This is a genomic window from Vreelandella hamiltonii (assembly GCF_014651795.1).
Classification (GTDB): Bacteria; Pseudomonadota; Gammaproteobacteria; order Pseudomonadales; family Halomonadaceae; genus Vreelandella; species Vreelandella hamiltonii.
Genome location: NZ_BMXO01000003.1, coordinates 1 through 57,671, shown reverse-complemented (window position 1 = coordinate 57,671; position 57,671 = coordinate 1). Strand labels below are relative to the sequence as shown.

Below are 57,671 nucleotides of genomic sequence, written 5' to 3'. Positions count from 1 at the left end.
GCTCCATGCGCCTGACGCTGGACCCCAACGACGGCCGTCTGGAAATTCACTCCCGAGAACCCGTCACGGGCAGTGAATGGCAGCTTAATGCCGTGGCGCGCCGCATGCGCGAAAGCCGTGGTTTCCTGCTCAACCGTCAAGCCCCGGCGCTACCCAGCCGCGATGCCGACTACGCGCTGGAACAGCACCTGGCCATGGCCGAACGTATCGGCTTGCACTATGGCCCCGCTTTCCAGGCCATTACCCGTGGCTGGATCGAGGGCGACAGCGTCATTGGCGAGATTCACCTTTCGGAAGCCGTCACCGCCCAGCTCGACACGCTGCACGTGCATCCCGGCATTCTCGATAGCGCCTTCCAGCTGTTCATTCCGCTGCTCGCTCAGCAGGCAGATCTTGCCTCGCAGCTTGCGTTCGTCCCCGTGCGCGTAGGCCGTATTCAGGTCAATGCCGAAGCAGGCACTCCCGTGCTGGCCCGTGCCGTCATGGGCAAACGGGCGCCGCACTCCTTCACCGCCGACTTCGAGCTTTACGATGCCGAAGGCCGTGCCGTCGCGGTACTCAGCCAGACCCGCTTCAAGGCCATTCGCCTGAATCGCGCACACCACCAGCACTTCAGCTACCTGGATATCGAACTCACGCCTGCGCCGCTTCGCGCCGCCGCGCTCCCTTTGCCAAGCGATGCCCTGCCGCGCCTGATGGGGCTAGGCGAGGCCTTCAGCGCCAGCACCGGCCAGCGTTACGGCCAGGAAGTCGCGCCGCTGCTGGACAGCCTCAGCGAAGCCTTCGCCCAACAGGGCACTCCCGCCGCTGCCGACAGCGACGACGCAGCGCCCCTGCCCCCGGAAACCATCTGGCAGCTGCTGGTCCAGGACTACCCGGACTACTTCGCCCCCATTCATCTGGTGGGCAGGCTTGGTCTGCACAAGGAAGCCCTGGCGCGTGGCACCGACACCCTGGAAAGCCTAGGCATCACCCACGAACACCTGGCAGGCATCAACCGTGTCCTGATTGGCGAAAGCGGCTGGCAAGTACTGGCCAGCGAGCTGGGCAGCCTGATGGAAGCAGCCCTGGCCGCCCTGCCCGAAGGCCAGCGGCTGGCTCTGCTGGAAGCAGGCCCCTGCGCCCCCGCGCTGGGCCAACGCCTGCTGGAACGCCTTGCCCATCACTCGCCCAGGGTCACCGACAGCTACCGCTACCGTGCGCTGACCACCAGCGACACCGCGCGCCATCAAGCGGAACAGCTCCAGGAACGCTACCCGCTGATCGACGTTCAGCCGCTGGAAGAGACCCTGCCCACGCTGGCAGAGGCACAAAAAGCCCAGCTGGCCTTCATCAGCGCCGACGTCACCCAGCCTGAACGCACTCGCCAGCTCATCGAGGCACTGCCTTCGCAGTTGGCACCGGGCGCACAGCTCATTGTGGTCGGCATTCATCCCAGCCGCTGGCTGGACGACCTGCTGGCCACCCCCGGCATTGGCCAGGCCGCGCTGGAACAAGCCACCCTCATCGAGTGGCTCTCCGCCCAAGGGCTCAGCGTGACCGCGCCCATCGAGCTGGAAGAGAACGGCGCCTACCTGCTGCATGCGCAAGCCCCCAGCGAACAGCCGGGCAGCGCCGCGCAAGCGCCCCAGGCACACACTCTGGTCATTGCCGACGACACCCAGCAAGCCCTGGCCAACGGGCTGGCGGCAGCGCTGGACAACGTCACCCTACTCAGCGATGGCGAGCCTGCGGCCCTGCTGGCCGAGCAGTTGCGCCAGCTCGAAACGCCCCCCGCCGCGCTGAACGTACTGGACCTGCGTGGCCTGGGCCAAGATACCACCGCCGCACAGACCCAGCGCTGCCACCTTGCTCAGCAGTGGTCGCTGGCCCTCGAACACAGCGGCCTGGAAGCCCAAGGCAGCCGTGTCACGCTGTGGCTGCTCACCCAGGGTTACCAGCACGGCGACGACGCCGCACTCTGGGGCTTTGGCCGCTCGCTGGCCAACGAAGCCGTTGGCCACAGCGTCACCCAGCTGGAACTGCCCGAGCAGCCCAGCACCAAGGCCCTGGCCTGTATCGCCGATTCCGTGACCCACCCGGATACGGAAAACGAGCTGGTCATTACCCAGGCAGGCACCCGCTACGCCACCCGCCTGCGTACCCTGCCCGCCCCGCACCCGCACAAGGCCAGCCAGGCAGCGCCGCGCCAAGCCATGACGCTGGGCTTTACACTGCCCGGCCAGTTGCGCCAGCTACAGTGGCGGCCACGCCAGCTCCCCGAGCTGGGTGCCGACGAGGTGGAAGTGCGCGTCAAGGCCACCGGCCTGAACTTCCGCGACGTCATGTACACCCTGGGGCTGCTCTCCGATGAAGCCATCGAAAACGGCTTTGCCGGCCCCACCCTGGGCCTGGAGTTCTCCGGGGAAGTCGTCGCGGTCGGCAGCAACGTCAACCATCTTAGTCCCGGCCAGGGCGTGGTGGGCTTCGGCCCTGCCAGCTTCAGCGACCGCCTGGTCGCCAGCCAGCACGCCGTGGCCCCGCTGCCCGAAGGCGTCAGCTACGCCGCAGCCGCCACCATTCCGACCACGTTCTTTACCGTGTACTACGCGCTGAAGCATCTGGCGCGCCTAGAACCCGGCGAAAAAGTGCTGATTCACGGCGCTGCGGGCGGTGTAGGTATTGCCGCGCTACAAATTGCCCAGTGGATGGGCGCCGACATCTACGCCACCGTGGGCTCGGAAGAGAAACGCGACTTCCTGCGCCTGATGGGCGAAGCGCGTCTCTATGACTCGCGCTCGCTCACCTTCGCCGAAGAAATCCTCGAAGATACCCAGGGCGAAGGCGTCGATATCGTGCTCAACTCCCTGGCAGGTGAAGCGATCAACCAGAACCTGCGCGCACTGCGCCCGTTCGGCCGCTTCCTGGAGCTGGGCAAGCGCGACTTCTACGAGAACACCCACATTGGCCTGCGCCCGTTCCGCAACAATCTGAGCTACTTCGGCATCGACTCCGACCAGCTGATGAAAGTGCAGCCGGCCCTCACTCAGCGCCTCTTCGGCGAAATGATGGCGCTGTTCAACGACGGCACCCTCAGCCCGCTGCCGTTCACCGCCTTTAGCCACAGCCAAGTCATCGATGCCTTCCGCTACATGCAGCAGGCTCGCCAGATCGGCAAGGTAGTCGTCACCTACGAACAGCCTATTGCCCCACCGCGCCAGGAGCAGCTGGGCAGCGGCAGCCTCACCCTGCCCGCCAATGCCAGCTACCTGGTCACGGGTGGCCTGGGCGGCTTTGGCCTCAAGACGGCTCAGTGGCTGGTCAGCAAAGGCGCACGGGAACTGATCCTGCTCAGCCGCAGCGGCCCTGCCAGTGAAGAAGCCCAGGCCGCTATCCGTGACTTCGACGCCCAAGGCATCAAGGTCATGGCCGCCGCCTGCGACATCACCGACCGCAACGCACTGGCCAACGTGCTGGAACGCGCCAAGGCCGAGCTCAGCCCGCTGCACGGCATCGTCCACGCCGCCACGGTGATCGACGACGGCCTGATCCGCAACCTGGACGCCGAACGCATCCACAAGGTGCTGGCCCCGAAAATCGACGGCGCACGCCACCTGGAAGCGCTGACCCAGCAAGCCCCGCTGGATTTCTTCGTGGTCTACTCGTCGGCCACCACGCTGTTCGGCAACCCTGGCCAGGGCAACTACGTGGCTGCCAACCACTGGCTCGAAGCCTTCGCGGCCCGCCGCCGTGCTCAGGGCCTTCCGGCCACCTGCGTACGCTGGGGTGCCATCGAAGACGTCGGCTTCCTGGCCCGCAACACCCGCACCCGCGACGCCCTCCAAGAGCGTTTGGGAGGCTCGGCGCTGCGTTCCGACGACGCCCTGAAGGTGCTGGAACAGATGCTGCTGACCCCCGGGCCAAGCCTGGGCGTGCTGGAGCTGGAATGGGGCGCACTGGCGCGCTTTTTGCCCACCTCCGACACCCCGCGTTTCGACGAAATTGCCCGCGCCAGCGATGACGACGGCAGCCTCGACCACGACGACGACATCAGCGCCCTGCTGGCCGACCTCTCGCCGGAAGAGCTGCACAGCACCATCACCGAACTGCTGCGCGCAGAGCTGGCCAGCATCCTGCTCATCGACGAAGAGAAAATCGACGTCAACCGCTCGGTGTACGACATGGGCTTCGACTCGCTGATGGGCGTGGAACTGATGACCGCCATCGAGAACCGGCTGGGCGTTCAAGTCCCGGTCATGGTCCTCAGCGAAGCCTCCACTCTCGACAAGCTGGCCGGCGTGCTGATCCAGAAACTCCAACAGCATGACGAGGATGTTGAAGAGTCGCCGCAAGATGCGTTAGCCTCTCTGGCCGCTCGCCACGGCGCGGACGGCATTACCAGTGAGCCCGCATCCTCCCCAGCGACAGAGACACCATGACCGCCAAGCGTTCAGAACTAAAACGCCAGCTACTGGAACAGGCGCGCAAGCGCCCTACCGCAAGAGCCAGCCAGCCCACTGCCCCTGCCACCAGCGCAGGGGCAACCCGTTCGGTGCCCGAACGCTTCACCCGCTTCGATGCCCACCCAGGCTATCAACAGCTCTCGATGATGCGTCAGGGCGCGCAACAGCTGGGCTTGCAGGTGCCGTTCTTCAAGGTGCACGACGGCCTGGCCGGGGCCACCAGCGTCATGCAAGGTCGCACCTGCATCAACTTCGCCAGCTACAACTACCTGGGCTACTCCGGCGACCCACGGGTCATCCAGGCCGCCTGCGAGGCCGCCCAGCACTACGGCACCTCGGTATCTGCCAGCCGCGTGGTCTCGGGCGAGCGCCCCATTCACGGCGAGCTGGAACAGGCCATCGCCAAGGCGTATGCCGTGGAAGATGCCGTGGCCTTCGTCAGCGGTCACGCCACCAATGTCTCCACGCTAGGGTACCTGCTGGGCCCCAAGGATTTGATCCTCCACGACGAGTACATCCACAACAGCTCGTTGGTCGGTGCCCAGCTCTCCGGGGCCAAGCGCATGTCGTTCAGCCACAACGACCCCGACGCCCTGGACGCGCTGCTCACCCAGCACCGCCACCAGTTCGAACGCGTGCTGGTGGTGATCGAAGGGCTCTACAGCATGGACGGCGACATCCCCGACCTGCCTCGCTTCATCGCCATCAAACAGCGCCACCAGGCCTGGCTGATGGTCGACGAAGCCCACTCTTTCGGTGTCATGGGCGAAACAGGCCTGGGCCTGCGGGAACACTTTGCCATCGACCCCACCCAGGTAGACATCTGGATGGGCACCATGAGCAAAACGCTCTCCGGCTGCGGCGGCTACATTGCCGGTAACAAGGCCCTGGTGGAAACCCTGCGCTACTTCGCGCCCGGCTTTTTGTACAGCGTCGGCATGCCCGCCCAGGTCGCCGCCCCCTCGCTCAAGGTACTGGAACTCATGGCCCAGGAGCCCGAGCGGGTGGCCCAGCTACAGGCCATCTCCCGTTACTTCCTCGAACAGGCGCAAGCACGCGGCATGGACACCGGCCACAGCATCGGCTCCGCCGTCGTCCCCGTGATCGTCGGCAGCTCACCGCTGGCCGCCAGGCTCTCCAACGCCCTGCTCGAAAAAGACATCAACGTCCAACCCATCCTCTACCCCGCCGTCCCCGAAAAAAGCGCCCGCCTACGCTTCTTCCTCTCCTGCGAGCACACCCAGGCGCATATCGACGAAACGCTGGATGTACTGGAGAAACTGCTGGCGGAGGGAAAGTGAGGAGTGAGGAGTGAGGAGTGAGGAGTGAATCGTAGCGCGGCGTCACGATAGAGCGAGAGAAACGAGCGAAAGAGGCACCCGCGGAGGGCGGCACCCGCCGCCCCGACTGAGCCATCGTTCAATCAAGCGCCACCCGGGGCAACAAAAGGTAATCGCATGGTCATCGAAACACCCGAAACCACGACCGCCCACTGGTACGTCATCCAATGCAAAGGCAGTGAATCCTTCCGCGCCGCCGAACACCTCGCCAACCAGGGTTACGAGGTGTTCCACCCCGTGCTGGACGTGCAACGCAAGCGACAAGGCAAGCTCACCACCGTTTCCGAGCCGCTGTTCCCTTACTACCTGTTCATTCAGTTAGACCAGGTCAACAGCAACTGGCGCCCCATCCGCTCCACCCGGGGCGTCCTGCGCCTGCTCACCTTCGGCAACACCCCCATCGCCGTCCCCGACGCCCTCGTGGAAACCCTTCGCGCCCAGCCCCACCGTCAGGAAGGCAACCACAGCATCTTCACCGCCGGCGACAAAGTCACCATCACCGAAGGCCCCTTCAAAGACCTCGAAGCCATCTTCACCCGCTGCAAAGGCGAAGAACGCGCCATCGTGTTACTGAACGTGCTACAACGCCCCCACCCCGTCGAACTCCCCGTAGAAAGCCTGGAAAAGCGCTGAAGCGAATGACGAACGGCGAATGGCGAACGGCGAATGGCGAACGGCGAACGGCGAATGGCGAACGGCGAACGGCGAACGGCGAACGGCGAACGGCGAACGGCGAACGGCGAACGGCGAACGGCGAATGATGGTAAACGGTGAATGATCAACCGTAGCGCGGCGTAACGAATCTTGCGAGGCACGAGCAAATGAGGCACCCGCGAAGGCGGCGCCAGCCGCCCTGATCACGCCACCATAAACAACCACGCCACCGCACGCCCCCGCGCCCTCACCGGCAACGCTCCCGCGTTGCTTCGCGGGTGCGCTCCGCTTACACCGCGCTACGGGGTCATCGCCAACATCGGGCATGGGGAATGGTCATGGGCATATGCACGTGCACGGGCACCCCCGTAGCGCGGCGTAACGATTGAGCGAGAGCAACGAGCGAAGGAGGCACCCGCAGCGGCGGCCCGGCGCGAAGGGCGGCGCCAGCCGCCCCGATTACGCCACCACAACCCACCGTGCCACCGCACACCCATATGGCTTCATCGGCATCCCTAACGGGATGCTTCGCGGGTGCGCTCCGCTTACGCCGCGCTACGGATACATCGCCCATACTGAGCGCGGGGCTCGGCCCCCCGTAGCGCGGCGTAACGACTGAGCGAGAGCAACGAGCGAAGGAGGCACCCGCGAAGGCGGCGCCAGCCGCCCTGATTACGCCACCATAAACAACCACGCCACCGCCGCCCATGTGCCCTCACCGGCATCCCTAACGGGATGCTTCGCGGGTGCGCTCCGCTTACACCGCGCTACGGGGTCATCGCCAACGTCTGGCACAGGTAACCACCCCCCGCACGAAAGATGCACTCCCTTCCCAATCAAGGTACGCTTACCCTAAATTCACTGCAGGGAAGCAGCCCTTGGCCACCTACCGACGCGCGCACATCCCCGGCGGCACCTACTTCTTCACCGTGGTAACCTACGGCCGCCAACCGCTCCTGGCGGATCACCTCAACATAAACGCTCTGGGCCGAGCCTTCCGTCGTGTGAAAGAAGAACGCCCCTTCACCATGGACGCCTTCGTCCTGATGCCCGACCACCTGCACTGCCTCTGGACCTTGCCCGAAGGCGACGCAGACTACTCCTCACGGTGGCGAGACGTCAAAAAATACGCCTCCCAAGATTTCATCCTCCCACCCGGCTCCCAGAACGCATGGCAACGCGGCTTCTGGGAACACGCCATCCGCGATGAGCAAGACTGGCAAAACCACATGGACTACATCCATTACAACCCCGTCAAACACGGCTGGGCCACCGCCCCCAGCGAATGGAAATGGTCCAGCTTCCACCAATGCGTCACCAAAGGCTGGTACGACCCCCAATGGGGCGCCCAAACCCCACCCGACATCGCCCAAATGAACTGGGAATGAACACCCCCGTGCCCTCATCGGCATCCCTAACGGGATGCTTCGCGGGTGCGCTCCGCTTACACCGCGCTACGGGGTCATCGCCCATATTGGGCGTGGGAAATGAGCATGGGCACCCCCGTAGCGCGGCGTAACGATTGAGCGAGAGCAACGAGCGAATGAGGCACCCGCGAAGGGCGGCGCCAGCCGCCCCGATCACGCCACCACAACCCACCGTACCACCGCCGCCCATGGGGCCTCATCGGCAACGCTCCCGCGTTGCTTCGCGGGTGCGCTCCGCTTACACCGCGCTACGGGAACATCGCCCATATTGGGCGTGGGGAATGATCACAGGCACGGGCACCCCCGTAGCGCGGCGTAACGATTGAGCGAGAGCAACGAGCGAATGAGGCACCCGCAGCGGCGGCCCGGCGCGAAGGCGGCGCCAGCCGCCCTGATTACGCCACAGCGCCCGATCAAATCTCGGCGCCCTCATCGGCATCCCTAACGGGATGCTTCGCGGGAGCGCTCCGCTTACACCGCGCTACGGGAACATCGCCCATATTAACCGTGGGGAATTGGCACGGGCACGGATACCCCGTAGCGCGGTGTAACGATTGAGCGAGAGCAACGAGCGAATGAGGCACCCGCGAAGGGCGGCGCCAGCCGCCCCGATTACGCCACCGCCCACCATCACGCCCCCCTCACCACCACCCGCACCCCAACATCACCCCCGATTCCCCCACACCACAAAAGGCGGGTTCAGGGTTTGGGAGGGGGTGGCGTAGTGCAGCGGTTGGCCGTCCAGGGTGACGATGCGACCTCCGGCCTGGTGGACGATGGCGTGGGCGGCGGCGGTGTCCCAGAGGCTGGTGGGGCCGAAGCGGGGGTAAACGTCGGCTTGGCCTTCGGCGATCAAACAGCTTTTCAGCGAACTGCCCATGGGGTGCATCTGATAAGGCCCCAACGCTGCCAGCCAATCGGTGAGCGCGGGGTCGTGATGAGAGCGGCTGCCCAGCACGCGCCACATGGCGCCCTCGGCGGGCCTGCCCGCCACCTGCAAACGGGTACGCTGGCCATCCGGCGCTACCTTGTAGGCCCCCAGCCCCTCTGCCGCCAGGTAAGCAACGCCTGTTACCGGAGCGGTCACCACGCCCAGGATCGGCACACCGTGTTCGATCAGCGCGATGTTCACGGTGAACTCCCCGTTGCGCTTGATGAACTCCTTGGTGCCATCCAGCGGGTCCACCAGCCAATAGCGGCCATCGTCACCCACTCCTGAAAAGCCTTCCACATCCTCTTCGGAAAGAATGGGATGCCCCTGCGGCAGCGCCTGCAAACCTTGCCGAATGACGTCATGCGCCGCTCGATCTGCCTCGGTCAGCGGGCTGTGGTCCTGCTTGATCGTCACATCGAAGGCGCGGCCATACACCGCCATGATGGCACTGTCCGCCGCCTTGGCAATGGCCAACACCTGCTCCAGTAATTCGCGCATGGCACCTCCCAAACATGAAAAACCGCCCACGGGGGACGGTTTTCGAACACGCAGCCTGCAACAGGCCGTTAAACGTCGTAACCCGCTTCGCGGGCCAGCGTGGTATTGGCCTGCAGCCAGCCTTCGATATGCCCGCAGTCGAACGTACGGCCATGCATACGGTACGCCTGCACCGACTTGCCTTCCTGCATCAAGCGGTCGATAGCATCGGTGAGCTGGATTTCGTTGCCCGCGCCGGGCGGCTGGTCGCGCAGCAGCTCCATGATGCGGTAAGGCAGCACGTAGCGGCCAATCACGGAAAGGCGCGAAGGCGCTTCTTCCGGCTTGGGCTTTTCCACCACGCCGCGCATGTTGGCGCTTTCGCCTGCCGCAGGCTCATCGCAATCCACGATGCCGTAGCGGTACACCTCTTCCTGGGGCACGGCTTCCACCATGATTTGCGATGCGTCGTTGGCTTCCCAGCGCGCCACCATGCTGCCCAGGTCACAGGCACTGCTGCCCAGCTGCGGCTTGACCAGCACGTCGGGCAGAATCACCGCGAACGGCTCGTCCTGGTCCAGCAGGTGGGCCGCGCAAAAGATCGCATGCCCCAGGCCCTTGGCATTGGGCTGACGAACACTGGTCACCTTCAACTGCTTGGGAGAAATGGCCGACAGCGTCTCCAGCAGCGCATCCTTACCCTTGCTGGCCAGCGAATGCTCAAGCTCGAAGTGGGCATCGAAATGGTCTTCGATGGCCGATTTACCCGCCCGCGTCACCAAAATGATCTCGTTGATGCCTGCGGCCAGCGCCTCTTCCACCACGTGCTGAATCAAGGGGCGGTCGACCACCGGCACCATCTCCTTGGGGATCGCCTTGCTGATGGGCAGCAGGCGGGTACCAAACCCCGCCACCGGAATAATCGCCTTGCGTACTTGAGTCATTCAACACTTCCTTTTTCGTTACGTTGCTTGCGCCACTCACTCACTTTACGCAGCAGCTGAGCAGTACTGGGATCTTCTACATTCTGGTGCTCGATCGGCAAACCCGCCAACGTCTGATACAGGCTGGTGGCCAGCTGCTTGCCCAGCTCCACGCCCGGTTGGTCGAAGGGGTTCAGGTTCCACAACACCGATTGAACGAACACTTTATGCTCGTAGAGCGCCAGCAGCGCGCCTATCGACCATGCATCCAGCTCACGCACCAGTATAACCGAATTGGGCTGGTTACCCCGATACCCCTGGGCCATATACCCCCGCAACGCAGGCGGAATGGCATCGTCCCCCAGCGCAAACAGCTGGGCCTGGGCCAGGCAGTTCGCCAGGGTCAGGGAGTTTTGCGCCTCCAGCGCCTCTGCCACCGGCGAAGCCACCTCGGCGCGGCGCTGGGCCACGGCCACGAAATCGGCGCTCACCGTATGGCTACCCTGATGCAACAATTGATAGAACGCATGCTGGGCATTGGGGCCCACATCGCCCCACAGAATCGGGCAAGTGGCATGATTGACCGAACGGCCATCCAGCCCCACGCTTTTACCGTTGGACTCCATCTCCAACTGCTGTAGATAGGCCGCGAGGCTCTTCAAACGGCCATCGTAAGGCAATACTGCGTGAGTCGGGATATTCAAGAACTGGCTGTTCCAGGCCCCCACCAGCGCCTGCAACACGGGCAGGTTCTGCGCCAGCGGCGTCTCCAGAAAGTGGCGGTCCATGGCGTGTGCACCTTCCAGCAAGGCATCGAACTGCGCCACCCCCAGCTGCATGGCCACGCTCACGCCAATCGGCGACCACAGCGAAAAGCGCCCGCCAATCCACTCCTTGAACGCCAACTGATGCGCCTCGGGAATGCCGAACTCGGTCATTTTTTCCGGCTTGGAAGAGACCCCCAACAGCTGGTAACGGCGCACCGTGGCCTCATCCACTTCCAGGGCGTCGCTCAACCAGGCCAGCGCCGTGCGCAGATTGAACTGCGTATCGGCCGTGGTGAACGACTTCGAGGCCAACACCAGCAGCGTAGTAGCCGGGTTCAGCGTTTCCATCAACGGCAGCAGCTGCGAGCCATCCATGGTAGACACATAGTGCACGCCCACCTGCGCCTGGCTCGGGCAATCGGCCAGCGCCTCGCTCACCAATTTGGGGCCTAAATCCGAGCCCCCCACCCCAATATGCACAATATCGGTGATCGCCTGGCCCGTGGCGCCAAACCACGCCTGCTGATGAACACGGGTGACCAGCTCGGCCATTTTCGCCCGCTGCTGCTGGCAAAACGCAGCGGCGGCCTCCATGCCCTCAGGGGCAGGCGTCGCTTGTGGCCAGCGCGCCGCCATGTGCAACGCCGCCCGGCGCTCGGAGTGATTCACCTTGGCGCCTGCAAACAGCGCTCTACGCCGCGCTTCCAGCCCACAGCTCTGCGCCCACGCCACCAGTAACGGCAGCGTTTGCTGGGTCAACCGCTGTTTGCTGAAATCCAGATGCAACGAACCAAACGAAAACGCCAACGCCGCCGCCCGCTGCCGAGCCACACCCGACCCGCTCAGCAAAGCACTCAACGGCTGCGCCTGCACCAGCTCCGCATGTTGGAGCAGTGCCTGCAACGGGGTATACGCGTGGGGAGTTACTGCAGAAAATGAAGTATTCATAAATCATCCTTGAATTATAAAAGCCAACATAGCGAAAGAACGAAGCACACGCCAAGCCAACCCACCCCCATCCAGAGGTATTACCCAAGTTTACAGCAAGATGCCCCAACCCCGTAGCGCAGCGTAACGAATCTTGTGCGAAGCCCCCGCCCCCCGTAGCGCGGCGTAACAAATCTTGCGCGAAGCCCCTGCCACCCCCGTAGCGCGGCGTAACGAATCTTGCGCAAAGCCCCCGCCACCCCGTAGCGCGGCGTAACGAAAGAGCGAGAGAAACGAGCGAAAGAGGCACCCGCGAAGGCGGCGCCAGCCGCCCCGATCACGCCACCCTCACCCACCGCACCACCGCCCACCCATATGGCCCCATCGGCAACGCTCACCGCGTTGCTTCGCGGGTGCGCTCCGCTTACACCGCGCTACGGGTACATCGCCCACATTGAGCGTGGGGAATGGTCATGGGCATATGCATGGGCATGGGCACGGGGCACGGATACCCCCGTAGCGCGGCGTAACGACTGAGCGAGTGAAACGAGCGAAAGAGGCACCCGCGAAGGCGGCACCCAGCCGCCCCGATCACGCCACCCTCACCCACCGCGCCACCGCCCACCCATGTGGCCCCATCGGCAACGCTCACCGCGTTGCTTCGCGGGTGCGCTCCGCTTACACCGCGCTACGGGTACATCGCCAACGATACGCATGGGCAGCCGCCCCGATCACGCCACCACACTCAACCGCGCCCCCACAAACCTGGCAACCAGCCAAAAAAAACCACCCATCAAGGGTGGTTTTGGTTTGCGACCATCATGCTTATAACAAAGGCTTAACCTTTCAGCACGCCCGAAAGTAACTGCTTGGCGCTGTCGATCAGTTCGTCCAGGTGTTGGGGGCCTTTGAAGCTTTCGGCGTAGATTTTGTAGAGCGATTCCGTGCCGCTGGGGCGGGCGGCGAACCAGCCGTTGTCGGTGGTGACTTTCAAGCCGCCAATGGCAGCCTGGTTACCGGGAGCCTTGACCAGTACGGCGGTAATGGGGTCGCCCGCCAAGGTGGTGTCGGTAACGCTGGCGGCGGTGAGCTGCTTGAAGGCGTCCTTCTCTTCCACGCTGCACGGCGTGTCCACACGCTTGTAGCAAGGCTCGCCAAAGCGCTGGGTCAGCGTCTGGTAATACTCGCTGGGCGTTTTGCCGGTCACGGCCAGAATCTCGGCGGCCAGCAGGCACAGCGCAATGCCGTCTTTGTCGGTAGACCACGCCTTGCCGTCGCGGGTCAGCAGGCTGGCCCCGGCGCTCTCTTCGCCACCAAAGGCCAACCAGCCATCGGAGAGGCCATCCACAAACCATTTGAAGCCCACCGGCACCTCGTGCAGCTCCCGCTCATGGGAAGCCACCACCCGGTCGATCATGGAAGACGACACCAGCGTCTTGCCAATGCGCAGCTCCTGGCTCCACTCGGGGCGGTGGCTCATCAGGTAATCCACGCACACCGCCAGAAAGTGGTTGGGATTCATCAACCCATTGGCATCCACGATACCGTGGCGGTCGGCATCCGGGTCGTTGCCGAAAGCGAGATCGAAGCGGTCCTTGATGTCGAGCAGGTTGGCCATGGCCGCCGCGCTGGAGCAGTCCATGCGAATCTTGCCGTCGTGGTCCGGCGGCATGAACGCAAACCGGCTATCGAGGGTGGTATTCACCACATCCAGATTCAGCCCGTAATGTTCGGCCACCGCCTGCCACACCGGCAGCGCCGTGCCGCCCATGGGGTCGGCCCCCAGCGTCAGGTTGGCCTTCTGGATGGCATCCATATCCACCACGCGGCCCAGCTGGGCCACGTAATGGGCCGTGAAATCGTACTCCTGCACCTGGGCCAGCGCCTCTTCCAACGACACCAGCGTAATATCGCTCAACTGGCGCAGCAGGTAGGCATTGGCGCGCAGTTCGATCCAGCGGGTCGCTTCGGTATCGGCGGGGCCACCGTGGTACAGGTTGTACTTGATGCCGCCATCTTCCGGCGGATTGTGCGAAGGCGTGATGATCAACCCATCGGCCTTGGCAGCAGGGTCACCCAGCGGGTGCTGAGTGTTGTAATGGATGATGGCCTGGCTGACCAGCGGCGTCGCCGTGTAGCCATGGCCCTTCTCAACCAGCACCGGCACGCGGTTGGCCACCAGCACCCGCAGCGCGCACTCCCAGGCGGGGCGCGAAAGCGCATGGGTATCCAACCCCAGAAACAGCGGCCCCTGATAGTTCTCTTCCTTGCGGTAGTCCACCACCGCCTGGGTAATCGCGATGATATGTGCCGCGTTGAACGTACGCTCGGTGGCGCGGCCACGGTGGCCAGACGTACCAAAAGCGATGCGTTCCTTCACGACACTGGCATTCGGCGTTTGCTCATGAAATGCCTGGATAATGGCGTCCATCTGCTTCTCCCTTGCGTGAATCGCCACTCCTGTTGTGCGTTATCCAACGCGCACCTTTCAACATGACGACATGACTCATGAATAAAAACAATTCAGGACTAACCCACACTCAACGCAGCGTAGCCCAATAATAACTCAAGGCCGCCAGGGTAAAACCGTCTTCCAGTTTGCCCTGCGCCATTTGTAGCGGCAATATTGCCAGCGGCACTTTCACGATGCGTTCGGCTTCATCGTCGCGGTCACCCGCCACCGCCTCGGGCGGCAACGCCACCACATAAAGGTCGATACACGAAGAAAGAATGGCCGTATTAGGGCGCATTCTGCCCAACCAGCTCAAGTGTGCCGCATCGGCCACCAGCCCGGTTTCTTCACGTAGTTCTCGCAGCGCACACGCCGCCGAAGTTTCATTGACTTCACCATAACCACGGGGGATTTCCCAGGTCGTTTGACCGCCCTGCGCGGTACGGCACATTTCAAGCAACCAGACCTCATCGCCCACGATGGGCAATACCGCCGCGCCATTCCCCGAGCGGGGCTCGTCCACGTAGAAAAAGTCGCCGTTGCGCACCACCCGAAACCAAGGGTTCTGATACTCGATCATCGCTTCAGTTCCACCCCCATCAGTTGTGTCAACGTGGGGTACAGGCCAAACCAGTTGCGTCTGGCGCACCAGGAAACCCCTTGCTCCCTGGCCTTCTCCTCCACGTACTCCAACGCTTTTTCCGCCAGCAGCTTGGCCAGCTCCTCACTTCCCAACGTGGAAATGAAGCTGAACAAGTCATAGCCTGTTTTCAGGGCTGCCAGCGTCTCACGACGGCTGCCGATGGCAATACCGCTTTCCAGCAACCAAGGGGGAAAGCGTGAAAGCCCGGCAATGCGGTCCATCACGAAGGCTTCGCCTGGGGCGACGAACAGGCCATTGTAACAGGCATCCACCACCTCCAGCCGAAACTGGTCGCGCTGGGTAGCCGGCACCGCCAAGGTGCCCAGTGCCGCGTACCAATCGGAGCGCGAGCCCAGCGGCAAACCGCCTTGCTCGGCCAATGCCAGGGTATGTAGATGCACATGGCGCTGGCGTTCCGCTGCCGCTAACGCGGAAGGCGACTTCAAACGTGAATGGATATGTTCTGTTAACGCGCCGGGCTGCTTCGGTAATGCCACCACGGCGGGCTGATAACTGCTCAGTGTTTCATCGGCCTTTTTCAGGGCCTTCATCATATGATTCCACTGTTCAGAAGTTAAGTCTTTTTTGGCTACGCCGCCTAACTGAGAAACCACATAGTTGTCATCCAGCGCCGTAAAGTACTCCGCCAATGAAAGCTCACTGCCCAGATTAAACCCTCTAATCACCAACTTGCTTTCATTGTGCCGATCACTCTTGAACCAACGCTGTACAGCTTCAGAAGAAAGTAACGAAATAATCGAGGGGTTATCCATCAATAAATTGGGCGACAACACCACGCCATCGGCAAACAATACCCCCGCCATGAAACGTGCCCGCACTTCCTGTTCACTCAAGCGACGCACGGAATCGCAATTTGCCAAGAAAAGTTTTTCTTTTAATATCATTGACGTTTGCTCAGGCCATAAAAAAGCCAGCCCTGCGGCTGGCTTGATATATATCAACGTTAGAGTCAAGCAAGCGAAGCCGCTATCTTTTGTGCAGCGTGGTCGGCATGTTCAGCCACGACCGCTTCTACCATTACTCGTATCAATGGCTCGGTGCCCGATTTACGTAGCAAAACTCGCCCACTGTCTCCCAGCTCGGCTTCCACGTCAGCCACCACTGCCTTGACCTGCTCACTCTGCAGAGGGTCATGCCCTGGCACCGCCGTGTAACGAACATTGATGAGCGTTTGTGGCAACTTATGCATGCCCTGCTTGGCATCGAACAATGTCGCTTGTTGCTGGAGCAAACAGGTCAGCACACGCAACGACGCAATGATCGCATCACCTGTCGAGGCATGGTCCAAGCTCAATAGATGCCCGGAGCCTTCACCACCCAAACGCCAGCCAGTCGCTTTCAACTGTTCCATGACATAGCGGTCGCCAACCTTGGCACGTTTGAACGGAACCTGCATGGCCTGCAGGGCTTGTTCAAGGCCAAGATTGCTCATTTGCGTGCCCACGACGCCGCCTTCGTAGCCTGATGCCTTCGCATCCTTGGCCAGCAAGAAGAGCAGCTCATCACCATCTACCACCACGCCCGTATGATCTACCATCATCAAACGATCGGCATCGCCATCCAGGGCAATCCCCATATCGGCCCCATGCTCAATGACGGCAGCTTGCAAGCTTTGCATGGCCGTGGCACCACAACCTGCATTGATATTCACGCCATTGGGCTGGTCATGAATACTGACCACAGTAGCGCCCAGTTCACGATAAACGGCAGGTGCCACCTTGTAAGCAGCTCCGTTGGCGCAATCCACCACGACCTTCAGCCCACTCAAACTGAGGCTGCTGGGCAAGGTAGCCTTGCAATATTCGATATAGCGCCCCGCGGCATCATCGACACGGCGTGCCTTGCCCAACATATCAGAGCTGACACACGTCATGCCGCCTTCAATGGCCACATGAAGCAACCGCTCGATTTCCTGCTCTTGAGCATCCGTGAGCTTAAACCCACCCTGGCCAAAGATCTTGATGCCATTATCATGAAACGGGTTATGCGAGGCGCTGATGACGACGCCCGCATCAGCACGAAAGGTAGAGGTCAGATATGCCACTGCAGGCGTCGGTAACGGCCCTACCAAAGCAATGTTGACACCCGCTGCGGAAAAACCCGCCTCCAGCGCCGACTCCAGCATGTAGCCACTGGCACGAGTATCTTTCCCGATAATGACTTCTTTGACACCTTCGGCACCCAATACCTGCCCTGCGGCCCAACCCAGTTTCATGGCAAAGTCAGGGGTCATCGGAAACTCACCTACCAGGCCACGCACACCATCGGTGCCAAAATACTTTCGCATGTTACCCAACCATCAAATGTCATTATGTTGATCGCCTGCAAGCGTGTCTCAGCTCAGCAGAGTTCGAATATCCGACGTTGGCACTTGTATCGCTTCGGGGGCCGCAAACGAACGCCCTTCACTCACCGGTGCCAAACATAAAGGCTGAGAATGCCGCAGCCGTTGAATGTGCCATCGGCTCCAGCTTTCCCAGTATTCCAAACGCGCAGGTGAAACCGCGTTTGCCAAATGCCCGGTGTCTTTCGCCGTCATCAAGGAATCATCACGGTGAGCACCGAAGGCCAACGGCTCGACCAAACGACGAACCGCATGCTTACCAAAAAACAGCTTCATCCGCGCCAGGAACTCACTATCTGCGCCTGTGCGCACCAGATCCCAGCTCCCCATGCGCTCGATGACTTCGCGCCGAAACAGAGGTGAAGACGGATTCAAACGAGTGAACGGAACCGCTTGTCGCACGAAGTGGACGCCCTCATCACTCAAACGTACCCACTGCGACGTCGTTGCCATGATACGGGAATGCTTGAGCATCGGCGCCAACTGGCGGCTAATCTTCTCTGGATGCGACCAATCATCCGAATCGTGACACGTCACGAATTGCCCATTGGCGCGTTGCAGACCATACGTTTTAGCGACGTAAGTACCCGCGTTTTTGGGCAACTGGTAACACTTCACCCGCGCATCGCGGGCCGCACACGTCAATAAATGCTCGAACGTATTGTCTGGGCTGGCATCATCCACCACGATGATTTCCAAATGACGATGTCGCTGAGCCAGCAGCGAATCAATGGCACGTACCGCTCGCTCACCTGAGCAATACGTCGTCATCAAGACACTTACCAAAGGCTCATGAAGCCCCTCATGTAACGCGTCATCTTCTTCTGAGTCCACTACTGCCGTTAGGTTCATGACACCCAACGGTATCTGCTCATCACGTGGACGTACCGCTGATAAACCATACTGGGCCAAAAAGCGGTTCAAGTGCTCACACTGCTCTAACGCCGAAGCCGCGTAGAGATTGCTGGCAACCAGGCAAGCCTCAGGCGTGGGCGATGCGACCTGGCTTAGATACGTTTCCAGTCGCGCCTGCGCCAAAGAACGATCTCCCAGACGCATGGCCAACGCCACCGGCAAAAAGGAAGATGGCGGCAGCTCGGTGTCACGGCACAGCGACTCTGCCAAGGATGGAGAAAACGCCGCTATCGCCTGGATAAATTCCGCCCCACGCTGTCGCAAACGGCCACTGTTCAATAGCGAGCGAGCCACTTGCTCTGCCTGCTGCGCTTCGCCTAACGCCGTCAGGCAGGCGGCTCGGGCAAATTGCGCGTTGGTTTCAGGGTATTCCGGCAATGCCGCCACAGAACGATACATACCCAACCGATAGAGCGACCACACTCCCGCCGCCGAGTGCTCGAAGCGTGGGCCTCCCTTGGCCAAGGCCAGCGCGTGTTGCCCCACCCATTGGCACAACCGAGCTTCTGCTGCCTTCAACAACTGCATCCTGTCTCCTGCATTGCCACCTGCTCGGCCAGCTCACTGGCGGTCAGGTAATGAAAAATCAAACGTTAGCCCACGCTCTCCCCCTTCAGGGCTCGACCCAGCCTCTAACGCCCCGGCCGTGTTCTCTAGCCGTTTTATCTGGCGCTTCAACTGGTCATTCTCTTCCAGCAGCTGGCTCAGCTTTTCCGCCATTTCTCCCCGCTCAACCGCATAATGTTCCACCAGCGCCTGTAACCGTGCTTCCAACTGAACGATGGTTTCCTGTGCATCTGCCATGGTATCCCCTATCAGGTCTTTTTTTTATAACGCTCCCTGCGCCACCATGCGGCCAATGACCGAAAAGCTGTTCTCCCCTGAACACCCAACGACAAAAAAGGGCCAGCAGGCCCCTTGGAATATCTTATCAGAAGTTAACTCCCACGCCCCATCGGCACCGCCAACGCATTAATTCCCAGGCGCGCTCCGCTTACCACGCGCTACAAGTGCATGCACTGAACCCCGTAGCGCGGCGTAACGAATCTTGCGAGGCACGAGCAAATGAGGCACCCGCAGCGGCGGCCCGGCGCGAAGGGCGGCGTTTAGCCGCCCCGATACAGCCACCCAAACCACCTCACTCCACCGTCACACTCTTCGCCAAATTACGCGGCTTATCAACATCGGTGCCTTTCACCAACGCTACGTGGTAAGAGAGCAACTGAAGTGCCACCACATGCAGCACCGGAGACAGCAGCCCGTAATGCTCGGGCATCATCAACACGTTCACGCCGTCGGAAGACTTCACCGCGCTGCCGCCATCGGCAAACACGTAAAGCTGACCGCCACGGGCACTCACTTCCTGCATGTTGGCTTTGAGCTTCTCCAACATTTCATCGTTGGGCGCGACCACCACCACAGGCATTTCCGAATCCACCAGTGCCAACGGCCCATGCTTCAGCTCACCCGCTGGGTAGGCTTCCGCATGAATGTAAGAGATCTCTTTGAGCTTCAGGGCACCTTCCATTGCAATGGGGTAATGCCGCCCACGGCCCAGGAACAACGCATGGTGCTTATGGGCAAAATGCTGCGCCCACTGCTCGATGCTGGGCTCCAACGCCAGTACCCTGTCTACCGCGATAGGCAGGTGGCGCAACTCATCCAGGTAGGCCTTTTCGTCTGCTTCGCTCAACCGCTGTTTCGCCTTGGCCAATAGCAGCGTCAACAGGAACAGCGCACTGAGCTGAGTGGTAAACGCCTTGGTAGAGGCCACCCCGATTTCCGGGCCTGCTCGGGTAATAAAGCGCAGCGCCGTTTCACGCACGATGGCAGATTCCGGCACGTTACAGATCGCCAGGGTGAAGGTATGCCCCTGCGCCTTGGCGTGGTGCAGCGCCGCCAGGGTATCGGCGGTTTCACCCGATTGGGAGATCACCACCACCAACTGCTTCGGGTTGGGCACGCTATGGCGATAGCGGTACTCACTGGCAATTTCCACGTTGCAGGCAATGCCGGCCACCTGCTCGATCCAGTACTTTGCCGTCATGCCTGCGTAGCTAGAGGTACCACACGCTAGAATCAGAACAGACTCCACCTGCTGGAAAATCTCAGCGGCTTCCGCACCAAAGATGCCGGGCTGCAACTGCCCTGCCCCGCTGATCATTTCCAGCGTGTTGCCCAGCGCCTGGGGCTGCTCGAAGATTTCCTTCTGCATGTAGTGGCTGTAATCGCCCAGCTCGACGGCATTGGCACTTAGATTAGAGGTCACGACGTCGCGCTCGACCCCTTGCCCCACCGCATCCACGATCACCACGGCGTCGCGGCTCAAACGGGCCACATCGCCGTTTTCCAGATACATCATGCGCCTGGTAACGGAGAGCAGTGCAGAGGCATCAGAAGCCGCATAGTAGCCATCTTCCGCCACGCCCAGCATAAGCGGGGAACCTTCACGGGCCACCACCAGGCAATCCGGTTCCTCTTCGCTGATCACCGCCAGCGCGAAGGCACCCTTCAAATGCGCCACGGCGCACTGCACGGCGGAGAAGAGGTTCTCTGCGGGTTCGCCAATCTGGCCCTTGAAGCAGGCTTGAATCAGGTGGGCAATGGTTTCGGTGTCGGTGTCCGAGGTGAACACATACCCCAAGCCCTGAAGCTGCTCGCGCAGAGACTCGTAGTTTTCGATGATGCCGTTATGCACTACCGCCAGCCCTGCGGAAATGTGCGGGTGCGCATTACGCTCGGCGGGCACGCCATGGGTGGCCCAACGAGTGTGAGCAATGCCCACCTGCCCATTGATGCCGCCTTCAACCACTTTGCTGGCCAGCTCCGCCACGCGCCCTTTGGCACGGGCGCGCTGCAACCCATTATTGAGTACCGCCAAGCCTGCCGAATCGTAGCCGCGATACTCCAGGGTGGATAACCCTGCGAGTAGAAAATCGGTGCTTTCCTTTGCGCTAATCGCGCCAACAATGCCACACATAGTATTTCCGTCTTTAAAATTCAAAAATAATTAAAAGCAAAAGAATTTTTACAACGCATATTCTTATCAATGCTTTACACATACCACTTTTCAATCCAAGCCAACAACCAAGACTACGGACTTTTCGCTTCTATGCACAATATCTATACATAGTCTTTTACATCGCTCAGGCAGGTCATCCGAGATCCACACACGCCCATCAGCATTCATTCTATTCAAAAGCTGAGGTAACATTAAAAGCATGGCACTTTCCAACTCATTTTCCTCAAAGCCTGCCTTTGTTACCACCAACAAATCTATTCCAGCAACACCATCCAAAATACCTTCATCAACAGACACAGGAGCAGTGCCTGTTAAGTTTAATGCAGCACAAGACACCCAAGGCGAGAGATAATTTTTTTCTAAATTTGCAAGGGTTTCAGAACATTGAAGGGGAGTGCTCATCAGAAGGTTTGCCGCCCCCACCTTTTGGTCTCTATGCAGCTTGGCTAGTTGACTGCAGAAGGAGTGCGAACCCAGCATGACAGAATTTTTGATTACACTATCTGAACCATAAATACCTGACACCAATGAAGAAAGTGATTTTATATCAGGGCAGACAGTTTCATCCAGAGGCGCAATGTGTTTATTCGCCATTAAGAACGAAAACTTTGTCACCACATCAAGTTCCTTCTTGCTCCTAAAAAGAACCCTGACACACTGACTAGGCTCAACTTTATTAGCCTTATACGAAATACAGCTTAAAACTTTTTCGCCCTTTTGGCCCTTTACAATGGAGATATCATCAGGAGAGGCACCCTCAAAGCACAGGGTAAGCTTGTTACCAGATTTACTGGCAACAATCACCTGCTGCCCTTCGATGGAAATACGCTTGTCCTTAGGAAAATGCCATTGAAGAGTTACATTACGTCTGCTTGCCTCTAGGCAGCGAATAGTGTCGGATATTTTGACTACTTTAGCGAGGGAGTCAAACTGCAAACGCCTTTGATGTGAAACAGACGGCAGCACATCCAAATGCATATTCACGTATGGTAATTCGCGCAATTCCGAATAGCTTTCAATACGCCACGCGCTCAACCTATGTTCAAAGTCATCAGCATAACGAGCATTGGAAACGATAGGCACATTATGTGCAAGCCGCCCTCGCATATACTTTCTAACAGGGTCTTTATTGATATAATTATAGAGCCCCGAGTCGATCAACCAATCTTCACCACCCGCGTAAATACTTACATGGCCTTCGTCTTGTTGGTGGTGATACCTGCTAGAGCAACCAATCTTCGCGATGATATGAAAAGCTTTAGAAAAATAAGCGCTACTTGGCCAACAGTCTCTAAACACAGCATAACCGGATTTCGCATAAACCTGATTGTTTTTGTTGGGCTTTAAACCTTGGCTGCCTTGGCTAATAGCGTATAAAAAATTCTGATACTCTATCGTATTACCAAACATCTCACGATAAGCATCAGAGGTAGGCAGTTGCTCGGTATCGCCAATGGGCGGCAGCTTGCCGTCCGGGCGCAGGATGTGGGTAATGAAGGATAGCGCCTTGGCTGAAAATTGGCTGAACTGCTCGGCCAGATTCCCCAGCACCTCCTCAGGGTAGTCCTTGATAATGCCCAGGAACACCTTGAAAACGAAGACATGGTAGGCCGGGCTGTTCTCGACGTGTACGCCCTCATCGGTAAAGGCAAACGTCAGCTCGCTACTGATGCGCTGAATAGCGATCTGCTGCCACTCGCGGGCCTGCTCACCCTCAAACACGGTGCCGAGCAGCAACAGTACCCGCGCCTGCTCCAGGCCGTGATTGGTGTGCTCGGAGTAGAAGCTGTCCTTGGCCAGCCACTGGCCATGCACCACCAGTGCCTGTTCCAAGGTAGCCAGGAACTCAGTGTGCTTGCTCGCCCACTCGGGGGCATGCTCGCGGCAGTAGTAGGCAAACAGCACCAGCTGTTCGGCACGCAATGCAGTGGCATGGTCGTGCCAGATAAACTCGAAGGGATAGCTGATATCCGTTTCCAAGTAAGCATCTAGCCATGACTGAATCGCCTCCCCAGAAAAGCCCAGTACCACCTCATCGCCAGAGGCGCGATGGTATGCCATCAAGTAAGATAGAAACGACAGCCAATTCAGCCGCCACTGCCAACTACGATTCTTTAGTGGATCCTGCTCCCAGTCACCCCAGCCAGAAAAATCAACGGCTTTGAAAGGGGCTAATTCAAGCTGTTGCTTCTTGATTAACTGCTCGCCTAACGCCTGGTTACCTGTATGCTCTGAGAGCTGCTGCAATTTTTTATCGACGCAGTTCCCCAACTCTACAGAACCCATTCTCTTTAAAATCATAACAACTCAAGTTTCCGGTAGCGATATAAGCAGATGGTGTCAGACAAGCTCGGAAAGCGACGTCACACTCGTGATTTTCTTTTGATTGATCCACTCTTCCCAACGCTCAACCTCGCTCCAGCCGCTTAGAAACACGAAGTCCAGCCCAGCGGCACAGGCCGCTTGGTAGTCATACTTGCTGTCCCCCAGAAAGAGTGCAGGTTGCTGGATATTGCCAGAGGCCAGCTCACGGGCCAGGATTTCATCCTTGTTGTCAGGGCTGCCGAAGATGCCGCCATCGAACCACGCGGTGATGCCTCGCTGGGCAAATACATCACGCAACTCAACCTGGTCACCGCCTGAGACAATCAGCCAGCGAGCGTTGGGGGCCTTCTCTCGGAGTGCTTTCAACCCCGGGGCCACCTCACAGCTCAAGAGCCCGTCCCGCACATAACCGGCATAGGCCTGCAGTAGTGCTTCCAAGTCAGGGGACTGCTCGGCAAGATTCCGCTGCGCGGCATGTTTCGGTGCGATCTGCTCCAGGAAATGAGCAAACTTCTTGTAGCGCGACACCCCGCCGTTGGCGACATGGTAATCGACCATGGCCTGAGCGGCGGCTTCCCCGTAGGGCAAGGTCGCTTGGTAGAAAGCATCGGTCTTGACCTGGTTGGATTCGAGAACAACGCCGTCGCAGTCGAAGACCAAGGTGGTGTAATCGGTGAACGGATACCTCATGCCTGTACCTGACCCGCTTGGCGCATTGCGGCCTCTACTTTGGCCACATCCTCGGGCACATCCACCGCCAAGCTACCGGGCTGGGTTTCTACCATGCGAATGGTCTTGCCCAGCTCCAAAAAGCGCAGAATCTCGATATCCTCAGCATGCTCAAGCTCGCTCTTGCGACCAAAACCACGAAAGGCGGAAAGTTCTTCCCGAGTAAAGGCGTAGATGCAGACTTGCTTTTTGTAGCGCTCGGGAGCGCATTTGCTGTCCTTGAAGCCAGGCAGGGCTAGGCGCGACATGTAGACTAGCTCGCCGCGCTCGTTGGTGATCACCTTGGGTATATTGACGCTGTAGGGGTCTTCGCTCTCGCCTATCCAACTGACCCCATTGATGATGGCATCCATATGGGCCAGTTTGGCATCACGTACCTTAAGGATGTCTGCTGGGTCGGCTAGCGGCTCATCGCCCTGCACATTGATGTAAAGATCGGCTTCGACCTGCTCGGCGGCCTGGGCTAGACGGTCGGTGCCGGTTAGGGCATCGTCGGTGGTCATGACCGCCTGAAAGCCAGCGGCCTCGACCACTTCAGCGATACGGCTGTCTTCGGTGGCAATGTAAACGTTCTCGGTACCGACTGCCCGGGCCGAGAGCTCGCCGACCCACAAGATCATTGGTTTGCCCAACAGGGGAACTAGCGGTTTACCAGGGTAGCGGCTAGAACCATAACGGGCTGGAATCATGACGACACTGCGCATAGCCACCTCTTGTGCTCGCAACGTTTTAGAAAGAGTAACCAAAGCTCATAAATAGTGCGCACGGTCTAAAGAGCGTAAACCGATTCGCTATGCAACCCATAACGCGTTGGCGTAATCGCCGTGATTGGAAGCGCCCCATGAGCACTCTGATACTGCTCAAGCAGCTGGTGCATCTCACTGCTGCGCGGATCCTCGGCTCCATAGCCATCAAAACCCGCCATCAAAATACGGCTAGCTTGTCCGCTGGTAGCTACTGCCAAGGCGTAGCCTACTACTAAGGAGGTTGGCAAAGTGCAATGTGTCGTTTCAAAGGCAAAGCTATCTGACTGAACGTTGAGTCCAAAATCGAATACTTGTTTTTCACCTAGAGAATCGCGCACATCTTGTGGCAGCATGGAATAGGGGGTGATCAATGGCTGAGGTAGCCGAGTGTGCACCTTACAGTCAGCCAATAGACGCACAGGGTGACAAGCCACACGTAAATCAATCAACGCAGCATCAATGGCACTTTGAGTGTTTAACGCTAATACAAGCGGCTTATGGACGTGGATATAGCGCTCTAATGCATCTCGATGGCGGGCTACACCTGGGCCAGTACCGAGCAGCAAGACCTCACGGCCGACAAAACGCTCTTTGGGAGACCACCGCCCTTCAGGCTTCCCACGATAAAAATGTCGGGCTGCATCTAGAGTGCCAAGGCTGAATTTTTTGCCACCCTCCCGGCGAAGGTGCTCAATTACAGCCAAAACATCCTCTTCACTGTAGCGAGAATCACTGAGCATTTCCTGAATATAAGTAGGATGGATGCCATACTTTCCCGCCAGGTAGTAATAAGGATTAGTGCCCCATCCATAATGGGCCTGCATAGGTTTGAAATGCTCACGCAGTAGCGCCATCAAAGGCACCATATTAATTGGCTTACCACGACGCTCAGCAATTTCGATAGCAAGCTCCTCAGTGCGTGCATTGCCAGGCCCGCGCCCCATTCCAGTAACAGTCGAGTCTACCCACGTAACGCCTTCATCTATCGCTCGCAGAGTATTGGAAAGCGCCAAGCCTAAATTATCGTGGGTATGGATACCCATAGGCCCAGACCACTCAGTGCGTATCCACTGAATAATTTGCGCTGCTTGATCAGGGTTCATACTCCCCATGCTATCAGCAAAGTAAAGGGCATCAAGAGGATATGCATTAGCTTCTCTCGCGAGCTCCTTAATTTCTTGCTCAGTGCGATCAGCCACTTGCATCAAGTTAAAGCCAACGCGGTATCCTCTTTGCTTCAACCAAGAGACAGCAGGTAACGAATCGGTAAACTCATGCACATGACAGGCAATACGTACAAGGTCGACTGGTGAGTTTGCTGCATCGTTTGGAAACAGGCGTTCCAAAACCTCTAACTGTGATGTTTTTCCTACAAGCTCGCTTCCATTAACCATTACACCAACAGTCAGGCCTGTAGGAATTTTCAAGTTCCTAAGAAACTCATCTGTTGTGAATGCACAGGGCCCCTGGAAACCTACATTTTTAAGCGAACGCAACCCAAGCTCAACAATATCAACACCTGCGGCTTGCATCGCGTTTAAGTATGTGTGGACAAGATCGCCCGAAAAATCCCATGCATTGTAATATCCACCATCTCGCAGAGTACAGTCTAAAAACTTCATCATTAAAAATTCTCCTTTAAAATTTTCTTAAACTGGAGCAGCACGTCGCCTGACCTTATTGAATAGCTTTGCCTGGCCCAATTATGACTTGCTTTTTTAAAAATAGATTCATCTCGTTTACGATCACTTTTAATAACAATAGTGTTCGGATGAATATGCTCTTTATATTTTTCTTTGGCTGCATACGAACCGTGGCCAATACCAACAGCCCTACCAAATCTTGCGGGATACATAGAGTCTGTAAGAAACCCTGTTAGGAACACATCAACAAACTGAGAGCATCTAATTTTCCTAACCGCGCTCTGGCTAATCAAGCTAACAAAAACAACATCATTATCATTTTTGTGCTGATCACATAATCTTTTATAAATTTCGTTTTCTTTAGTAGCACTAGCCACATTAACATGCCCTGTTACAGGAGCAGTTATGCCATCAACAATCACACATATCTTTTTAAATTGTTTTTTTAGCTCATCAATACAAAGCAAAATACCTTTTTCTTGCTCTTTCCATCTCCGTTTTTCGCCACAAACACCGACCCATAAAACAAAGTCGGATTCTTCTATCACTTTGTCTTCTTCATTATTCATGGGGTCACAAACCGATGACAATAAAGCATCATCAAACTGCTCTATGCATTGATTTCTAAAACCGCCAAAGTATCCTTCATTTTCGAGAAAGGAATTTGGATACCCAAGCTTAATCAAAAAGCCATTCTCAAACAAATAATCATTAAGCTCTTCTTCACTGTCAAAATCTAGAGCATTAATCTTGGGAAGAAAATTAAAAACAGAAATATCCAAAAAATCAAAACTAGAAATATGAACAGAAGTAAACTTTCCCTTTCTTTCAGGACTCATGCTTAGATAATTATAATAAAAGGCAGGTAGCATATCATAAAAATAGTGGTATGGTCTTGAATAAGACAAAAACACACCTTTCCATTCTCGATTTTTATTTTTCGTATAAGCTTTAAGCTTTTCTAATTTCTTCTCCACTGCTTCAGTCGGAAAAATAGCTGCATCAAACTTATAAACCACGCCGACTTTTCTAAAGTAAACAGCAGAAACATTTAAATGTCTTTGCTCTAAAACAAACTCTATATCTTCACTCGAACCCCTAAAGCAAAGATAATTAGTTTGATACATTAAAAATGAGCTATCGCAACAATATTCAGCCCCTCCATATATTAAGCTCAATTTTTTTTCATCACACAGCTTATTATAAAACCCTAAAGAATCTCCTGATAATATGAAATCTACCAATTCACAGATGTTATCTTTATCTTTTTGGCCTATGCCAATCAGCTCGGCAACAGAATCTTTACTATTTACTATCACAGGCTTCCTCTCGTTAAACAAGACATGGTTTTTAACTCCCATGGAAAGCTCTTTCAAAAACCCAAGCTGCCTATAAATGGACTTTTCTGTATGAAGAAAAAACACATCATCAGTATATGAAAAATCAAGTTCATTCTCCGCGTAATTAATTACAAAAACATTCGGTATCGTATTTTTTATTTCCTCATAAATCTCATTCAAAAATTTATTTAACTGGGGAATGCAATCTCGCTCAACTTCATTATTTTTTGCAGCAAAACTTACTGGAAGATAAATTTCATTTAAAACCAATTTTTGATATAACTCATGATTATTCAAAACAAATCTCATGAGCTCGTTCTTTAAAACATTAAGCGCTTGGCCAACCTCAGCTAAATAAAAGCTTAGGGGCTGTTCTCTCTTACTTTCTTGATTACCAAAAGAAGATTTTTTATCGTTCACCAACTTTGATATTAAGAAAAAAACATCATTGCTAATAAAATCAACCAATAGAACATCAAACATTTCATTTTGGCGCTCTAAACCTAAAAACTTTAGATTTTCAAATGCTGTTTTTTTCAGAAATTGGTATACCCCTATCACTTCAGGGGTATTAACTACAACCTTATTATCATCAAAAACAAAACCACTCTTTTTTTTGGAAAAATTAAAAACCTCAAAGTCTCCTTTTTTAGAAAGGCCAAAAGGATAACTCGAAAACCCACCACCCCATAATGCTATTCTAAAAGGCATACCAAGTCACCAATTAAGTCTAGAAAGCCATTCTCATGGAATCTGAAATTTTCTGAATTGAAAAACTCTCGACCTCTATACTTTCAGCTTCTTTTTTTTCTGAGCGGCATTTTAAAATAGCTTCCACCAAGGCGAAAAAATCTGGCCATATACAACTTGATGAATATATCTCATCAGCTCCCTCCCAAGGTAAGACAACTGGCCTACAGCCAGCGGCAGCACCCTCTGCTACTGCCAAATGGAAGCTTTCGTGATCGCTGACAGATAGAATGAAATCAATGCCTGCATACCACTCAGGCATGTCGTTGCCTTGTGGGTCGAAGTACACCGCTCCTTTGAGGTCAGGGTCATCCTCCAGGCGTTGGTACTGAGCCTCGTACCATGCCATTTCTTCTGGACGGTTTTTCATCCAGGGAAAATCGTGAGGCTGCTTACCTTTCACTCGCAGCGTGTATTCTTTGTCTTCCTTGCGAAGTTCTTTCAGTATGTCCAGCGCACGATCCAGGCGCTTGCTCTGCGGGACGATACCGACAATGCCGAGTACCTTCCCATTGGTTGGCTTACGAGGCACTGCCCTTAGCGCTTCAACGTCTACCCCGTTGTAGATGACGACCCCATTTTTTTCCAACGCTTCATTCCGCGCAATGGCCTGCCTCAACATATGAGGCCCAACAAAAATCACGGTGTCGAACAGATTGAAGGGTACTTGCTCGAACAGAGGGCTGCGGAGTTCCTGCGCATGCAAGCGCCCTATCAGCCTTTGGCCCTCTAGCTTATGTTTGCCGTACCAAATGGCATTGCCCATCATCCATTCACAGAAAATGGTATCTGCCTGTCGTACCAGCCGCTTACTGGCTGTTTCATTGTGCTGGTTATGGCCATTCCAAAAGTCGAGCAGTAGCCGCATACCCGCTTTGGTGAAATAGGGGTAAAAGGGCTTAATGAACTTCAGATCATGCCCTGCAATGACCACGGTTTTGCTGGGCACAACGTTAGGTGCCTGGGCAAAGTGTTTGGATGGTTTGCGTAATGCCAACGCTTCCGTATGGCGGTGCAATGACACGAGCTGCTCGATGTTTTGCGAGTCCTGCGCCAACATCAGCTGAAAACTGCTTTCGACCCGATCACTCACATACGCTACACCGGCCCACTCGCCCGCAGTAAGTGAGTCGGCTCTATCCAATACACTGCGGGTATAGGGAGAATAAGCCGTCGTCCATGCCAGGTCTTCGATATCTTCCGGCTCGGCACTTTCCAGCGCACTGGCTTGGGTACTTAGCCAATATTCGTTGGCCTGCACTTCGGTGTTTTTTGCTTCGAGGCACTCGATACCCACTGCTGCCAATAGCGCTTTTGCTTCCTCACTCCACGTGGTGGCAGCTACTCTGGCAGGCCACACCGTCTGATGAACGATGCCTTGCGCTGCTGCTTCTGTCAGGGTTTCACTGAACAGGCTAATACGCGGTAGTGAAGGCGCCAACACCCGCATACCCGCCGTGCGTAACATTTGTGTGAGGCGTGTTTGCGTCGTGTGGGCACGCATCACTGCTCTTGCGCCTTTAAGAGCCACACGCCAGCGGTAGGCATCGTGATGCATCAGATTTTCAAGCGCCTGGGCTGCTTCACTTTCCAGACGCACGACATGCCCTGCTTCCTCCAGATAGCGGTTCATGCCCAGGGCAGGGCCAGAAATGATAGGTGCGCCGCAGGCCGCGGCTTCTGTCACGCGGCGCGAAAACATGGTGGGAGAATCCAGCACCGAATTCACGTTGATTTGTACGGGGTGCGCCTTGTAGGCCTCGATCATCTCCTCATAGCTGAGACTACCCGCCACGTAGCTCCCCAGGCCACCTGGGTATTTGTAAGGTGAGTCTGGGTCATCGTGCTGGCGATCATAGATGGTTAAGCCCAAAGGAGCGGCGGCACTCATGATCTTGTCCATGTACTCGGTACGCTCAGGATAACGCTTACCGTAGTAAGTGCCGCCATAAGCGGCTGTGTGTTGCCATGGGCGCTTTGAAGGCAACAAGTTGTGAATCTTAGGTGATGCGTAAAATGCACAGCTACTGACCGTTTGTGTCTGGGCATTCGGTGTTGCCAGATAAGGAATGATTCTTCTGGAATCCGTTGTGAATACGTGATCGCAGAGCGCGGCCGTCTTGCGGAAACGGTCGAAGTGAACAGGGTCTTCCTTGTTCCAGAACAGCGAAGGAATGCCATTATCACGGCAATGGGCCAATAGTGCGCTCAACGATTCAAACTCTTCATCGCTGTAGTAGCCCACCTTGCGATGCCAGGCCCAATCGTTACCTTTCCAGGCCGATTCTACGAACATGACATCGATGGGCTGCTCTTCCAGCTCTCGCTGCCAGTTTTCTGGTGAGAGCGCGACGACCTTGACGCCACTGGCCAAGGTGTCAGTCGTGAACTGGTCAGCGATCAATCCCAGTGTTATCTGATCGAGCGATTTAGCGGCGGGGGCAGCTTCATGCCTGCCAGGCTTCTCCAACCGGAGCAGCGCCTGGTGGTAGTTCTGTGTAACGTAGTTCCAGGTGCGCTCTTGCTCGATCCATTGACGGGCAGCTTGCCCCAGTTGCTCGCGCAATAATGGCTTTTGGATCAGCGTATTCAAGGCCTCTGCAAGGCTTTCTGCGCTATCTTTTTCGAACAACCAGGCGCGTTCGTTATCACCGGCCATGGTGAGGTGCGGCGATACGTTCGAAAGTACCACGGCTTTTCCCATGGCCATGGCTTCGAGAGGCTTCAACGCAGATACCATTTCTGTGACGGCAGACGAAAGCCTGGGCACCGGCATGATGTCCATACAGGAAAGGTAACGCGGCACTTCCTCGAACGGGATTCGTCCAGTGAATCGGCATTGATTTTCAATGCCTAACGTTTTGGCCTTTTCCTTGACGGTATCGATCACTTTACCGTCACCTACCAGCACGAACACAAAGTCCTGTTTGTGATGTTTTAGCTGGGCCATGGCTTCCAGCAGCAGTTCCAGGCCCTCATACGCTACCGCACTGCCTGCATATCCAATCACAGGCACCCCTGCCTTCAACCCCAAGACTTCGGCAATCTGAGGGTCACGAGGAGTAGGCACAAAGGTGTCGGCATTGACCGCGTTGGGAATGACGACGATGCTATCTTCTTCGACTCCCCATTCTGCCAACTCACGTCGCAGTTCGTCGGTCAGGGTGATGACAAGATCAGCTTCTCGGGCGGCTTGCTGTTCCAGTTCCCGCATGAGGTGGTAACGCTCGGAGTCGGCCCATTCCGGCTGTGTCGATGCCTGGGTCACTTCCCATAAGCCACGTACTTCATACACGAATGGCAAGCCCAGGCGGCGAGCTGCCATCAGTGCAGGCAGTGCCGTAATGTGGTTGGAAGCGGCAATGATGACTTCGGCACCACTGGTTTGCGCTTCGCGTACGTAGTGATCGGCCGCCTCGGCAAGATAGTAGTCCAAGGGGGTCTTGCTCAGGTTCCACCCGGCCACCGCGGCATACGTGACCCCGTCTACCTGAGTTTCGTGATACCCCTTGTGCAGGCCTTTGGCACCGGCATCCCACGGGAAGCCTGGGCGTGTGGTGACACGAACCGTCCAGCCCGCTTGCTGCAATCCCACGGCAATGCCATGCGAACGGGTAGCATACCCATTGGTTGCATGGGGTACGGATTGATGCAGGCAGTAAAGAGCATGCCGCCGCTGGGTCATGAGCCCAGGATTGGGCTGGCGCGGCGGCACTGGCCAACCGCCTTTCAGGCGTGCCATACCTTCAACGAAGGCCAAAAAGTCACGCTGCGGTTTATCGAGCTTCGCCCCGGCATTGCACAGTTCACGAATGGCACGGACGACGCTGCTGATCTCCCCCTTCTTGTAAAAACGCTGGCTAATGCTCGCAAAGTCGCCTACGGCTGCCTTGGATTGGGGCTTGGCTTTGCCAGTTTGCCCGCTTGCTGGCTTAGCGGCTACAGTACCTTTCAGTAACGCCACCATCGGTTTTACGCTATGTGATAGCGTCAGATGCTCGATGCCGCTTAGGTCAGTTTTCGCTGGTCTTGCCAAACACGCCTTGATTGCTTGGGAAACGTCATCAGGTGTCTTGAGTTCGGTATACGTCACATTGGTATGCGCTGGAACAACGGCCCTCAGCGCGGGCAAATCACTCATCAACAGTTGTTTGCCATGCGTCAGCGCCTCAACGGCTTTCATGGGTGGCACTAGTTCACAGACGCGCAAAGGCTTACGAGGAATGACTACCAGGTCGATCAATGCGTAGTAGCGTGACACTTGCTCATGAGGGACTCGACCTGTCTTGATGACCCAAGGCGGGGTGCTTTCGCTATCAGGAGTGGTTTTCGCCCCGGTGACCGGCTGGTGATCACCCACCAGCAATAGCTTGATTTTCACCCCCTGCTTGACTAACGCGGCACAGGCTTCCACAAGCGTATCCAGGCCCTCATACACGCTGTGGCTACCAATGTAGCCCACGACCTGTTCATCTTCGTTGATGCCTAACTGCTTTTTCAGCGCCGGGTCGGCAGGCACCACATTGGGCAACTGGCTGACGCCATTGGGTACCAGCTTGATGTTTTCACGCTTTATGCCCCGTTTGATCAGTTCATCTTGCATGGGTGCATTGAGTGTAAAGGTCGCACGCCCCTGCTTTGCCACGAAGGTATCGCGTTCTGCATCTATTTGACTGGTTTTGCTGCCTTCGTACGCTGGGTCGTGGGCTGCCTTCGACAACTCCCAGAAACCACGTACTTCATTGTAGAACGGTAAGCCTAGGCGTTTGGCCGCTACCCAGGCAGGCAAGCCAACGATCCAGTTGGACGCTGCCAGCACGACCTCGGGTCGGTAGACGCTAAATAACGTCATGAAATGCTGTACGCTGGCTTCGAGATGTTCGCGCTCATGGGTAGGGGCGACATCGTCAGGCCAACGGCTATGAATATAACGTACCCCTTGAATCGTCACTTCAGGGCGTACAGATTGAGTATTCTGCTTTAATTCCCACGGTCTTCCCGGCCGCACAAAACAGAGTGTTTCCAACCCATGCTGATTGAGGGCCTTGGCGACACCTTGCGTGCGAATCGCATAGCCATTACTGGCATAACTTTGACCATGACTGACCACGTACGCTACTCGCCCTTTGATAGGCAAGCTGAGGGCGTGGCTGGTTTGATCCGCTAGATGTGTGGCGTATTTGAGAAGCTCGTCCATGGGTTTCCGTGAATGATGGAATGATGAATAGTGACAGGGTGAGTGGTGGTTGGGGTCATGGGAGCCTCAACTAGACCACTCACCTGGTTTAACGGCGGCTTACAGGGGAAGGGTTAACCCAGCAGCCCGACGGCATCGATCACGGTTTCCTTACCGCTGACCGCCTTCTTCTGTGCAATGAACGGCTTGTGCTTCACCAGTACACACACGACATCGGCTTGTGCCATGGCTTCATCGAAGGTTGCCAAAGTGACGTTATCGCCTTCCAAACCTTTGGGAAGGGATTCGATGTTGGGCTCCACGACTTGAAGCTTACAACCCAAGTTGCCAATTTCCTTGGCAATGCCTAATGCGGGGCTTTCACGCAGATCGTCGATATCCGGCTTGAAGGCAATGCCCAGGCACGCCACTGTCAGGTCGCTGCGTTTGGCGTCTGGGTGTTGCTGGTGATAATACTCGAGTGCTTCTTTGACGCGTGCCAATACCCACTGCGGCTTGGCATCGTTCACTTCTCGGGCAGTACGAATAATTTGAGCTTGCTCGGGGCAGGCATCTACGATGAACCAGGGGTCTACCGCAATACAGTGCCCACCTACGCCTGCGCCAGGGGTCAGGATATTCACCCGTGGATGGCGGTTTGCCAGCGCAATGAGTTCCCAGACGTTGATATCCAGTTCATGGCAAATGGTAGACAGCTCATTGGCAAACGCGATATTGACATCGCGGAAGCTATTCTCTGTCAGTTTGGCCATTTCTGCGGTGCGGGCTGTCGTGGCCACACACTCACCCTCTACCACGATTTGGTAAAGCGCGCAGGCTGCCTCAGCACATTTAGGGGTCATTCCACCGATGACGCGGTCATTTTCGACCAGTTCACGAATGACATGGCCCGGCAATACTCGCTCGGGGCAGTGAGCAATACGGATATCGGAGGCTTCGCCGTGGGTTTGAGGGAACGTGAGATCTGGACGCGCTTCTGCCAGCCACTCTGCCATTTGCTCGGTAGCGCCTACGGGGCTGGTAGACTCCAGTACGACCAGATTGCCCGGCTGAAGTACTGCTGCCACGGATTTGGCCGCTGCTTCGATGTAGCTTAGATCTGCCTTGTGATTTTGGCCGTTTTCATCAGTATGGAAAGGGGTAGGCACCGCGACCAGAAACGCATCAGCAGGCTCTGGCGTAGTAGTAGCGCGTAAATAGCCCTGCTTCACCGCAGCGTTTACGACGATGTCCAGCTCGGGTTCTACAATGTGAATGTCACCCTTATTGATGGTATCCACCGCATGCTGGTTGACATCGACACCAATCACTTTCTTCTTCCGTGAAGCAAAGACCGCGGCTGTCGGCAGGCCAATGTAGCCCAGGCCAATCATAGAGATGGTTTCAAATTTCATGATGTTCTGTTACTCGATCAGTTAAGGGTGGCCTGTCAAAACACAGACCCAGATATATTTCTTTCAAAAGACTTTGTTAGCCTGCCAATGCATCGCGGATGCGCTGGCATGCGGTGCCATCACCGTAAGGGTTATGGGCGTAGCTCATGGCGTCGTAGGCGTCTGCATCTGTCAGCAAACGCGTCAGCTCGCTGGTAATGGTGGCTACGTCAGTACCTACCAGTTTTACGGTGCCTGCCTCGACTGCCTCTGGCCGCTCTGTGGTATCACGCATGACCAGCACAGGCTTGCCCAAGGACGGCGCTTCTTCCTGAATACCGCCTGAGTCGGTCAGGATGATGTGTGCACGATTCATCAGGTATACGAACGGCAGATAGTCCTGAGGTTCAATCAAATGTACATTGTCGATCCCTGCCAGCAGGCGATTGACCGGCTCTCGGACATTGGGATTCAAGTGTACTGGGTAAAGAATTTGGGTGTCTGGGTGCGCTTTTGCGGTGTCGGCCAACGCCTGACAAATTCTTTCGAAACCACCACCAAAGCTTTCTCTACGATGCCCGGTTACCAATATCAAGCGCTTGTCTGCTTGCAGCATGGGGAAGCGCGAGGCTTGCGCCTGAGCCAATGCCTGATTAGTGTCCAGCTTATGAGCAACATCCAACAGTGCATCGATGACGGTATTGCCTGTTACGTGTATGTCCGCTGGTGCGATGCCTTCGTTCAGCAGATTCTGCTTGGATGTTTCGGTGGGGGCAAAATGCAGCTTTGCCAACGCGCCGGTCAGTTTACGGTTTCCCTCTTCCGGCCAGGGTGAATAGAGGTTACCGGTACGCAAGCCTGCTTCTACGTGGCCAACGGGTATTTGCTGGTAGTAAGCGGCGAGCGTGGTGGCAAAAGTGGTGGCAGTATCACCATGCACCAGTACGACATCGGGCTTGAATTCTTCAAACACGTTTTTGAGCCCTTGCAGTATCCCACAAGTGACATCGTTTAAATCTTGCCCTGGTTTCATGATGTTCAAATCGAAATCAGGTGTCAGCTCAAATAGCGAGAGCACTTGGTCCAGCATTTCGCGGTGCTGTGCGGTAACGCATACTTTCGCTTCGAAACGCTCGTCGGAAGCCAGCTGAAGCGCCAGCGGTGCCATTTTGATTGCTTCCGGACGGGTGCCAAATACAGTTAATACTTTCATTCCATTACCTTTGGGTTTGATCAACGGTCTAACCGCTGGTAGTCCAGCTCTTGGCAGCGTTGGTAGTAGTGCTCGAGCAATTGCTGTGTTTCATGCAATTGACGCTGGGCCTGGGTGGCTTGCAGCGCGGTACCTTCTGGAATGGCCGCTGAACTACTGCTACCACCGGCAGCGTACTTGTCGCACAGGTAAAGATTGGCCTTGAACAAATGCTCGCCATAATACTGAGCGGCTTTTTGATAAAGCACTTTGGCGGCCGCATAATTGCCCTGACGGAACGCTTGCATGGCCTGCTTGACGACGGGAGGCTGGGCGCTCATAGGTTATCCTTTTCCTCTTTCGGGGGCTGTGATTGTGAAGATTGAAGCAATTGCGTGATATGTTTTCCTAATGCGTTAGTTGCCTGCTGACGCTGCTCACTTTGAATGGTGAACCCTTGTGATACCTGCTGAGACAGCTGTTCCAGCGATTCTTTCAGCAGCTTGAGCTGTGCCGACTGCTGCCGCGCTTGAGCCAGCTCTTCCTGTGTGGCTTTCAGCGTGCTTTCCAGTACAGCCACCTGCTGTTCGAACTCCATCGCTTGCTGCTTACGGTTCATGAACCAGGTATGCGTTTTTTCAAGTTTACCTTTGACTTCAGCCAATTCGGCCTGGACGTTCGCCAGCGACTCGTTGGCTGCCGCCACATCACTATCCTGCTGTTTGATGCATAGCCACTGCTCTATGTGGGGGTGCCGCTCAGTGGCTCGCTTTAGCACTCGATAGCCTGCCTGTTTCAATGCAGGTTCCCAGGCTTGCCCGGTAATCGGTTCAGGTACTGTTTCCAGCGTGCTGACACGCACCTTCAGTACCTCTACCTGGCGAAACGCTGCAGCATGAGCAGCCAGTAACCCTGCATCACAAAAATAATCGATCACTACCCATTGTCCGGGCAAAGTCCAGTGCTGCTTGGCCCAGTCGGCCACGCGAACGGGTTCACACGCTTGTTGATGCGTTGGTTCGATATGGGGCCATAGCGAAGTCAATGTTTCTGGGGATAACAGGCCGCTTTCTGTTTGATGGCTGGCGGTATAAAAGATGCCCTCCTCATCTAGCCCTGTTTCCATGACCTCATTATGAAACTGCCAGTGTGGGTGGCTTTTCTGCCAACGCTCGCTAAGCGAGGTAAATGCATGGGAGTGCCCCTCTACCAGGCTTACTTCACCAACAGCTTTTATTGCCGCCCAGTTCAACAGTGCCTGATGCCCAGCACCAGCTCCCCAATAGGTAAGCTGGGTGGGGGGCATCAATGTGTGCAAGGCATCCAGCCATTGCATCAGCGTTAGCGCTTCTTCGTTAAAGGCTGAAGGCAGTTGGGTCAGTGATGTGGTGTGGGGCGCAACCGTCATAGAGTGCTCGCTATGGTGTTGGTGTTATGGCATTGATGTCAGGCTTAGCGCTGGCGCTCTTGTTTAAACGCCTTGGCTTCTTTGCTCAAGGCAAACGGTAATTTTATCCAGCCCAGTGGTGTACGGGTGTTATCCATGATGACCTGCCCCAGACGATAGGAGAGGTGCTGCTTTACCTGTTCGGCCTTGTGGGCATCTGCATATTTCGAAATTGGCGGTAGTTTCTTGTCTTTGCGCGCCGCTTTTTCCTGGTGAAATGCTTTGTGCTCACGCTTGAGCGCTATTGGCAGGTACAGAAAATCTTTAGCGCTGTTGCTGTTGACCACCACGGACCCAAGGCGATAGGTAAGCTGAGCTTTGACACGTTCGGCAGCCCCATACAAGGGAGCTTCTACCTTTCTAACGGGCGCAGCTGCCTGCTTTTTATGCAGCTTTTCCAGCTCTTCCTGCACGACATGCAGTTGTTCTAGCAGCATGCTGTTTTCTTGCTGCAACTCGTTCAGCTTTGGGCCTTGCGTTGCTTGATTTGCTTGCTTGTACGCGTCATGTTCACGCTGCAACGCTGCGTGTTCATGATATTGCTTTTCCAGTTTCTGCTGGAGGCTGGTAATGCTGCTAAGTAGCGTGGCCTGCTGTTGGTGGTAATGCTCAAGCAAGGCGCCAGGTGCTAGCTCACCCAGTGAAGAAGCCGGTTGTGTCGCGCTGGCTTGCAGCTCTTCATAGATAGACATAGCCGGGTGGTGCTTCAAAGCCTGTTGGCTTAGATACAACCCAACGCTGCTGGCAGCCGACTCGACCTGTTCAGGGTTGGTCAAGCCTGCCTGGGCCAGCGTATGCGCTAGCGTGCCAGGCTTACGTGTGGCAGGTGTAGCACCACCCTGCGGCGCTGTTAAACCAGGCAACGAAGGTAGCACTACCTCAGGCCGTTCCAGCAGAAGCTGGCCATGTACCAGTAGACTACGTTCAGTATGGCGTAGATAAAAACTCAGTAAGGCCGCATGGTAGGCGGCCCAGTTGTTCAATATGGTGGGGATACTGACCGCTTCGGATGCCGCAAGAGCTTGCTGGAGGGCCACGGCGGGATGTTGGTACACCAGCAAAAAGGTGGTGTGTGCATCCACTTCATGCCACATGTTCAGCAGAGGGAGCGTTTCTGGCGATGCCCAACCCCATACCTGCTGCTGATGCAGATTGCCTAACAATAAATCCAGCGCGAGCCCCTGCCAAACTTCACTTGGCGCCAACTGCTGAAGCTCTGTTTCTTGCTGGGCTTGGTATGTAGATGTTGCACCTTGTGCCTTTAGCAACGAAGCTTGAATGTCGTGAACGCTCATGCCTTCCCTTTTGGAAGGGGCTGCCTCTGCCATACCATATTGTTTCAGCAGTGCTTCTACGTCCATGTAACCCGATGATGGATGGCCGACAATGGCAATTCTATTCACTAACCTGAATCTCCTATTTTTGCTAACTGAACGACAAATCGCTAATCTAGCCCATCCAACTTTTCTAATTGGGCCTCTACTTCAGCTTGCTGGTGCTGTGCGTTTTTTAAAGCTTTCTCTAACGCACGCTTTTTATCTTCATCCCAACCTTCTTTTTCCGCTCTATCATAAAGCGTTTTGGTAACTTTTACGCTTCCCTGACAAGCCACCAACTTGTTTTTTAGATTCCTTCTAGCACCTAAGTCAGTTGCATTTAACAGGCGGGTCATTTTTTTCAACTTTAGCTGCGCTTCTGAATACAGCTCTTCCAGGACCACAACTTCACTTTTTGGCCAGTCACTTTTTCTTGCATGTGACAGTTGACGGCCAACTCCCCGAGCCTGCTTTTCAGCCACATTGAATCTTTTAAGGGCCTTCTCATATTGCTCTTTAGAAGAAGCTACTAAAGACTTTTCTCTATCACCATCGGAAGTTTCAGTGCCGTTAAGATTATCCACATCATTATGATAAGCTAAAATGGCATCGTTAATATCATCATACCAATGGGCTTGCCCATCTTTGATATAAATACCCACTTGACAAAGGTCGCGTAGAATACCTTCACCATGTGACACCATGATGAGAGATGCCTTGCCCACTTTTTCCTTGAACAGTGCTTGAGCCTTGGCCTTGAAGGCACGGTCGCCTACGGCGGTAGCTTCATCGGAGATATATACATCAAAATCGAACGACAGCGATAAACCGAACGAGAGACGCGAACGCATGCCCGATGAATAGGTGCGCACGGGCTCATCGAACGCTTCGCCGATTTCCGCAAAATCCTGCACAAAGTCCAGCACTCGCTTTACTTCTGCTGGATTACATCCTTGCGCACGAGCCACGAACTTGGCGTTCTGCCGACCCGTCATGTTGTTCTGCATGCCTCCTGCCAGGCCCACTGGCCATGAAACGCGGCTGTGACGAATAACTTCACCCCTTTCAGGTGTATCCATACCAGCGATCAGGCGCAGCAGGGTCGATTTACCCGCGCCATTGCGGCCAATCAAGCCAACACTCACCCCAGTGGGTATGGTGAGGTTGATATCTTTCAGCACCCAATCGCTACCGTGGTGGTTGTGGTAGCGCTTGTAGAGATTTTTGATTTCGATCATTTGGTAGTGGTTGCCGATGGTGTTTCGATGCGGTTTGGTGGCGTTTCAGCATTCCGTGTCGTGAAGGGCCACCGCCGCGGGTAATTGCACGCTTTCGAGGTTGGCGGTGTTTCGTAGCGCGGTGTAAGCGGAGCGCACCCGCGAAGCACCCCGTGAGGGGTGCCGAATATGCCACTGGGGTTTGCTCGATCACCGTGGCTCAATCGGGGCGGCTAGGGCCGCCTTCGCGGGTGCCTCATTCGCTCGTTGCTCTCGCTCTTTCGTTACGCCGCGCTACGGGGTGTTTGCCGCCATTCGAGGTGTTGCCGCGCTTGATCGTTATGCCGCGAAACGGGGTGGTGCCCATGCGTATCGTTGGCGGCGCCCCGTAGCGCGGTGTAAGCGGAGCGCACCCGCGAAGCAGCCCGTTAGGGGTGCTGGTGAGGCAAAGGAGCTTGCTCGATCACCGTGGCTTGATCGGGGCGGCTAGGGCCGCCTTCGCGGGTGCCTCTTTCGCTCGTGACCTCGCTCTTTCGTTACGCCGCGCTACGGGGTGGTTGCCGCCATTCGAGGTGTTGCCGCCTTTCGCGGTGTTGCCGCGCTTGATCGTTAAGCAGTGAAATGAGGTTGGTTCTATTCACTATTCACCATTCATCACTGTCACGCCCTTTCCTTTTCGGGTGTACATCGCTTCCAGCTCACGTTTGAGTGCGCTGCGGGCGGTTTGTTCGCCGTGCACCAGGTGGAGGGTGTGGGGCCAGCGGCGCATGCGTTTGACGAAGTTGAGCAGGTCTTTCTGGTCGGCGTGGGCGGAGTAGCCGCTGATGGAGGTGACGCCTGCTTTGATATCGTATCGCTGATTGTCGATCTCTACCCAGCCTCCACGCGGGCCGTATTGCTGTATGGCGCGGCCTGGGGTGCCTGCGCCCTGGTAGCCGACGAACAGTACCTGGTGGCGTTCATCGCCCAGCATGGCTTTGAGGTAGTTCATGATGCGCCCGCCTGCGCACATGCCGCTGGCGGCGATGACCACCGCTGGGCGGCCTGTGCTGGCCAGGTAGCTGACCGTTCGCTCGTGGGCTTCGTGGCTGTCTACGGTGTAGAGGTTGGCGAAGTTGAGCGGGTGGCGGCCACTGCGCAGGCGGCGTTGGGCTTCGTCGTCCCAGTAGGGTTTCAGCTCGCGGTATACCTGGGTGAAGCGGGCGGCCAGCGGCGAATCGACGATGATCTCCAGCGTTTGCCATAGGCTTTTGGGCAGCCCGCGTTTGGCGTTGCGCTCGGCTTCATGAATGATGCCTTCCAGCTCGTAGAGCAACTCTTGGGTTCGGCCAATGCTGAAAGCGGGCACCATGACCGTGCCGCCGTTAGTGAGCGCTTGCTCGATGGCCTGTTTCAGCGTGGCGCGGCGCTGGCGGCGGTCAGGGTGCTGGCGGTCGCCGTAGGTGCTTTCGAGTACCAATTGTTCGCAGCCGTAGGGCGATTGGGGCGCGGGCAGTAGCGGTGCGTAGGGAGCGCCTAGATCGCCGCTGAAGATGACCCGTTCCTTCTCGCCGTTGGGGTGCTGGTGGGCTACTTCCACGTAGCTGGAGCCCAGTATGTGCCCTGCCCGCTTGAGCTTCACTCGGGTGGTGATGCCGCCTTCTTCGGTTTTTTCAAATACGGTGTGCCATTTACCGTAGGGCACGCTGATGATCTGGCTTTCCAACTGCTGCTGGAAACGTTCGATGAGCTGGGCGTTGCGGGTGAAGCCGATTTTCAGGGCATCTTCGATCACCAGCGGCAGCAGTTTGGCCGAGGGGATGGAACAGATGATGGGCCCTTTGAATCCGGCGGCCAGCAGGTAGGGCAAGCGGCCTACGTGATCGATATGTACGTGGGTGATGACCAGCGCTTTGACGGTGCTGATATCGAATTCGATCTGGAGCTGCTGGAAAGTGTCTTCGGTGGTGTCTTCGCCCTGAAAAAGCCCGCAGTCGATCAGCAGTGAGTGTTCGCTATCGAGGATGAGCTGGTGACAGCTCCCCGTCACGCCCGTTGCCCCGCCGTGGTGTGTAATATCGAGCATGGAATTCCTTTACGTGCTTGCTTTGGGCGGTAAGGCGTTATGGAGCGTGGTGGCTTGATCGGGGCGGCTGGCGCCGCCAACGCGGGTGCCTCTTTCGCTCGTTGCTCTCGCTCTTTCGTTACGCCGCGCTACGGGGTTGGTGCCCATGCGTATCGTTGGTGATTCACCTGTAGCGCGGTGTAAGCAGAGCGCACCCGCGAAGCACCCCGTGAGGGGTGCCGAATATGCCACTGGGGTTTGCTCGATCACCGTGGCTTGATTGGGGCGGCTGGCGCCGCCAACGCGGGTGCCTCTTTCGCTCGTGACCTCGCTCTTTCGTTACGCCGCGCTACGGGGTTGGTGCCCTGCGTATCGTTGGCGATTCACCTGTAGCGCGGTGTAAGCGGAGCGCACCCGCGAAGCACCCCGTTAGGGGTGCCGATGAGGCCAATGAGCTTTGCTCGATCACCGTGGCTTGATCGGGGCGGCTGGCGCCGCCCACGCGGGTGCCTCTTTCGCTCGTTGCTCTCGCTCTTTCGTTACGCCGCGCTACGAGGTGCTCACCCATGAGTATCGTTGGTGATTCACCTGTAGCGCGGTGTAAGCAGAGCGCACCCGCGAAGCACCCCGTCAGGGGTGCCGAATATGCCACTGGGGTTTGCTCGATCACCTTGGCTCAATCAGGGCGGCTAGGGCCGCTAATACGGGTGTTGGCGGCTATTTATTGCTACGTGCGTTATGAGGGGCGTGCAGATCTCACTTTAGATCTGTCCCATTTTTTAAGCACTGAATCGACAAACCAAAGTGAATCAATTTTGTTAAATTCGCTTTCGTAGATATCTAAATAACCATCAGGTGTGGCTTCTGCAAAATGCAGATGCATTTCACTAGAATTATCAAAAAAATAAGCTCTTCTACATTTCACAACCATTTCATGCAAAAGTGACAAGCTTGCTTGATAGCGACTTATTATCTTTTCGGCAGGGACATCATGCCCACCACTCGAAACTCTTTGTGCAACACGAGCCTGATTAATCTCAGGACTTGATGTGCAAATATAATAGAGGTAGGGCTCAAACCCAAAATCTAGTGCTTTTTCAACAAATCTTATGTGACTACTATGACTCATAACAGATTCATAGGTGAGGGATAGGCCAGACTCCAACCAATCCTCTCTCAGGCCTGTGGCAATCGCTTGCGCAGAGATCGCAGCAAAATACGTTTCAAACTCTTTAGCAAAAGACTTTACGGACGCCTTGCCCTCAGACATTGCGGTTGAGGTTTTTTCAATAACATCATTTAGCTCAATATGCTTCGCAATATCATCAGGATTTAAATATTGCCCTAATGGTATTTTCTTACTAAGCAAAAATTGAGTCAGGGTTGTTTTACCCGAGCCATTTGGGCCAGCAACAAGCCTTAACCTTGGCACAAATACTCCCTAAGATTGAACGGCTGGGCTTGTTTTAGCTTTTTAAGCTGCTTGACCTGATGATCGGGCGACTCTTCAACCAGATAGCCATCACGTTCATAGACCACAGAAACACCTGCTGCCAAATTTCTTTGGATGGCCGCGCGAGAGGATTCGCTCGCAAACTGCATGAGTGAGCGCGTGTCTTGCATTGGATCTTTTCTCTTACCTTTGCGCACCATCGCTAGCTTCTCGTGGTTTGATTTCTGACTCATGATTTCTCCCTTCTCAGTACAGCTTGTGAAACCATAGATTCATTATAGACCGAGTAGTTTCGAATAGAGCAGGCTATTGCAATGATTCATTAAATATCGTGGCTCGATCAGGGCGGCTGACGCCGCCCTTCGCGCCGGGCCGCCGCTGCGGGTGCCTCTTTCGCTCGTTGCTCTCGCTCTTTCGTTACGCCGCGCTACGGGGTTGGTGCCCTGCGTATCGTTGGCGATTCACCTGTAGCGCGGTGTAAGCGGAGCGCACCCGCGAAGCACCCCGTTAGGGGTGCCGATGATGGCGTGAATGTCAGCGGTTACTGAATAGGTTCGATCAGGGCTTCCAATGTGTTGGCACTCAATATGCCTTCCATCCAATTTTCCAGCTGCTCTATGGAAGCCGACTCAATTTGGGTATCGGCCCATGACGGTAACTCGCCAAACTTCAGCATGAGCAGCTTTCGCAGCATATTTTGTGCTTCATGCTGACGGCCCTGTTGCATGCCCTGTTGCATACCTTGCTGCATGCCTTGCTGAATACCTTCCGTACGAAGACGCTCTGCTAAACCAGCCATTTTGCTTTCCTCCTGAGGATAGCGCCTTTGGTAGGCTTTTCTTTCATCTGTGCTTAAATCGCTGTAGATATCGACAAAGTCTATGTATTTGAGTTGCTTTTCAATGCTTGGTTCCAGCGAAAACAGGCCTTGTATGGCATTGGCGTATACATCGATTTTATCTTTCTCTGCCCATGCCATATTCGGTAAATTAAGCCGTGCTACGATATTTTGGCTACTAAAATACTGATTGGCCGGCAATTTATTTAAATGTGTATGTAAATAGTGAAACTGTAGGTAGCTATGGCGTTCACTTCGAATATGCAGGCTTTCTACCACTTTTTTATTAGAATTCAAAAAAATCACCACCGGTACCACTCGTTCTGTATCGAATAGCTCACTCAGGTGCAGTGTGTAGTGCGCCAGCCTGTGGATCGAGAAACGGCCGGGATCCGTTTCTTCTTCTAGCGTGAACAGTAGCGCTTCGCGTTGCCCATTTGGCCACTCTACTAGCAACGGTACGTCTAGCTCATGAAATCTGTCACCCAGGCGCTCTTTTAATTGCTCCTGGCGAATAGGAGTGACTTTGACGCTAGGCAGTAAATCTCCAGCCTCTTCTGATGCAAAGAAAGCGAGGGCTTCGCGTGGATAGTCCAAAATCAGGTTCTTGAAATTTTGATCATGGCTTGTACGGTTCGCCATGGCTTTTCCTTGCTGTGGCTCAGTCGGGGCGGCTAGCGCCGCCTTCGCGCCGGGCCGCGGGTGCTCGCCCATGAGTATCGTTGGCGATGCATCCGTAGCGCGGTGTAAGCGGAGCGCACCCGCGAAGCACTCCGTCAGGGGTGCCGAATATGCCACTGGGGTTTGCTCGATCACCGTGGCTCAATCGGGGCGGCTAGGGCCGCCCTTCGCGGGTGCCTCTTTCGCTCGTTTCTCTCGCTCTTTCGTTACGCCGCGCTACGGGGTTGGTGCCGCCATTCGAGGTGTTGACGCGGTTGCTCGTTATGGCGCGAAACGGGGTTGGTGCCACGCCTCATAACGTTGGCGGTGTTCCCGTAGCGCGGTGTAAACGAGCGCACCCGCAGGAGCAGCGGGAGTGGTGTTGCGGTTAGTTAAGCGGCTTGGCTTTTTAAGAGTGGCCATGCACCTTGCTTCGAGGCCTCCAGAATGACGATTTCATTGATCGTGCCATCCTCTGCGTAACTAATATGTGTATGCCAATCTTGAGAAACCTCCCTAACGGTAGGCTTTTCTGATAGGTGCAGAACCAGGATATCATCTGCTTCATCGTACGTAGTTCGCATTACTTATCCTGTTTGGTTTGGGCGTATTACAGACGCCTTCACGCCGGGCCGCCGCTGCGGGTGCCTCTTTCGTTCGTTTCTCTCGCTCTTTCGTTACGCCGCGCTACGGTGCCCTACCCCTTGCTCATCAATCCCGGTGGTCTTTGATGATCATGATCATCATGCTGAGGATGAAGGCGAGGAAGATGGTGATGATGGCGAATACCGTGCTGTTGTAGAGGCGGTTGGGCTCTGTGGGGTATTCGGGCATGAGCGGGCTTTGCAACACGCTGACTTGTTTGAGCTGGCGGGCGGCTTCCAGGCGGGTGTTTTCCAGGGCGGCCAGGGCGCTGGAGTAGGTTTCCTGGGCGAACTGGGCCTGCAGTTCCAGGGTTTCGTATTCTGCCGAGATGCGGTTGAGCGAGTTGCCGGTGGCTTGGGCCAGGCGGTCGCGTTGTTCGACGATCTGGTCGCGCAGGGCTTCGATGTTGCGTTCTACTTGGCGCAGCTCGGCGGATTGGGCGCTTTGGAAGCTGGCCAGGGCGTTGCGCTGGGCCTGGAAGCGGGCCAGGTCGGCTTCGAGGGTAGCGACGACCTGGTTGATGCTTTCCACCGTGCTGGTGGGTGATACCAGCCCGTGCTCGTTCTGGAATTCGAGCAGTTGGGCGCGGGTGTCATTGAAGCGCTCTTCCAGGCGCACCATTTGGCGCTCCAGAAAGCGTACCTGTTCATCGGCCAGGCGGTGGCCCATTTCGTTCATGTGGTTTTCGCCTGCTTCCAGCAGCAGCGATGCCATGCTGTGGGCGAATTCGGGGGTGTAACCTTGCACGTAGATGTTGAGCACGCCTGCGTATTCGTCCAGCTCCACTTCTACACGGCGCAGGTAGTACTGATGCAGGTCTTCGATGGGCACGTTCGGGTCGCGCAGGCGGGCAAACAGGTCACCGTGTTCGCTGTAGTGCTGGCGAATGCCTAGCTGTTCATCGAGCAGGCGCAGCATGTCTACCGAGAGCAGGTGCTCGCGCAGTAGCAGCAGGTCGGCCGTGTTGCCTCCGCCGCCGCCCATGAGCGATGAGAGGCTGAATTCCGGTGTGGCGACCTGTGGGCTTTCCAGCACCACGGTGGCACGGGAAACGTAGCGCTCTTCTGCCCATACAAACCAGTAAAAGCTGACCAGGAGAATGGCGAGCAAGGCCATGGCCCAGTGCGGTGACTGTTTTACGAAACGGGTTAATGAGGATTGCATGGGTTATTTGGCCTTCAACCGGTCAACAAAACGGAGGTGCATCAGTAGCCCGAGGGCATTCAAACTCAGGGTCACCAGCCAGAAGTAGAGCATGCTGGTGCCGTGGATGACCTGATAGTTTTCAAAGAATCCCAGCCGCAGAGTTTCCAGGGCATGGGGAATGGGGTTGAGCATCAGGTATTCCAGTAGCCAGTGGGGTAACTGGTTGAGCGGAAACATGACGCCGGAAATGATCAACAGTGGCAGCGAAAGCATGCGGATCACTCGGCCCACTTCCGGCACCAGGGTAGCGGCCACCGAGGTGATCAGGCCCAGCCCGATGCCCAGGCTCCAAAGCGAGACCCATGCCCACATGGCTCTGATGGCATTGTCGGGGTACATGTCCAGACCTAGCAGCAGCCCCCCCACGATAAACAGCAGGAAGACGAAGGTGCGCAGCATGCCTTCCAGAAAGTTGCGCACCAGCACGGGGTCTACGGGCTGCACTTGGCGATAGGCGAACAGCGCGCTGTTGGCATCGATGGCCCCCATACCGCGCAGCATGCCTTCTCGCACCAGGAAGAAACCCATCATGCCGGCGATCATCCAGGGAATGAACTCGGCATTCACGATCAGGCGGTCACCTCGGATGAAACTACGAATGCCCACCATGATGGCCACTAGCGCGAAGGGCTCGAAGATCATCCAGAACCAGCCCATGCGGTCGGCCATGGTGCGAGAAATGGCTTCGCGCATGAACATGGCGTGCCACACGCTGCGCGTGACCTGCCAGGGGGTACGCGCGCCTTTCGGGGCGCTGCTTGTGTTATCCATGATGCTGTGTCTTTTGATTCAAGAACGTAAATAGAGTATGGCGTTATATGGAAGTGGCATTGTCACATTGGTTGCCTCAATCGGGGCGGCTGGCGCCGCCAACGCGGGTGCCTCTTTCGCTCGTTGCTCTCGCTCTTTCGTTACGCCGCGCTACGGGTGCTCGCCCATGCGTATCTTGGCGATTCACCTGTAGCGCGGTGTAAGCGGAGCGCACCCGCGAAGCACCCCGTTAGGGGTGCCGATGAGGCCAATGAGCTTTGCTCGATCACTGTGGCTTAATCGGGGCGGCTGGCGCCGCCTTCGCGCCGGGCCGCCGCTGCGGGTGCCTCTTTCGCTCGTTGCTCTCGCTCTTTCGTTACGCCGCGCTACGGGTGCTCGCCCATGCGTATCTTGGCGATTCACCTGTAGCGCGGTGTAAGCGGAGCGCACCCGCGAAGCACCCCGTTAGGGGTGCCGATGAGGCCAATGAGGTTTGCTCAATTATCGTGGCTCGATCAGGGCGGCTGTCGCCGCCCTCCGCGGGTGCCTCTTTCGCTCGTTGCCTCGCTCTTTCGTTACGCCGCGCTACGGGGTCGTTGCCGTTGATGGCGGTGCTTCGTAGCGCGGTGTAAGCGGAGCGCACCCGCGAAGCACCCCGTTAGGGGTGCCGATGAGGCCAATGAGGTTTGCTTGATCACTGTGGCTTAATCGGGGCGGCTGGNGAAGCACCCCGTTAGGGGTGCCGATGAGGCCAATGAGGTTTGCTCAATTATCGTGGCTCGATCAGGGCGGCTGTCGCCGCCCTCCGCGGGTGCCTCTTTCGCTCGTTGCCTCGCTCTTTCGTTACGCCGCGCTACGGGGTCGTTGCCGTTGATGGCGGTGCTCCGTAGCGCGGTGTAAGCGGAGCGCACCCGCGAAGCACCCCGTTAGGGGTGCCGGTGAGGCCAATGAGGTTTGCTCAATTACCGTGGCTCGATCAGGGCGGCTGGCGCCGCCAACGCGGGTGCCTCTTTCGCTCGTTGCCTCGCTCTTTCGTTACGCCGCGCTACGGGGTCGTTGCTGTTGATGGCGGTGCTTCGTAGCGCGGTGTAAGCGGAGCGCACCCGCGAAGCACCCCGTTAGGGGTGCCGATGATGGCGCCGAGCCAATGCAGCGGGTCTCATCACAGGTCCAGGGCGACGCGGGTGGTGACGGCGATCTGGAAGAGGATCTGGGTGAGGGTCGAGGCGAGCTGCAGGTTGTGCGTGGGTGCCTTGGGCATGACGAGGATTTCGTCGCCGGGGCGCAGCGGGGTGTTGCGGGCGTGTTCGACGGCGCCGTTCTGGCGTACCAGCAGGATCTGGTCGCGGTCGGCGCGTTCGGTGAAGCCACCGGCGCTTTCCACGTAGTCGATGACGCTCATGCCGGGGCGGAAGACGGCGGCCTGGGGCACGAGGATTTCACCGCTGATGAGCACCGAGTCGCTGATTTCAGGAATGGTGATCACGTCGCCATCCTGGAGGCGGATGTCGGTGATGCCGTCGCTGGAGGCCACCACCAAGCGGCCGCTGGGTTCGAGTTCACGGGCGCGTTCGATGAAGCGTTCGATCAGTTCGGCTTCTTGCAGGCGAATCTGCGCTTCCTGGTCGGTGCGCGAGGAAGCGCCCAGGTAGGTGGTTTCCAGGCGGCGCAGGCTGTCCTGCAAGGATTGCGCCTGTTGCTGGCGCACGCTTTCCCGCTGTAGCGAGATGCTTTCCACGGCGGTCATGTTTTCGGGGACGGCAATGGCGTCGAGCAGTTCGCTGAGGCGCGCATTGCGGGGCAGCGCAAACCGCGAGGGGCCATAGTAGCTGCCTTCGATTTCCACCACGATGGTTTCGCTGCGCTGGTCGGCGCTGAACACCACTTCGTCACCGCTGCGTACCGTTTGGCCTGCAAACAGGTTGATGGGGAAGTATTGGGCAATCGGGCCGTCGTCGCGGTCGCCGCGCAGCAGTACGTGTGATACGCCGCTTCTCAACCGGGCCAGGTTGATGATTTCGGCACCGCTGAGCTGGTTGCCGATCAGTTCGTAGCGGTGTTCGCGGTGTACGTCACCCACCACGGCAATGGCGGGGCCGCGCTCTTCCACCACGATGGTGTCGCCATCCTGGAACTGCGGGCGGGCGATGGTGCCGTTGATGAGGAAGTCGTAGAGGTCGACGGTGGCCACGGTGCGGTCGTCACGGACGACGCGAATCTGGCGGTAGCTACCCAGGTCCTGGTCGATGCCGCCTGCCTGGTCGAGGAAGTAGAGCAGCGAGTCGTTGGGGGTGCCTGCATAGCGGCCCGGATTTTCCACGTAGCCGGTGACGAACACGGCCACGGGCTGAACGCCCTGCACGTTGGTGTAGACCTCGACGTTATCGGGGTACACCGAGGTAATGGCGCCGCGTACGCTGCCATCGACCTGTTGGCTGTTCTGCCCTTCCACGTTGAGCGGGCCGGAGCCGGGAATGAAGATGTTGCCTTGGGCATCCACGGGCAGCACGCGGTCGAACTCGAACGCGCCCCAGGCGCGCACGGTGATCTGGTCGCCGGGCTTGATGCGGTAATCGGCGTTCAGGCCGTCTCCCATGGCGCCACGAAAGCCCCCGGTGAACAGGTTGGCACCAAAGGGCGGCAAGGCATCGGGGTCTTGGGGCGGCGTGGCGATGGGGCCATAGGTGCCACTGCGCCAGTCGGCGCGCGGGGTGTCGTCCACCTGCTCTTGCTGCCCCTGCTGGCCGCCTTGCTGGCTGCCCTGCTGGGGAAGAATGTCGTTGGAGAGGCTGATGGATTGCGCCATGGCGGGCGCAGTGGCCAGCGTGGCAAACACCAGCCCGGCCGTGGCCAGCACGCGCTTCAGCGGAGCCAACAGGGCGGGGGTGGAAGTGATCGTGGCCGGCATGTCAGCGCCCTCCTGCTTGGGTGACCAGGCGCTGGTGTGCCCAGCCATTGGGGGTTTCACAGGCGAGTGCTGCGCGTACGCTGCCGCCGGGCTCCATCACTTGGAGCTGACGGCATTTGCGCCCACTGGCGGCCAGGTACGGGGCATCGGCAATGATTTCCACGTTGTCGCCCCAAGGGGTACGGGCGGCGGTGTGTACACCGCTGGCGGGCGATTGGGTGAGGAAGCGATTGAGTGCTTCGTCTTCCAGGAGCGACGCGGCATCCTGGGTAAGCACGTATTGAGGCGCTTGCTGGGCGCTGCCAGAGGGGTACTGGGTGGCGCAGCCGCTGACCAGGGCCACGCTGACCGCAGCCAACAGCATGCGAGCTGGCCGCGAGACGTAAATTGGGGTGTTCAACATAGTGGATTCCATCAAAAAGGCACGCTACCGCCCAGGGATTGATACGGGCGCATTCCCTTGCCCTACGCTGTGCGGATGTAAAAAGTGGTTACCAATGCGCTGTAAAGCACGCGCCATTGTAAGGGATTCGTTGCTTGGGCTCTACGTCAACAAGCCTTGTACAGCTCACCCTTTTCACGCTGGCGCTTCCTTGCGCAGTCACACTACGGCTTCTTATAACGAAAAATAGCCTTTTAGTTCCGTGGCTTTCTTGTCGTAGGTGTGTCACACGGCTGTGGTAAGCTCGCTGAACGTTTGTATTGACGAGTGAAGGCACCATGAATATTGCGGTTTTTGGTACGGGCTATGTGGGGCTGGTGGCGGGCGCGTGCCTGGCCGAAGTGGGCCATCAGGTTACCTGCATGGATATCGACCCGGCGCGTATTGCCCTGCTCGATGCGGGCGAGTGCCCGTTGTTCGAGCCAGGCTTGAGCACTCTGTTGCAGCAGAACCGCGAGGCTGGCCGCCTGCATTTCACCACCAACACCGAAGAGGCCGTTCGCCAGGGCGACCTGCTGTTCATCGCCGTGGGCACCCCGCCGGATGAAGATGGCAGTGCCGATTTGCGCCACGTGCTGGCCGTGGCGCGCAGCATTGGCGAGCACATGACCGGCTACAAGCTGGTGATCGACAAATCCACCGTGCCCGTGGGCACGGCCGAGAAGGTGGCGGCCACCATCGCACAGGCACAGCAAGCGCGCGGCACAGCGCACGCCTTCGATGTGTGCTCCAATCCGGAGTTCATGAAGGAAGGCGCAGCCATCGAGGACTTTACTCGGGGTGCTCGTATCGTGGTGGGCACCGAAAGCGAACGGGTGCGGGAGTTGATGCGCGAGTGCTATGCACCGTACAACCGTAACCACGACAAGCTGATGTTCATGAGCGTGCGGGCCGCCGAGCTGACCAAGTACGCCGCCAACGCCATGCTGGCCACCAAGATCAGCTTCATGAACGAGATGGCCAACCTGGCCGAGCGGCTGGAGGTGGATATCGAAGAGGTACGCCGGGGTATTGGTAGCGACCCGCGCATTGGCTATCACTTCATCTACCCCGGCTGTGGTTACGGTGGCTCTTGCTTTCCCAAGGATGTGAAGGCCCTTGAACGCACCGCCAGGGCGCTGGGCTTCGAGCCCCAGCTGCTGGGTGCCGTGGAAGCGGTCAACCAGCGCCAGAAACAGACCCTGTTCGACAAGCTGACCGCCGAACTGGGCGATGTGCGGGGCAAGACCATCGCACTGTGGGGGCTGGCCTTCAAACCCAATACCGATGACATGCGCGAGGCCCCCAGCCGCACGCTGATGGAGGCGCTATGGGCGGCGGGCGCTACGGTGCAGGCCTTCGACCCGGAAGCCATGGCCGAATGCCGCCGCCTGTACGGCGAACGCGACGACCTGATGCTGGCCGGTGACCGTATTCAGGCGGTGAAAGGCGCCGATGCGCTGGTGATCTGCACGGAGTGGAAGGCGTTCCGGACGGTAGACTTTGCCTGGCTGGCCAGCCAGTTGAACGACAAGCTGGTGGTGGATGGGCGCAACCTCTATTCGCCCGCCGCCCTGGCGAGTGCCGGGCTGCGCTACGTGGGCGTTGGCCGCCGCAGCCCTCAGCCTGCCTGAGCCGTCAGGAGGCACCACAAAGACGACGCCCGGCGCCAAGGCCGGGCGTATTCGTTTGGGCTTCCCATGCGGGTCTATCCAGCAACGCTGCTAGGCCACCTTGGGGGCGGATTGTCGACGGTGGCAACCCCACAGCACCACCAGCAGGAAGGCGTACATCATGACGCCGCTGTTATGCTCCAGAAAAACCTGGGAAAGCCCGAAATCCAGAAACGTGACGGGTAGCAGCACGCCCGCCGTGGCCACGGCGCGAGCGGCCAGGTCGGGGGCTTGCAAATCGCGGGCGAACATTCGCATGGGTACCAGATAAAGCGCCAGCAAAATCACCAGCCCCAGAATGCCACGTTTGGCGAAAGCATCGACGAATTCATTGTGGGCATGGCCATATTGGGCCGCTTCACGACTGATGATGCCTTCTTCACCAAAGGCGTACATAGCCTCGGCATAACCATTACTGCCCCACCCGGTCAGCGGTTTTTCCTGAATCAGCATGGCAGCACCGCGCCACATTTCGAATCGAGCCCCAACAGAGGTCGAGCGATTTTCACCGGAAATGTACAACGCCACGTCACTGAAGGCGTGCTGTACGCGAGTTTGAACCCCCGACTGAGGCACTGAATATACCACCAGCCCCCCCACCACTACGGCCGCCACGACGGCCACCTTGAGGCGGCTGGAAAGCTGGGTGCCGTAGGCGCGATACAGCACCAGCAGCACGATGGGAAAACCTACCCAGCCGCCACGGCTGCCGGAAAACAGCGAGCCTAGTATGCCGCCCAATGCCCCCGCCAGCAGCAGGGCGACCCAAACTTGGCGCTGGCGCTGCACCACGGCCCACCCCAGGCCTGCCATGCACAGTACGCCCAGCAGCATGCTGAGGTTACCGAACTGAATCACATGGGTATGGCCTTGGGCGCGGTCTACGCCTTCGAACAGCTTTTGCCACCCGGCCCAGGTACCTGCACTGAGTGCGCCCACGGCGGCACCGCTCCACAGAAAGGCCAGATTGGGCGGGTAGCGCAGTACCCAGAATAGAGCCGGAATGGCCAGAATGAAGCGGCTGGGCTTGTCGAAACCCTTGCTGCCCTGGCCATCCAGCCACGCTTCCAGCATGGTGATGGCCGCATAGGCCAGCAGCACGGCCATGATGGCACCATCCTGGCGCGTCAACGTAGGCACACGGCGCAGGGCGATGAGCCCCAGCCCCGCCAGCAGCAGCAACAACGCCCCTAGCGAGTAGCCGCTGGGCACCACCAGTGCAATGGCGGCCAATAGAAAGACGGCCACGCCCGTGAATAGCTGGGGGGGCTGAGTGCCTGCGTGTGATGAGGGGGTGTGCGTTGCCAACATTGAAACAGACTTCCTTTCATGGCCCTGGGGCGGCAAATCATTGAGGAAGCCGATAGTAGCACAGGCAGCCCGTTCTCAGGGATAGCATGGGTTCACAGGCAACAGGGGCTTACCGATAACGTGGCTGCTTGCCAGGCGCTCACCTGGCGAGCATACGTTCATGCGCTGGTGTGCTGCTGCCAGCGCCAGGTGTCGATCATCATGTCGTCGAGGGTTTGGGTGGCTTGCCAGCCCAGCTCTTGCTGCGCCTTTTCGGCACTGGCCCAGAAGGCGGCCAGGTCGCCATCGCGCCGGGGGGCGTAGCGGAAGGCCACGGGCACCTGGGTGGCCTGGGTAAAGGCATCGATCATCTGCTTGACCGACACCCCCTGCCCCGTGCCCAGGTTGTAGTGGCTGGCGCCCGGCGTTTCCAGGGCCTTGAGCGCGACGCGGTGCCCTGCCGCCAGATCGACCACATGCAGGTAGTCGCGCACGCAGGTGCCGTCCTGGGTCGGGTAGTCGTTGCCGTAGACCTGCAGCTCGGGCAGCACGCCTGCCGCTACCTGGCTGATGTAGGGCATCAGGTTGTTGGGCACCCCTTGGGGTGATTCACCGATCAGTCCCGAGGGGTGCGCACCAATGGGGTTGAAGTAGCGCAGAATGGCCACGGACCACTCTGGGTCGCTGGCGCACAGGTCTTCCAGCACCTGCTCGACCATGGCCTTGGAGGTGCCGTAGGGGCTGGTACAGCTGCCCCGGCCCATGGTTTCCACGTAGGGCGGGATGGCATCCACGCCATACACCGTGGCCGATGAGCTGAAAATCAGCCGCTTGATACCCGCTTTGGCCATGGCCTGGCACAGCACGATGGAGCCATGCACGTTGGTATCGTAATAAGCCAGCGGCTGGGTCACGCTTTCACCTACCGCCTTCAGGCCTGCGCAATGAATCACCGCGTCGATAGGGTGCTGCTCGAAAATGCTCGCCAGCAGCGCAGCATCGCGCACGTCGCCCTGGTAGAACGCCGCCGCGCGCCCAGTGATCTTTTCGATACGCGGCACCACGGAGGCCACGCTATTGGAAAGGTCATCCAGCAGCACCACCGAGTACCCTTCCTTCAGCAGTTCGACGGCGATATGCGAGCCGATATACCCCGTGCCACCTGTCACTAAAATCATCAGAGGCTCCGGTCAGTAGGCATTGGCGTGTTTAAAGCCCTTAAACACGGTCATGAAGATGATCTTCAGGTCGAGCCACACCGACCAGTTGTCGATGTACCACAGGTCATACTCGACCCGCCGCTGCATTTTTTCCAGCGTCTCGGTCTCGCCGCGCAGCCCATTGACCTGAGCCCAGCCGGTAATGCCGGGCTTCACCTTGTGCCTGCGCATGTAGGACTCCACCAGTTCCTTGTAGTACTCATTGTGGGCCAGCGCATGGGGCCGTGGCCCTACGATGGACATGCGCCCCTGCAGCACGTTGTAGAACTGCGGCAGCTCATCCAGGGAGGTGCGGCGCAGGAAGGCCCCTATCGGTGTCAGGCGGTTATCGTTCTTGGTGGCCTGGGTAACGACGCCCTCTTTCTCCTGATGCACTTTCATCGAGCGGAACTTGTAAACCTTGAACACCTTGCCGTTGGAGCCTGTGCGGTACTGCTTGAACAGCACGGGGCCAGGCGAGGTGAACTTGATGGCCAGCGCAATGGCAATGCACACCGGCAGAATCATCAGCGAGATCAGGCTGCCGACGATGATGTCTTCGGCACGCTTGACCACTCGGGACATGCCGTTGATGGGCGATACGCTGAGGTCGATGGCCAGGTGGCCCGCCACTTCGCTGGTGCGATGGTTGAGCAGGCGCATGTCCTTGAATTCCGGAATCAGGCGGATCTCTTCGGTATGGTTGCGCAGCGCGTAAAACAGGCCATGCACGGTGTCGCCCATTTCCAGCGGCACACAGATCCACACTTCGGCGGCGCCCGCGTCACTGATCCGAGCGGCAATGCGCTCCAGGTGCTCTTGATCAGGCGCTTCATCACCCAAGCGCTCGACCCCCGCAATGGAGTGCCCTTCCCAGGAGGCTGCCCGCATGCCCCGCGCCACGTGCAGCACGTTCTTGGCAGGCCCCACCAGAAACACGGGGCGCCGTGCTCCGCCACGAATGCGAATGCGCCGCAAGCCGTATTGCACCAGCGCCCTGGCACTGGCCGCCAGCACGAACGAGAACAGCAGCGTCAGCCCCACCCATAGCCGTGAGTAGCGCTCTGCCGCGTGGGCAAAGTAGATGATGGAGGTGACGATGATGCCGATCACCAGCCAGACCAGCATCAACTTGGTGATGATGTAAAACGTGGACGAGATGCGCCAGCGTTTATAGCTGCCTGTGGAACTGTTGGCCACCACCACCAGCAAGGCCATGCAGGCCAACGCCAGAACGTAGCGCTCATGCAAATGAAAGGTCTCGAAACGCAACAGGTACGCCATTACCCCCGAGAACACGACAACGACGAAGTCGAATACCGGGAAGATGATCTTGGGCGGGTAGCGCTCGGAAAAGATCACGCCTCTTTGTCTATTAGACTGCGGCTTATTCATTACCCCTTCTCCTTACCAAAAAATAATCCCTGCCAGCCAGCCATCCTCCTATATCGATGACTTTACTTTTCATTAGTCGATTAGAATTCAAACAACATAACGCTACAGCATAGACAAATAGAAAATTCACAATATTGGTGGACTTTGTCACGTAAGACTCAGTTAAATTTGAAACAAAGAAAAGCGCAAAAACACCAAACACACACAGCTTTTCCTGCAAAGAGAGACCTCCGCGCACAAAGTAATAAGCAACAAGCATCATCATGGCAATATAAGCCAAAACAGATAGCCAGCCACCTTGAACCAATAAATCCACATAGCCATTATGACTATCATGGGGATAAAAATCACCCATTCCCTGCATAGGACCAATAACATTAAAGCGCTCATAGGTCCAAAAATTATCCAGACCATACCCCAATATTGCTTGCACACCAGTCAAATTTTCTAGCACAAAATCCCAGATAGTAACTCTCCCTGTCAAAGATACGAAATACCCCATAACTTCAACACCATCGTAACTAGGCTTTGTACGAAAAGTTAGCTCGCAGGCAGCGGTCTATGCATGCCACGCATACCATCGCCCTAAAGCTGCTTGCTAACTTATCGTAGCGTGTGGCAATGCG

40 protein-coding genes (1 of these 40 running past the window's edge) are annotated in these 57,671 nt (G+C 57.1%); 5 read left to right on the top strand and 35 right to left on the bottom strand.

Annotated features, from left to right (window positions below; translation table 11 throughout):
- The 4 genes from IE061_RS04830 to IE061_RS04815 all read left to right on the top strand — a co-directional run.
- Positions 1-4,418 carry the 3' portion of a type I polyketide synthase gene (locus tag IE061_RS04830; RefSeq protein WP_193461118.1) on the top strand. The gene continues 2,905 nt to the left of window position 1, outside the view, so only the last 4,418 of its 7,323 coding nucleotides appear in the window; the start codon falls outside the window, past its left edge; its stop codon occupies positions 4,416-4,418.
- A complete protein-coding gene (locus tag IE061_RS04825) occupies positions 4,415-5,743 on the top strand; it encodes an aminotransferase class I/II-fold pyridoxal phosphate-dependent enzyme (protein ID WP_081136837.1) in 1,329 nt (442 codons plus the stop codon). The genes IE061_RS04830 and IE061_RS04825 overlap by 4 nt, the downstream gene beginning before the upstream one ends.
- 156 nt (positions 5,744-5,899) lie before the next feature.
- Complete coding sequence (gene rfaH, locus IE061_RS04820) at positions 5,900-6,415, top strand: transcription/translation regulatory transformer protein RfaH (protein ID WP_193461117.1); 516 nt, start codon at positions 5,900-5,902, stop codon at positions 6,413-6,415.
- 899 nt (positions 6,416-7,314) lie between these two features.
- The gene (locus IE061_RS04815; RefSeq protein ID WP_039177759.1) at positions 7,315-7,824 is read left to right on the top strand and encodes an REP-associated tyrosine transposase; all 510 of its coding nucleotides are present in this window, start codon (positions 7,315-7,317) and stop codon (positions 7,822-7,824) included.
- A gap of 703 nt (positions 7,825-8,527) precedes the next feature.
- On the opposite strand, the gene cysQ is transcribed toward IE061_RS04815, so the two are convergent.
- The 31 genes from cysQ to IE061_RS04660 form a co-directional block, all read right to left on the bottom strand.
- Positions 8,528-9,295 carry a 3'(2'),5'-bisphosphate nucleotidase CysQ gene (gene cysQ, locus IE061_RS04810; protein ID WP_193461116.1) on the bottom strand — a complete coding sequence of 256 codons (768 nt, stop codon included), beginning with the start codon at positions 9,293-9,295 and terminating at the stop codon, positions 8,528-8,530.
- Between the two features lie 68 nt (positions 9,296-9,363).
- Positions 9,364-10,218 carry a UTP--glucose-1-phosphate uridylyltransferase gene (locus IE061_RS04805; RefSeq protein WP_144984485.1) on the bottom strand — a complete coding sequence of 285 codons (855 nt, stop codon included), beginning with the start codon at positions 10,216-10,218 and terminating at the stop codon, positions 9,364-9,366.
- On the bottom strand, positions 10,215-11,912 hold the full coding sequence (pgi, locus tag IE061_RS04800; RefSeq protein ID WP_193461115.1) for a glucose-6-phosphate isomerase: 1,698 nt from the start codon (positions 11,910-11,912) through the stop codon (positions 10,215-10,217). Before pgi ends, IE061_RS04805 begins: the two co-directional genes overlap by 4 nt.
- Positions 11,913-12,729: 817 nt before the next feature.
- Positions 12,730-14,322, bottom strand: a complete 1,593-nt coding sequence (gene pgm / locus IE061_RS04795; protein ID WP_193461114.1) for a phosphoglucomutase (alpha-D-glucose-1,6-bisphosphate-dependent) — start codon at positions 14,320-14,322, stop codon at positions 12,730-12,732.
- Positions 14,323-14,431: 109 nt separating this feature from the next.
- Positions 14,432-14,923, bottom strand: a complete 492-nt coding sequence (locus IE061_RS04790; RefSeq protein WP_193461113.1) for an NUDIX hydrolase — start codon at positions 14,921-14,923, stop codon at positions 14,432-14,434.
- Positions 14,920-15,867: a hypothetical protein gene (locus IE061_RS04785; protein ID WP_193461112.1), complete on the bottom strand. Its 948-nt coding sequence runs from the start codon at positions 15,865-15,867 to the stop codon at positions 14,920-14,922. Before IE061_RS04785 ends, IE061_RS04790 begins: the two co-directional genes overlap by 4 nt.
- Positions 15,868-15,956: 89 nt before the next feature.
- Complete coding sequence (glmM, locus tag IE061_RS04780; protein ID WP_039183012.1) at positions 15,957-17,294, bottom strand: phosphoglucosamine mutase; 1,338 nt, start codon at positions 17,292-17,294, stop codon at positions 15,957-15,959.
- Positions 17,295-17,342: 48 nt separating this feature from the next.
- Positions 17,343-18,794 (bottom strand): glycosyltransferase family 2 protein, encoded by a 1,452-nt coding sequence (locus tag IE061_RS04775; protein WP_193461111.1) that lies wholly within the window; start codon positions 18,792-18,794, stop codon positions 17,343-17,345.
- 33 nt (positions 18,795-18,827) lie between these two features.
- Positions 18,828-19,070: a hypothetical protein gene (locus tag IE061_RS04770; protein ID WP_193461110.1), complete on the bottom strand. Its 243-nt coding sequence runs from the start codon at positions 19,068-19,070 to the stop codon at positions 18,828-18,830.
- A 334-nt stretch (positions 19,071-19,404) separates the two neighbouring features.
- A complete protein-coding gene (gene glmS, locus IE061_RS04765; protein WP_193461109.1) occupies positions 19,405-21,246 on the bottom strand; it encodes a glutamine--fructose-6-phosphate transaminase (isomerizing) in 1,842 nt (613 codons plus the stop codon).
- 90 nt (positions 21,247-21,336) lie between these two features.
- A complete protein-coding gene (locus tag IE061_RS04760; protein WP_193461108.1) occupies positions 21,337-23,589 on the bottom strand; it encodes a heparinase II/III family protein in 2,253 nt (750 codons plus the stop codon).
- 39 nt (positions 23,590-23,628) lie between these two features.
- Complete coding sequence (locus tag IE061_RS04755; RefSeq protein ID WP_193461107.1) at positions 23,629-24,303, bottom strand: HAD family hydrolase; 675 nt, start codon at positions 24,301-24,303, stop codon at positions 23,629-23,631.
- On the bottom strand, positions 24,300-25,046 hold the full coding sequence (locus IE061_RS04750) for a 3-deoxy-manno-octulosonate cytidylyltransferase (protein WP_193461106.1): 747 nt from the start codon (positions 25,044-25,046) through the stop codon (positions 24,300-24,302). The genes IE061_RS04755 and IE061_RS04750 overlap by 4 nt, the downstream gene beginning before the upstream one ends.
- A gap of 65 nt (positions 25,047-25,111) precedes the next feature.
- Positions 25,112-26,713, bottom strand: coding sequence for an aldolase catalytic domain-containing protein (locus tag IE061_RS04745; RefSeq protein ID WP_230478380.1), 1,602 nt, complete (start codon positions 26,711-26,713; stop codon positions 25,112-25,114).
- Entirely contained in the window at positions 26,713-28,782 is a 2,070-nt protein-coding gene (locus tag IE061_RS04740) for a hypothetical protein (protein ID WP_193461105.1), read from the bottom strand. Before IE061_RS04740 ends, IE061_RS04745 begins: the two co-directional genes overlap by 1 nt.
- A gap of 19 nt (positions 28,783-28,801) precedes the next feature.
- Complete coding sequence (locus IE061_RS04735; protein WP_193461104.1) at positions 28,802-34,018, bottom strand: glycosyltransferase; 5,217 nt, start codon at positions 34,016-34,018, stop codon at positions 28,802-28,804.
- Positions 34,019-34,131: 113 nt separating this feature from the next.
- The gene (wecC, locus tag IE061_RS04730; protein WP_193461103.1) at positions 34,132-35,412 is read right to left on the bottom strand and encodes a UDP-N-acetyl-D-mannosamine dehydrogenase; all 1,281 of its coding nucleotides are present in this window, start codon (positions 35,410-35,412) and stop codon (positions 34,132-34,134) included.
- A 76-nt stretch (positions 35,413-35,488) separates the two neighbouring features.
- A complete protein-coding gene (wecB, locus tag IE061_RS04725) occupies positions 35,489-36,604 on the bottom strand; it encodes a non-hydrolyzing UDP-N-acetylglucosamine 2-epimerase (protein ID WP_039183051.1) in 1,116 nt (371 codons plus the stop codon).
- A 20-nt stretch (positions 36,605-36,624) separates the two neighbouring features.
- Entirely contained in the window at positions 36,625-36,924 is a 300-nt protein-coding gene (locus IE061_RS04720) for a hypothetical protein (protein WP_039183053.1), read from the bottom strand.
- Positions 36,921-37,919, bottom strand: coding sequence for a hypothetical protein (locus IE061_RS04715; RefSeq protein WP_193461102.1), 999 nt, complete (start codon positions 37,917-37,919; stop codon positions 36,921-36,923). Before IE061_RS04715 ends, IE061_RS04720 begins: the two co-directional genes overlap by 4 nt.
- Positions 37,920-38,035: 116 nt before the next feature.
- The gene (locus IE061_RS04710; RefSeq protein ID WP_193461101.1) at positions 38,036-39,433 is read right to left on the bottom strand and encodes a hypothetical protein; all 1,398 of its coding nucleotides are present in this window, start codon (positions 39,431-39,433) and stop codon (positions 38,036-38,038) included.
- 41 nt (positions 39,434-39,474) lie between these two features.
- Positions 39,475-40,584: an ABC transporter ATP-binding protein gene (locus IE061_RS18005; RefSeq protein WP_230478379.1), complete on the bottom strand. Its 1,110-nt coding sequence runs from the start codon at positions 40,582-40,584 to the stop codon at positions 39,475-39,477.
- 619 nt (positions 40,585-41,203) lie between these two features.
- Complete coding sequence (locus IE061_RS04700) at positions 41,204-42,628, bottom strand: MBL fold metallo-hydrolase RNA specificity domain-containing protein (RefSeq protein ID WP_193461100.1); 1,425 nt, start codon at positions 42,626-42,628, stop codon at positions 41,204-41,206.
- A gap of 715 nt (positions 42,629-43,343) precedes the next feature.
- On the bottom strand, positions 43,344-44,039 hold the full coding sequence (locus tag IE061_RS04695) for a zeta toxin family protein (RefSeq protein WP_193461099.1): 696 nt from the start codon (positions 44,037-44,039) through the stop codon (positions 43,344-43,346).
- Positions 44,027-44,293 carry a hypothetical protein gene (locus IE061_RS04690; protein WP_016913346.1) on the bottom strand — a complete coding sequence of 89 codons (267 nt, stop codon included), beginning with the start codon at positions 44,291-44,293 and terminating at the stop codon, positions 44,027-44,029. Before IE061_RS04690 ends, IE061_RS04695 begins: the two co-directional genes overlap by 13 nt.
- A gap of 308 nt (positions 44,294-44,601) precedes the next feature.
- Positions 44,602-45,540, bottom strand: a complete 939-nt coding sequence (locus tag IE061_RS04685) for a DUF4351 domain-containing protein (RefSeq protein ID WP_193461098.1) — start codon at positions 45,538-45,540, stop codon at positions 44,602-44,604.
- 410 nt (positions 45,541-45,950) lie between these two features.
- The gene (locus tag IE061_RS04680) at positions 45,951-46,142 is read right to left on the bottom strand and encodes a DUF2283 domain-containing protein (RefSeq protein ID WP_016913348.1); all 192 of its coding nucleotides are present in this window, start codon (positions 46,140-46,142) and stop codon (positions 45,951-45,953) included.
- 127 nt (positions 46,143-46,269) lie between these two features.
- Entirely contained in the window at positions 46,270-47,367 is a 1,098-nt protein-coding gene (locus tag IE061_RS04675) for a chain-length determining protein (RefSeq protein WP_039183072.1), read from the bottom strand.
- Between the two features lie 3 nt (positions 47,368-47,370).
- Positions 47,371-48,180 carry an ABC transporter permease gene (locus tag IE061_RS04670; RefSeq protein ID WP_039183075.1) on the bottom strand — a complete coding sequence of 270 codons (810 nt, stop codon included), beginning with the start codon at positions 48,178-48,180 and terminating at the stop codon, positions 47,371-47,373.
- A 1,141-nt stretch (positions 48,181-49,321) separates the two neighbouring features.
- A complete protein-coding gene (locus IE061_RS04665) occupies positions 49,322-51,067 on the bottom strand; it encodes a polysaccharide biosynthesis/export family protein (protein ID WP_193461097.1) in 1,746 nt (581 codons plus the stop codon).
- 1 nt (position 51,068) lies between these two features.
- Positions 51,069-51,470 carry a DVU3141 family protein gene (locus IE061_RS04660; RefSeq protein ID WP_039183080.1) on the bottom strand — a complete coding sequence of 134 codons (402 nt, stop codon included), beginning with the start codon at positions 51,468-51,470 and terminating at the stop codon, positions 51,069-51,071.
- Positions 51,471-51,787: 317 nt separating this feature from the next.
- Here IE061_RS04660 and IE061_RS04655 point away from each other — a divergent pair, with 317 nt between their 5' ends.
- Entirely contained in the window at positions 51,788-53,122 is a 1,335-nt protein-coding gene (locus IE061_RS04655; protein WP_039183083.1) for a UDP-glucose dehydrogenase family protein, read from the top strand.
- A 90-nt stretch (positions 53,123-53,212) separates the two neighbouring features.
- On the opposite strand, the gene IE061_RS04650 is transcribed toward IE061_RS04655, so the two are convergent.
- The 4 genes from IE061_RS04650 to IE061_RS04635 all read right to left on the bottom strand — a co-directional run bounded on the left by IE061_RS04650 (position 53,213) and on the right by IE061_RS04635 (position 57,547).
- Positions 53,213-54,472 carry an O-antigen ligase family protein gene (locus tag IE061_RS04650; protein ID WP_193461096.1) on the bottom strand — a complete coding sequence of 420 codons (1,260 nt, stop codon included), beginning with the start codon at positions 54,470-54,472 and terminating at the stop codon, positions 53,213-53,215.
- Between the two features lie 158 nt (positions 54,473-54,630).
- Positions 54,631-55,629 (bottom strand): UDP-glucose 4-epimerase GalE, encoded by a 999-nt coding sequence (gene galE / locus IE061_RS04645; RefSeq protein WP_193461095.1) that lies wholly within the window; start codon positions 55,627-55,629, stop codon positions 54,631-54,633.
- 12 nt (positions 55,630-55,641) lie between these two features.
- Positions 55,642-57,045: an undecaprenyl-phosphate glucose phosphotransferase gene (locus IE061_RS04640; RefSeq protein WP_193461094.1), complete on the bottom strand. Its 1,404-nt coding sequence runs from the start codon at positions 57,043-57,045 to the stop codon at positions 55,642-55,644.
- On the bottom strand, positions 57,038-57,547 hold the full coding sequence (locus IE061_RS04635; RefSeq protein WP_193461093.1) for an O-antigen ligase family protein: 510 nt from the start codon (positions 57,545-57,547) through the stop codon (positions 57,038-57,040). The genes IE061_RS04640 and IE061_RS04635 overlap by 8 nt, the downstream gene beginning before the upstream one ends.
- Positions 57,548-57,671: the final 124 nt, after the last annotated feature.

Bases quoted from the DNA above. Each gene is read 5' to 3' on its own strand.
- IE061_RS04825 (WP_081136837.1), top strand. From the start codon at position 4,415: ATGACCGCCAAGCGTTCAGAACTAAAACGCCAGCTACTGGAACAGGCG.
- rfaH (WP_193461117.1), top strand. From the start codon at position 5,900: ATGGTCATCGAAACACCCGAAACCACGACCGCCCACTGGTACGTCATC.
- cysQ (WP_193461116.1), bottom strand. From the start codon at position 9,295: ATGCGCGAATTACTGGAGCAGGTGTTGGCCATTGCCAAGGCGGCGGAC.
- IE061_RS04805 (WP_144984485.1), bottom strand. From the start codon at position 10,218: ATGACTCAAGTACGCAAGGCGATTATTCCGGTGGCGGGGTTTGGTACC.
- pgi (WP_193461115.1), bottom strand. From the start codon at position 11,912: ATGAATACTTCATTTTCTGCAGTAACTCCCCACGCGTATACCCCGTTG.
- pgm (WP_193461114.1), bottom strand. From the start codon at position 14,322: ATGGACGCCATTATCCAGGCATTTCATGAGCAAACGCCGAATGCCAGT.
- IE061_RS04790 (WP_193461113.1), bottom strand. From the start codon at position 14,923: ATGATCGAGTATCAGAACCCTTGGTTTCGGGTGGTGCGCAACGGCGAC.
- glmM (WP_039183012.1), bottom strand. From the start codon at position 17,294: ATGCGAAAGTATTTTGGCACCGATGGTGTGCGTGGCCTGGTAGGTGAG.
- IE061_RS04775 (WP_193461111.1), bottom strand. From the start codon at position 18,794: ATGCAGTTGTTGAAGGCAGCAGAAGCTCGGTTGTGCCAATGGGTGGGG.
- IE061_RS04770 (WP_193461110.1), bottom strand. From the start codon at position 19,070: ATGGCAGATGCACAGGAAACCATCGTTCAGTTGGAAGCACGGTTACAG.
- glmS (WP_193461109.1), bottom strand. From the start codon at position 21,246: ATGTGTGGCATTGTTGGCGCGATTAGCGCAAAGGAAAGCACCGATTTT.
- IE061_RS04760 (WP_193461108.1), bottom strand. From the start codon at position 23,589: ATGATTTTAAAGAGAATGGGTTCTGTAGAGTTGGGGAACTGCGTCGAT.
- IE061_RS04755 (WP_193461107.1), bottom strand. From the start codon at position 24,303: ATGAGGTATCCGTTCACCGATTACACCACCTTGGTCTTCGACTGCGAC.
- IE061_RS04750 (WP_193461106.1), bottom strand. From the start codon at position 25,046: ATGCGCAGTGTCGTCATGATTCCAGCCCGTTATGGTTCTAGCCGCTAC.
- IE061_RS04745 (WP_230478380.1), bottom strand. From the start codon at position 26,713: ATGATGAAGTTTTTAGACTGTACTCTGCGAGATGGTGGATATTACAAT.
- IE061_RS04740 (WP_193461105.1), bottom strand. From the start codon at position 28,782: ATGCCTTTTAGAATAGCATTATGGGGTGGTGGGTTTTCGAGTTATCCT.
- IE061_RS04735 (WP_193461104.1), bottom strand. From the start codon at position 34,018: ATGGACGAGCTTCTCAAATACGCCACACATCTAGCGGATCAAACCAGC.
- wecC (WP_193461103.1), bottom strand. From the start codon at position 35,412: ATGAAATTTGAAACCATCTCTATGATTGGCCTGGGCTACATTGGCCTG.
- wecB (WP_039183051.1), bottom strand. From the start codon at position 36,604: ATGAAAGTATTAACTGTATTTGGCACCCGTCCGGAAGCAATCAAAATG.
- IE061_RS04720 (WP_039183053.1), bottom strand. From the start codon at position 36,924: ATGAGCGCCCAGCCTCCCGTCGTCAAGCAGGCCATGCAAGCGTTCCGT.
- IE061_RS04715 (WP_193461102.1), bottom strand. From the start codon at position 37,919: ATGCAATGGCTGGATGCCTTGCACACATTGATGCCCCCCACCCAGCTT.
- IE061_RS18005 (WP_230478379.1), bottom strand. From the start codon at position 40,584: ATGATCGAAATCAAAAATCTCTACAAGCGCTACCACAACCACCACGGT.
- IE061_RS04700 (WP_193461100.1), bottom strand. From the start codon at position 42,628: ATGCTCGATATTACACACCACGGCGGGGCAACGGGCGTGACGGGGAGC.
- IE061_RS04690 (WP_016913346.1), bottom strand. From the start codon at position 44,293: ATGAGTCAGAAATCAAACCACGAGAAGCTAGCGATGGTGCGCAAAGGT.
- IE061_RS04685 (WP_193461098.1), bottom strand. From the start codon at position 45,540: ATGGCGAACCGTACAAGCCATGATCAAAATTTCAAGAACCTGATTTTG.
- IE061_RS04680 (WP_016913348.1), bottom strand. From the start codon at position 46,142: ATGCGAACTACGTACGATGAAGCAGATGATATCCTGGTTCTGCACCTA.
- IE061_RS04675 (WP_039183072.1), bottom strand. From the start codon at position 47,367: ATGCAATCCTCATTAACCCGTTTCGTAAAACAGTCACCGCACTGGGCC.
- IE061_RS04670 (WP_039183075.1), bottom strand. From the start codon at position 48,180: ATGGATAACACAAGCAGCGCCCCGAAAGGCGCGCGTACCCCCTGGCAG.
- IE061_RS04665 (WP_193461097.1), bottom strand. From the start codon at position 51,067: ATGCCGGCCACGATCACTTCCACCCCCGCCCTGTTGGCTCCGCTGAAG.
- IE061_RS04660 (WP_039183080.1), bottom strand. From the start codon at position 51,470: ATGTTGAACACCCCAATTTACGTCTCGCGGCCAGCTCGCATGCTGTTG.
- IE061_RS04655 (WP_039183083.1), top strand. From the start codon at position 51,788: ATGAATATTGCGGTTTTTGGTACGGGCTATGTGGGGCTGGTGGCGGGC.
- IE061_RS04650 (WP_193461096.1), bottom strand. From the start codon at position 54,472: ATGTTGGCAACGCACACCCCCTCATCACACGCAGGCACTCAGCCCCCC.
- galE (WP_193461095.1), bottom strand. From the start codon at position 55,629: ATGATTTTAGTGACAGGTGGCACGGGGTATATCGGCTCGCATATCGCC.
- IE061_RS04640 (WP_193461094.1), bottom strand. From the start codon at position 57,045: ATGAATAAGCCGCAGTCTAATAGACAAAGAGGCGTGATCTTTTCCGAG.
- IE061_RS04635 (WP_193461093.1), bottom strand. From the start codon at position 57,547: ATGGGGTATTTCGTATCTTTGACAGGGAGAGTTACTATCTGGGATTTT.